General features: G+C 67.7%; 55 protein-coding genes, 1 tRNA gene and 1 riboswitch (2 of these 57 only partly in view). Of the genes, 20 read left to right on the forward strand and 36 right to left on the reverse strand.

Going from position 1 to position 55,635, the window contains the following annotated elements:
- Positions 1-28, reverse strand: the beginning of a protein-coding gene (locus tag E5P2_RS15965) for a DedA family protein (protein WP_162568111.1). The gene continues 623 nt to the left of window position 1, outside the view; the window shows 28 of its 651 coding nt (coding positions 1-28); the start codon lies at positions 26-28; its stop codon lies beyond the left edge, outside the window.
- A 28-nt stretch (positions 29-56) separates the two neighbouring features.
- Positions 57-788, reverse strand: a complete 732-nt coding sequence (locus E5P2_RS15970) for an SDR family oxidoreductase (protein WP_162568112.1) — start codon at positions 786-788, stop codon at positions 57-59.
- 166 nt (positions 789-954) lie between these two features.
- On the opposite strand from E5P2_RS15970, the gene E5P2_RS15975 reads away from it, so the two are divergent.
- The 5 genes from E5P2_RS15975 to E5P2_RS15995 all read left to right on the forward strand — a co-directional run bounded on the left by E5P2_RS15975 (position 955) and on the right by E5P2_RS15995 (position 6,880).
- A complete protein-coding gene (locus tag E5P2_RS15975; RefSeq protein WP_162568113.1) occupies positions 955-2,190 on the forward strand; it encodes a dienelactone hydrolase family protein in 1,236 nt (411 codons plus the stop codon).
- 31 nt (positions 2,191-2,221) lie between these two features.
- The gene (mutL, locus tag E5P2_RS15980; protein WP_162568114.1) at positions 2,222-4,087 is read left to right on the forward strand and encodes a DNA mismatch repair endonuclease MutL; all 1,866 of its coding nucleotides are present in this window, start codon (positions 2,222-2,224) and stop codon (positions 4,085-4,087) included.
- A gap of 159 nt (positions 4,088-4,246) precedes the next feature.
- Complete coding sequence (locus E5P2_RS15985; protein WP_162568115.1) at positions 4,247-5,191, forward strand: alpha/beta hydrolase; 945 nt, start codon at positions 4,247-4,249, stop codon at positions 5,189-5,191.
- Between the two features lie 47 nt (positions 5,192-5,238).
- Positions 5,239-6,204, forward strand: a complete 966-nt coding sequence (gene miaA, locus E5P2_RS15990; RefSeq protein WP_162568116.1) for a tRNA (adenosine(37)-N6)-dimethylallyltransferase MiaA — start codon at positions 5,239-5,241, stop codon at positions 6,202-6,204.
- A gap of 19 nt (positions 6,205-6,223) precedes the next feature.
- Entirely contained in the window at positions 6,224-6,880 is a 657-nt protein-coding gene (locus E5P2_RS15995) for an ABC transporter ATP-binding protein (RefSeq protein ID WP_162568117.1), read from the forward strand.
- 6 nt (positions 6,881-6,886) lie between these two features.
- Here the strand turns inward: E5P2_RS15995 and E5P2_RS16000 are convergent, their stop codons facing one another.
- Positions 6,887-7,804, reverse strand: coding sequence for a LysR family transcriptional regulator (locus E5P2_RS16000; RefSeq protein ID WP_162568118.1), 918 nt, complete (start codon positions 7,802-7,804; stop codon positions 6,887-6,889).
- 116 nt (positions 7,805-7,920) lie between these two features.
- On the opposite strand from E5P2_RS16000, the gene E5P2_RS16005 reads away from it, so the two are divergent.
- From E5P2_RS16005 to E5P2_RS16025, 5 genes are all read left to right on the forward strand, one after another.
- Positions 7,921-8,901, forward strand: a complete 981-nt coding sequence (locus E5P2_RS16005; RefSeq protein ID WP_162568119.1) for a tripartite tricarboxylate transporter substrate binding protein — start codon at positions 7,921-7,923, stop codon at positions 8,899-8,901.
- A 31-nt stretch (positions 8,902-8,932) separates the two neighbouring features.
- A complete protein-coding gene (locus tag E5P2_RS16010; protein WP_162568120.1) occupies positions 8,933-10,567 on the forward strand; it encodes an FAD-dependent oxidoreductase in 1,635 nt (544 codons plus the stop codon).
- Between the two features lie 68 nt (positions 10,568-10,635).
- Positions 10,636-10,699: riboswitch (Fluoride riboswitch) on the forward strand.
- Between the two features lie 87 nt (positions 10,700-10,786).
- Positions 10,787-11,176: a fluoride efflux transporter CrcB gene (gene crcB / locus E5P2_RS16015; protein ID WP_162568121.1), complete on the forward strand. Its 390-nt coding sequence runs from the start codon at positions 10,787-10,789 to the stop codon at positions 11,174-11,176.
- Between the two features lie 34 nt (positions 11,177-11,210).
- On the forward strand, positions 11,211-11,537 hold the full coding sequence (locus E5P2_RS16020) for a DUF190 domain-containing protein (protein WP_162568122.1): 327 nt from the start codon (positions 11,211-11,213) through the stop codon (positions 11,535-11,537).
- A gap of 106 nt (positions 11,538-11,643) precedes the next feature.
- Entirely contained in the window at positions 11,644-12,048 is a 405-nt protein-coding gene (locus E5P2_RS16025; RefSeq protein WP_162568123.1) for a universal stress protein, read from the forward strand.
- A gap of 109 nt (positions 12,049-12,157) precedes the next feature.
- On the opposite strand, the gene E5P2_RS16030 is transcribed toward E5P2_RS16025, so the two are convergent.
- On the reverse strand, positions 12,158-12,508 hold the full coding sequence (locus E5P2_RS16030; protein ID WP_162568124.1) for an alpha/beta hydrolase: 351 nt from the start codon (positions 12,506-12,508) through the stop codon (positions 12,158-12,160).
- Between the two features lie 125 nt (positions 12,509-12,633).
- Positions 12,634-13,539 (reverse strand): LysR family transcriptional regulator, encoded by a 906-nt coding sequence (locus E5P2_RS16035; RefSeq protein WP_162568125.1) that lies wholly within the window; start codon positions 13,537-13,539, stop codon positions 12,634-12,636.
- Positions 13,540-13,669: 130 nt separating this feature from the next.
- Between E5P2_RS16035 and E5P2_RS16040 the strand changes: the two genes are divergently transcribed.
- The 4 genes from E5P2_RS16040 (at position 13,670) to E5P2_RS16055 (ending at position 17,674) form a co-directional block, all read left to right on the forward strand.
- Complete coding sequence (locus E5P2_RS16040) at positions 13,670-14,689, forward strand: Bug family tripartite tricarboxylate transporter substrate binding protein (protein WP_162568126.1); 1,020 nt, start codon at positions 13,670-13,672, stop codon at positions 14,687-14,689.
- On the forward strand, positions 14,689-15,990 hold the full coding sequence (locus E5P2_RS16045; protein WP_162568127.1) for an FAD-dependent oxidoreductase: 1,302 nt from the start codon (positions 14,689-14,691) through the stop codon (positions 15,988-15,990). The genes E5P2_RS16040 and E5P2_RS16045 overlap by 1 nt, the downstream gene beginning before the upstream one ends.
- 69 nt (positions 15,991-16,059) lie before the next feature.
- Complete coding sequence (locus E5P2_RS16050; protein WP_162568128.1) at positions 16,060-16,641, forward strand: VOC family protein; 582 nt, start codon at positions 16,060-16,062, stop codon at positions 16,639-16,641.
- Between the two features lie 46 nt (positions 16,642-16,687).
- Positions 16,688-17,674 (forward strand): ketopantoate reductase family protein, encoded by a 987-nt coding sequence (locus E5P2_RS16055; protein ID WP_162568129.1) that lies wholly within the window; start codon positions 16,688-16,690, stop codon positions 17,672-17,674.
- 7 nt (positions 17,675-17,681) lie between these two features.
- Here the strand turns inward: E5P2_RS16055 and E5P2_RS16060 are convergent, their stop codons facing one another.
- Positions 17,682-18,647 (reverse strand): threo-3-hydroxy-L-aspartate ammonia-lyase, encoded by a 966-nt coding sequence (locus E5P2_RS16060; protein ID WP_162568130.1) that lies wholly within the window; start codon positions 18,645-18,647, stop codon positions 17,682-17,684.
- Positions 18,648-18,743: 96 nt separating this feature from the next.
- Between E5P2_RS16060 and E5P2_RS16065 the strand changes: the two genes are divergently transcribed.
- Genes E5P2_RS16065 through E5P2_RS16085 form a run of 5 tightly spaced genes read left to right on the forward strand, consistent with a single transcriptional unit; the run spans position 18,744 to position 25,075 of the window.
- Positions 18,744-19,103: a YciI family protein gene (locus E5P2_RS16065; protein ID WP_162568131.1), complete on the forward strand. Its 360-nt coding sequence runs from the start codon at positions 18,744-18,746 to the stop codon at positions 19,101-19,103.
- Positions 19,104-19,105: 2 nt separating this feature from the next.
- Positions 19,106-20,341 carry an RNA polymerase sigma factor gene (locus tag E5P2_RS16070; protein WP_162570509.1) on the forward strand — a complete coding sequence of 412 codons (1,236 nt, stop codon included), beginning with the start codon at positions 19,106-19,108 and terminating at the stop codon, positions 20,339-20,341.
- Positions 20,342-20,371: 30 nt separating this feature from the next.
- Entirely contained in the window at positions 20,372-22,924 is a 2,553-nt protein-coding gene (locus E5P2_RS16075) for an FtsX-like permease family protein (RefSeq protein ID WP_162568132.1), read from the forward strand.
- Between the two features lie 10 nt (positions 22,925-22,934).
- Positions 22,935-24,014 (forward strand): PLP-dependent cysteine synthase family protein, encoded by a 1,080-nt coding sequence (locus E5P2_RS16080; protein WP_162568133.1) that lies wholly within the window; start codon positions 22,935-22,937, stop codon positions 24,012-24,014.
- The gene (locus tag E5P2_RS16085) at positions 24,014-25,075 is read left to right on the forward strand and encodes a lipocalin-like domain-containing protein (protein WP_443083517.1); all 1,062 of its coding nucleotides are present in this window, start codon (positions 24,014-24,016) and stop codon (positions 25,073-25,075) included. Before E5P2_RS16080 ends, E5P2_RS16085 begins: the two co-directional genes overlap by 1 nt.
- An 833-nt stretch (positions 25,076-25,908) precedes the next feature.
- Here the strand turns inward: E5P2_RS16085 and E5P2_RS16090 are convergent.
- The 9 genes from E5P2_RS16090 to E5P2_RS16130 form a co-directional block, all read right to left on the reverse strand.
- Positions 25,909-26,898 carry a branched-chain amino acid ABC transporter permease gene (locus tag E5P2_RS16090; protein WP_174262675.1) on the reverse strand — a complete coding sequence of 330 codons (990 nt, stop codon included), beginning with the start codon at positions 26,896-26,898 and terminating at the stop codon, positions 25,909-25,911.
- 10 nt (positions 26,899-26,908) lie between these two features.
- Positions 26,909-27,784 carry a branched-chain amino acid ABC transporter permease gene (locus tag E5P2_RS16095; protein ID WP_162568134.1) on the reverse strand — a complete coding sequence of 292 codons (876 nt, stop codon included), beginning with the start codon at positions 27,782-27,784 and terminating at the stop codon, positions 26,909-26,911.
- A 126-nt stretch (positions 27,785-27,910) separates the two neighbouring features.
- Positions 27,911-29,107, reverse strand: a complete 1,197-nt coding sequence (locus E5P2_RS16100) for an ABC transporter substrate-binding protein (protein ID WP_162568135.1) — start codon at positions 29,105-29,107, stop codon at positions 27,911-27,913.
- Positions 29,108-29,152: 45 nt separating this feature from the next.
- The gene (locus E5P2_RS16105) at positions 29,153-29,860 is read right to left on the reverse strand and encodes an ABC transporter ATP-binding protein (protein ID WP_162568136.1); all 708 of its coding nucleotides are present in this window, start codon (positions 29,858-29,860) and stop codon (positions 29,153-29,155) included.
- Between the two features lie 115 nt (positions 29,861-29,975).
- Positions 29,976-30,746 (reverse strand): ABC transporter ATP-binding protein, encoded by a 771-nt coding sequence (locus E5P2_RS16110; protein ID WP_162568137.1) that lies wholly within the window; start codon positions 30,744-30,746, stop codon positions 29,976-29,978.
- A gap of 211 nt (positions 30,747-30,957) precedes the next feature.
- Positions 30,958-32,520 (reverse strand): DHA2 family efflux MFS transporter permease subunit, encoded by a 1,563-nt coding sequence (locus E5P2_RS16115; RefSeq protein ID WP_162568138.1) that lies wholly within the window; start codon positions 32,518-32,520, stop codon positions 30,958-30,960.
- Positions 32,521-32,537: 17 nt separating this feature from the next.
- Positions 32,538-33,851 carry an efflux RND transporter periplasmic adaptor subunit gene (locus E5P2_RS16120; protein ID WP_162568139.1) on the reverse strand — a complete coding sequence of 438 codons (1,314 nt, stop codon included), beginning with the start codon at positions 33,849-33,851 and terminating at the stop codon, positions 32,538-32,540.
- Positions 33,852-33,878: 27 nt separating this feature from the next.
- Complete coding sequence (locus E5P2_RS16125; RefSeq protein WP_162568140.1) at positions 33,879-35,369, reverse strand: efflux transporter outer membrane subunit; 1,491 nt, start codon at positions 35,367-35,369, stop codon at positions 33,879-33,881.
- Complete coding sequence (locus E5P2_RS16130) at positions 35,350-35,907, reverse strand: MarR family winged helix-turn-helix transcriptional regulator (protein ID WP_162570512.1); 558 nt, start codon at positions 35,905-35,907, stop codon at positions 35,350-35,352. The genes E5P2_RS16125 and E5P2_RS16130 overlap by 20 nt, the downstream gene beginning before the upstream one ends.
- Before the next feature lie 75 nt (positions 35,908-35,982).
- Here E5P2_RS16130 and E5P2_RS16135 point away from each other — a divergent pair, with 75 nt between their 5' ends.
- Positions 35,983-37,770, forward strand: a complete 1,788-nt coding sequence (locus tag E5P2_RS16135; RefSeq protein WP_162568141.1) for an ABC transporter transmembrane domain-containing protein — start codon at positions 35,983-35,985, stop codon at positions 37,768-37,770.
- Between the two features lie 16 nt (positions 37,771-37,786).
- On the opposite strand, the gene E5P2_RS16140 is transcribed toward E5P2_RS16135, so the two are convergent.
- From E5P2_RS16140 to E5P2_RS16240, 21 genes are all read right to left on the reverse strand, one after another.
- Positions 37,787-38,224, reverse strand: coding sequence for a DUF1178 family protein (locus E5P2_RS16140; RefSeq protein WP_162568142.1), 438 nt, complete (start codon positions 38,222-38,224; stop codon positions 37,787-37,789).
- A 7-nt stretch (positions 38,225-38,231) separates the two neighbouring features.
- Positions 38,232-38,825, reverse strand: a complete 594-nt coding sequence (locus E5P2_RS16145) for an NUDIX domain-containing protein (protein WP_162568143.1) — start codon at positions 38,823-38,825, stop codon at positions 38,232-38,234.
- Positions 38,818-39,138, reverse strand: a complete 321-nt coding sequence (locus E5P2_RS16150) for a DUF2818 family protein (RefSeq protein ID WP_162568144.1) — start codon at positions 39,136-39,138, stop codon at positions 38,818-38,820. The genes E5P2_RS16145 and E5P2_RS16150 overlap by 8 nt, the downstream gene beginning before the upstream one ends.
- An 8-nt stretch (positions 39,139-39,146) precedes the next feature.
- Complete coding sequence (nuoN, locus tag E5P2_RS16155) at positions 39,147-40,634, reverse strand: NADH-quinone oxidoreductase subunit NuoN (RefSeq protein WP_162568145.1); 1,488 nt, start codon at positions 40,632-40,634, stop codon at positions 39,147-39,149.
- A 24-nt stretch (positions 40,635-40,658) separates the two neighbouring features.
- The gene (locus E5P2_RS16160) at positions 40,659-42,140 is read right to left on the reverse strand and encodes an NADH-quinone oxidoreductase subunit M (protein ID WP_162568146.1); all 1,482 of its coding nucleotides are present in this window, start codon (positions 42,138-42,140) and stop codon (positions 40,659-40,661) included.
- A 26-nt stretch (positions 42,141-42,166) separates the two neighbouring features.
- Positions 42,167-44,209 (reverse strand): NADH-quinone oxidoreductase subunit L, encoded by a 2,043-nt coding sequence (nuoL, locus tag E5P2_RS16165; protein ID WP_162568147.1) that lies wholly within the window; start codon positions 44,207-44,209, stop codon positions 42,167-42,169.
- A 141-nt stretch (positions 44,210-44,350) separates the two neighbouring features.
- Positions 44,351-44,659: an NADH-quinone oxidoreductase subunit NuoK gene (gene nuoK / locus E5P2_RS16170; RefSeq protein WP_162568148.1), complete on the reverse strand. Its 309-nt coding sequence runs from the start codon at positions 44,657-44,659 to the stop codon at positions 44,351-44,353.
- Positions 44,656-45,303 (reverse strand): NADH-quinone oxidoreductase subunit J, encoded by a 648-nt coding sequence (locus E5P2_RS16175; RefSeq protein WP_162568149.1) that lies wholly within the window; start codon positions 45,301-45,303, stop codon positions 44,656-44,658. Before E5P2_RS16175 ends, nuoK begins: the two co-directional genes overlap by 4 nt.
- Before the next feature lie 17 nt (positions 45,304-45,320).
- Complete coding sequence (gene nuoI, locus E5P2_RS16180) at positions 45,321-45,842, reverse strand: NADH-quinone oxidoreductase subunit NuoI (RefSeq protein ID WP_162568150.1); 522 nt, start codon at positions 45,840-45,842, stop codon at positions 45,321-45,323.
- Between the two features lie 11 nt (positions 45,843-45,853).
- The gene (gene nuoH, locus E5P2_RS16185) at positions 45,854-46,930 is read right to left on the reverse strand and encodes an NADH-quinone oxidoreductase subunit NuoH (RefSeq protein ID WP_162568151.1); all 1,077 of its coding nucleotides are present in this window, start codon (positions 46,928-46,930) and stop codon (positions 45,854-45,856) included.
- Complete coding sequence (nuoG, locus tag E5P2_RS16190; protein ID WP_162568152.1) at positions 46,927-49,080, reverse strand: NADH-quinone oxidoreductase subunit NuoG; 2,154 nt, start codon at positions 49,078-49,080, stop codon at positions 46,927-46,929. Before nuoG ends, nuoH begins: the two co-directional genes overlap by 4 nt.
- 13 nt (positions 49,081-49,093) lie before the next feature.
- Positions 49,094-50,437, reverse strand: coding sequence for an NADH-quinone oxidoreductase subunit NuoF (nuoF, locus tag E5P2_RS16195; RefSeq protein WP_162568153.1), 1,344 nt, complete (start codon positions 50,435-50,437; stop codon positions 49,094-49,096).
- Positions 50,434-50,976, reverse strand: coding sequence for an NADH-quinone oxidoreductase subunit NuoE family protein (locus tag E5P2_RS16200; RefSeq protein ID WP_162568154.1), 543 nt, complete (start codon positions 50,974-50,976; stop codon positions 50,434-50,436). The genes nuoF and E5P2_RS16200 overlap by 4 nt, the downstream gene beginning before the upstream one ends.
- Positions 50,977-50,984: 8 nt before the next feature.
- A complete protein-coding gene (locus E5P2_RS16205) occupies positions 50,985-52,238 on the reverse strand; it encodes an NADH-quinone oxidoreductase subunit D (RefSeq protein WP_162568155.1) in 1,254 nt (417 codons plus the stop codon).
- A 1-nt stretch (position 52,239) separates the two neighbouring features.
- On the reverse strand, positions 52,240-52,848 hold the full coding sequence (locus tag E5P2_RS16210) for an NADH-quinone oxidoreductase subunit C (RefSeq protein ID WP_162568156.1): 609 nt from the start codon (positions 52,846-52,848) through the stop codon (positions 52,240-52,242).
- A gap of 15 nt (positions 52,849-52,863) precedes the next feature.
- Positions 52,864-53,343: a NuoB/complex I 20 kDa subunit family protein gene (locus E5P2_RS16215; RefSeq protein WP_021008163.1), complete on the reverse strand. Its 480-nt coding sequence runs from the start codon at positions 53,341-53,343 to the stop codon at positions 52,864-52,866.
- A 15-nt stretch (positions 53,344-53,358) separates the two neighbouring features.
- Positions 53,359-53,718: an NADH-quinone oxidoreductase subunit A gene (locus E5P2_RS16220; RefSeq protein ID WP_162568157.1), complete on the reverse strand. Its 360-nt coding sequence runs from the start codon at positions 53,716-53,718 to the stop codon at positions 53,359-53,361.
- A gap of 59 nt (positions 53,719-53,777) precedes the next feature.
- Positions 53,778-53,862: transfer RNA gene (locus tag E5P2_RS16225), tRNA-Leu, on the reverse strand.
- Positions 53,863-53,982: 120 nt separating this feature from the next.
- Positions 53,983-54,405 (reverse strand): preprotein translocase subunit SecG, encoded by a 423-nt coding sequence (gene secG / locus E5P2_RS16230; RefSeq protein WP_162568158.1) that lies wholly within the window; start codon positions 54,403-54,405, stop codon positions 53,983-53,985.
- 38 nt (positions 54,406-54,443) lie between these two features.
- Positions 54,444-55,193: a triose-phosphate isomerase gene (tpiA, locus tag E5P2_RS16235; RefSeq protein WP_162568159.1), complete on the reverse strand. Its 750-nt coding sequence runs from the start codon at positions 55,191-55,193 to the stop codon at positions 54,444-54,446.
- A gap of 10 nt (positions 55,194-55,203) precedes the next feature.
- Positions 55,204-55,635, reverse strand: the 3' portion of a protein-coding gene (locus E5P2_RS16240) for an NAD(P)H-quinone oxidoreductase (protein WP_162568160.1). The gene runs 567 nt beyond the window's last position; 432 of the gene's 999 nt are visible here — the last part of the coding sequence; its start codon lies off the right edge, out of view — the gene reads right to left on this strand; the stop codon is at positions 55,204-55,206.

A 55,635-nucleotide genomic window follows, 5' to 3' on the forward strand; every position in this document is an offset into this window, starting at 1 on the left:
AGTCGACGAGAAAGTGGATGATGTCCATGGCAGGGATTATCCCTGCCGCGCCTGACTCATCCCGGCAGGTACTTGGCCATCTCGCGTTCGATGCCCTTCGGATCCTGCGCCATCGCGGCATTGATCCAGGCCGCCATGTCACCCAGGTAGATCTCCTCGTCGCCGCGCTCCAGCCCCGCGAGCACCGCCTTCGCGACCTCTGCCGGCGAGGACTTGGGGCCGGCGAAATCGCGGCTCATGTCGGTATCGACCGGACCCGTCATCACGGCCACCACCAGCGTGCCGCGCGCGGCGAGCTCGGCGCGCACGCCCTCGGTCAGGCGCAGGCCCGCGGCCTTGGACGCGCACAGCGAGCCCATGGCCGGCAGCGTCACCTTGGCCAGGATCGACAGCACGTTGACGATCGCGCCCTTGCCCGTGAGCTGCGGCGCGAAGGCGCGACACATCGCGAGCGTGCCGAGGTAGTTGGTGGCGACCTCGGCCTGTGCGTGCTCGAGCGAATCGGCCGCGAGCAGCCCCTTGCTGCGGTTGATGCCGGCGTTGTTGACCAGCAGATTGACGTCGGTGCAGCGCGCCTTGGCGGCCGCGATCTGGTCGGCGCGCGTGATGTCGAGCGTGAGCGTCTCGACCCGGCCCGGATGGGCCTTGGCGAGATCGGCGAGCGCGCCGACCTCACGCGCCGACGCATACACCTTGGGCGCGCCGGCGGCCAGCAGCTGCTGCACGAGTTCGCGGCCGAGGCCGCGGTTGGCGCCGGTGACAAGGGCGATGGCGTTCTGGATCTTCATGGTGTCTTCGTGCGATGCATGTCTGTCGAATTCCGCGTGGATCGACGGGCCGTGGCAAGCGGCTTCCACGTCCTCGAAAACTACTTTACGCTTTAACCATCCGAGCGCAAAGTTCTGGCAGCCCGGTGCGCAGGCGATCATCCAACCCATCTCCGGAGATACCCCCATGGCAGGTCAATACATCGACATGAAGGCCGGCGACGGCAGTGGCACTTTTCGCGGCTACCTCGCCTTGCCGAGCGCAGGCAGCGGACCGGGCCTGGTGCTGGCGCAAGAGATCTTCGGCATCAACAAGACCATGCGCGACGTGGCCGACTACTACGCCGAGGAAGGCTACGTGGTGCTGGTGCCCGACATCTTCTGGCGCCAGGAGCCCAACGTCGAACTCGGCTACAGCGAAGCCGATTGGCAGCGCGCCTTCGGCTTCTTCCAGGGCTTCGACGAGGCCAAGGGCATGGAGGACATCCAGACCGCGATCACCACGCTGCGCGGCCGCACCGAGGTCAACGGCAAGGTCGGCGTGCTCGGCTTCTGCCTCGGCGGCAAGCTGGCCTATCTCGCGGCCTGCCGCACCGATGCCGATGTCTCGGTGGGCTACTACGGCGTAGGCATCGATGCCGCGCTCGGCGAAGCCGACAAGATCACGAAGCCGCTGGTGCTGCACATCGCCGAGCTCGACAAGTTCTGCCCGCCCGAGGCACGCGACAAGATCGTGAAGACGCTGCAGGGCCACGCCCACGTCACGCTCCACGTCTACCCCGGCATGGATCACGCCTTCGCGCGCGTCGGCGGCGAGCACTATCACAAGCCCTCGGCGCTGATGGCGCACGAGCGCAGCATCGGTGCGCTCAAGGCCGCAATGGGTCCGCACTACGACCTCTCGGCGCTGTGGGACAAGCACTGCGAGTACGAGTTCGGCACCCGCAACGTCGACGACACCATGAGCACCATGGTCGCCGAGCCCTACGTGAACCACATCCCGACCATGACCGGCGGCGTCGGCTACAAGGCGCTGCATCGCTTCTACACGAACCACTTCGTCAACAGCAATCCGCCCGACACCGCGCTGACGCCGATCTCGCGCACCGTCGGCGCCACGCAGGTGGTCGACGAGATGCTGTTCAGCTTCACCCACACCACGGAGATCCCGTGGATGCTGCCGGGTGTCAAGCCGACCGGCAAGAAGGTCGAGGTGCCCTTGCTGGCCGTCATCAAGTTCCGCGGCGACAAGCTCTACCACGAGCACATCTACTGGGATCAGGCCAGCGTGCTGGTGCAGGTGGGCTTGCTCGATGCGAAGCTTCTGCCAGTGGCTGGGGTGGAGCAGGGGTGCAAGTTGCTGGACGAGACGCTGCCGTCGAATGGCTTGATGCCGGAGTGGGCGGCGTCGGCGAAGGGATGAACCCTTTCTCGCTCGCTCCTAGAATGCCCCGGTGAGCGCCCTTCCCTCCCTTTCATCCGCGGCCGACCGCCGCCCCATCCGCGACCTGCCCGACGAACTGATCAGCCAGATCGCCGCCGGCGAGGTCGTCGAGCGGCCCGCGTCGGTGGTGCGCGAACTGCTCGACAACGCACTCGATGCCGGCGCGCGCCAGATCACGGTGCGCCTGTCGGCCGGCGGCGTGCGGCTGATCTCGGTGGAAGACGACGGCGCCGGCTTGCCGCGCGACGAATTGCCGCTCGCGCTGCGCCGCCATGCGACCAGCAAGATCGCGAGCCTCGGCGATCTCGAGACCGTCGGCACGATGGGCTTTCGCGGCGAGGCGCTGGCTGCCATCAATGCCATCGCCGAGCTCAGCCTGCTGTCGCGCTTCGAGGGCGCCGATTCGGCCTTCGCGCTCGACGGCCGCACCGGCGAGTTGCGGCCAGTGGCACGCGCGATCGGCACCACGGTCGAGGTGCGCGAGCTCTTCTTCGCGACACCCGCACGGCGCAAGTTCCTGAAGACCGATGCCACCGAACTCGCGCATTGCATCGAGGCTGTGCGCCGCCATGCACTCGCACGGCCCGATGTCGGCTTCGCGATCTGGCACGAAGGCCGGCTCGTCGAGCAATGGCGCGCGGCCGGTGAGCGCGACCGGCGCCTGGCCGATGCGCTGGGCGACGACTTCGTGGCGCAGAGCGTCGCGGTCGACCACGACAGCGGCCCGGTGCGCGTGAGCGGCCGTGCCGGCATTCCCGATGCGGCACGCGCGCGCGGCGACCAGCAGTTCTTCTACGTCAACGGCCGTTTCGTGCGCGACAAGGTGCTGGCCCATGCCGTGCGCAGCGCCTACGAGGACGTGCTGCACGGCCAGCGCCAGCCGGTCTATGCGCTGTACCTGCAGATCGATCCGGCGCGGGTCGATGTCAACGTGCATCCGACCAAGATCGAGGTGCGCTTTCGCGATGGGCGCGAGGTGCACCAGGCGGTGCGCCATGCGATCGAGAATGCACTGGCCGCGCCGCGTGCCGGCGACGCCGCCACCACGCCGCCCGCGCCGTTCTTCAAGCCGCGAGAGCCCGCGTCGATGCCGGCATGGACGCAGCCTTCGATGCATTTCGCGGCCGAACGCGGCCTGGGCGATGCCGCGGCGATGTGGCCCGTCGACCGCCGCGAGACACCCGTGGCACCGGCGCCGGTCACGCCTGCGACCACTGGCACGGTCACGCACGTGCAAGCGTCCGGCAACGCGCTCGCGACACCCGCATCGCATGCGACTGACGAAGCCGACGCATGGCCGCTCGGCCGCGCACTGGCCCAGCTGCAAGGCATCTACATCCTGGCCGAGAACAGCCAGGGCATGGTGATCGTCGACATGCATGCCGCGCACGAGCGCATCGTCTATGAGCGTCTGAAGACACAGCTCGACGGCGCCGCGATCGGCAGCCAGCCGCTCCTGATCCCGGCCACCTTCGCCGCCACGCCGCAGGAAGTCGCGACGGCCGAAGCCTGCGCCGCGGTGCTGCCTTCGCTCGGCCTGGAGATCACGCCCTTCTCGCCGCGCACGCTGGCGGTGCGCGCCGTGCCCAGCACGCTGGCCGATGGCGATCCGGTCGAGCTCGCGCGCAGCGTGCTGGCCGAGCTCGCGAACCACGATGCGAGCACGGTGGTGCAGCGCGCCCAGAACGAACTGCTGTCGACCATGGCCTGCCACGGCGCGGTGCGCGCCAACCGCAAGCTGACCATCGACGAGATGAACGCGCTGCTGCGCCAGATGGAAGCCACCGAGCGCTCGGATCAATGCAACCATGGCCGGCCGACCTGGCGCCAGGTGTCGCTGCGCGAGCTCGACGCACTGTTCATGCGCGGCCGCTGAGGCGCGGGGCGCGCGCCAGGGCCCGCCAAATTCCGCACGCTCGGGCCGTCCGCCGCGAAAAGCGAGGGTTTTCAGGGGTCATCGACCGTCCGGGCATGCACGTTGCATGTCGTCACGAGTTGAACTTTTGGATAGCCTCCCTGTCTCTCAGCGATCGTCATGAAGTCCTGGTCCCTCTTCGCCTCTGCCATCACGCTGGTCACCCTGCTGGCCGGCGGTTGCGCGAGCCTCGACGAGCACCAGCGCGAGTGGATCTTCCAGCCCAGCGACCGCAGCTGGGGCAATTCGAAGGCCATGGCCGAAGGCATGCAGGACGAGTGGATCGATTTCAAGTCCTCTCTCACCGGCGAGCCCGTGCGCCTGCATGGCCTCTGGCTCGGCGACAAGCCCGAATCCGCGGACACGCCGGTGCTGCTGTTCCTGCACGGCGCCAAATACAACGTGGCCGGCTCCGCGCCGCGCATGCGCCGCATGCATGAGCTCGGTTTCTCGGTGCTGGCCATCGACTACCGCGGCTTCGGCAAGAGCACCAAGACCCTGCCTTCGGAAGATTCGGCGCGCGAGGATGCGCTCGCCGCCTGGACCTGGCTGGCGGCGCGCCATCCGCAACAGCGGCGTTACATCTTCGGCCATTCGCTCGGCGGCGCCATCGGCATCGACCTCGCCTCGCGCGTCAACGACGAAAGCGGCACCATCGTCGAGAGCACCTTCACCTCGATCGCCGACGTGGTGAGCAGCTTCAAGTGGGGCTGGCTGCCCTTCCGCCCCTTCATCACGCAGCGTTTCGACGCCATCGACAAGGTGAAGGACATCGGCGCGCCGCTGCTGGTGGTGCATGGCACTGCCGACGCCCTCATCAATCCCACGCTCGGGCGCAAGCTCTACGACGCGGCCACGGTGCCCAAGATGTTCGTGCTGGTGCAGGGCGGCTCGCACTACGACGCCAACTCGATCGGCCAGGCGCAGTACCGCGCGGCGCTGTCGCAGCTGTTCCGCATGAAGGAGCCGCCCGACGCGACGGCCGCCAGCGAACCGCCTGCCGCGTCCTCGCTGCCCGCGCCCAGCCGCACCGCGGCCCGACCGTCCGCGCCGCAACCCATCTGAGCAACGACGGAGCGGAACGCGCCACGGGCTTTGTTACCCTTGGGCGCATGCCGCCTCATCGTCCCATCGGCCCTCGCGCCGAACACGGCACCCCCCTTCGCTACGTGGCGCTGGCCGGCCCCACTGCCTCCGGCAAGACCGCGGCCGCCCTGGCGATCGCGCGCACGCGGCCGGTCGAGATCGTCAGCGTCGATTCGGCGCTGGTCTATCGCGGCATGGACATCGGCACTGCCAAGCCGACTCCGGCCGAGCGCGCCGAAGTGCCGCACCACCTGATCGACATCCGCGATCCGCGCGATGCCTACAGCGCGGCCGCGTTCGTGCAGGACGCGACGCGCCTGATCCGCGAGATCAACGCGCGCGGCAAGCTGCCGCTGCTGGTCGGCGGCACGATGCTCTACTTCAAGGTGCTGGCCGACGGCATCGACGCCATGCCGGCGGCCGATCCCGCCGTGCGCCGGCAGCTCGAGGCCGAAGCCGCGGCGCTCGGCTGGCCGGCGATGCATGCGCGGCTCGCGCAGGTCGATGCGGCCAGCGCCGCACGGCTGGCGCCCAACGACAGCCAGCGCATCCAGCGTGCGCTCGAGGTCTGGCATGCAAGCGGCCGGCCGCTGTCGAGTTTTCATGCGGACACCGGCGCGACCGGCACGCCCGCCGCGGCGCTTCTGTCGCTCGAGCCGACCGAGCGCGCATGGCTGCACGCGCGCATCGAGGCGCGTTTCGACACCATGCTCGCGGACGGCCTGGTGGCCGAGGTCCAGCGCCTGCGCGCGCGCGGCGACCTGTCGCCGGACCTGCCCTCGATGCGCTGCGTCGGCTATCGGCAGACCTGGGAAGCGCTCGATGGCGCATGGCCCATCGCCGAACTGCGCGAGCGCGGCATGGCCGCCACACGTCAGTTGGCCAAGCGGCAGATCACCTGGCTGCGCAACATGCCGCAACGGCGCGTGATCGCCGCCGAGGCACCGGACGCGATCGCGCGCGCCGTGCAGCAGGTGGGCGAGATCACATGAGCGCGGCACGGGGCCTTCGATGAGCCTGCGCATCGCCGACCTCGCCAAGCACTACGGCGACGTGCCCGTGTTCGAGCACGTGTCGATCGAGGTCGCCGCGGGCGAGTTCATCGCCATCGTCGGCGAATCTGGCGTCGGCAAGTCGACGCTGCTCAACTGCATGGCCGGCCTCGACAGCTGGGATGCGGGCCATGTCGTGCACGACGGCACCGACATCGGCGCGCTCGATGCCGAGGCGCGTGCGCTGTGGCGACGCAGGCATGTGGGCTTCGTGTTCCAGGCCTTCCACGTGCTGCCGCATCTGGACGTGGCGCAGAACGTCGCGCTGCCGCTGATGCTGCTCGGGCAGAGCGGCGCGGCCTGCGATGCCCGCGTCGCGCAGATGCTCGAAGCGACCGGACTCGGCGGCCTCGGCACGCGGCTGCCGCAGCAGTTGAGCGGCGGCCAGTTGCAGCGGGTCGCGATCGCGCGTGCGCTGGCGCACCGGCCCGCGCTGCTGCTGGCCGACGAGCCGACCGGCAACCTCGATCCGGGTACCGCGGCGCGCGTGATGGACGTGCTGCTGGCGCAGACGCGCGAACACGGCGCCTCGCTGGTGCTGGTCACCCATTCGGAGGCAGCGGCCGCGCGCGCGGACCGCGTGCTGCACCTGAGCGCCGAGGGCATCCGCGCCTGACTGCATTCAATCGACGGCCGCTCCCGTGAATTGCGGCGCCTGCAGTACGGCCAGTTCCTCGGCCGCGAGCGAAAGAAAATTCTGGCCCAGCTGCGACAACGGCCGGTTGACGTTGCTGACGCTGTAGATCGCGAAGCTCGGCGCGCCCGGCACCTCCATCAGGGCCAGTTCCTCCGACCGATGGGCGCGCGCCGACAGGTCATCGACGAACGCGATCCCGGCACCTGTCGCTGCCATCGCGCAGGCCGCATAGCCCGAGCGCACTTCGACGCCGACCTGGGGCGCGATGCCGTGCTGATCCAGCCAGTGGTCGATGAGGCGGCTCTGCGGCGCCTCCGGGCTGTAGACCACCAGCCGCTGCCGCAGCGCCGCGGCCAGATCAAGGGGCTGTGACGCCGCCAGCGGATGCTGCTTCGGCATTGCGCACAGCACGCGCCAGCGGCCGATCTCGCGCACGTCGAGCACCGGATGGTCCAGTGGTGCGCTGGAGATGGCCACGTCGGCCTCCTCGGCCACCAGCAACTTGACGATCTCGCGCGTCGGCAAGGTTTCGAAGAAGACCTTCGATTGTGCGAAGCGTTCGAGCAGCCGGGCCGTGGTGCGCGGCACCAGCTGCAGCGCGGCATTCGCGCTGGCCAGCACGCGCAGCGTGGCATGGTCGCCAAAGCGCAGATGCGCCGCGACGTCCTGCACGTGGTGCATGCCGCGGTAGACCTTCTCGACCTCGGCATGCAGCGTATGCGCCTCGGGCGTGGCGACCAGACGACCGTTGCGCCGCTCGAACAGCGCCACGCCGAGCTGAAGTTCGAAATGCCGGATGAGCCGGCTCACGCCGGGCTGCGAGACATGCAGCAGGCGGGCCGCGTTGGTGGTCGAGCCGGTGGTCATCACTGCGCGGAAGACCTCGATCTGGCGCAGGTTCATGGCGGTGTCTCCAAAGCAGGAAGGCCAGGGATAACCCGAGGCAAGAACATCATGTTATTCGCACGGGCGCGATTGGTATTGGATGGATGGCTTGCATCTTCCTAGCATCCGGGACCATGAGACACATCGCACACCGACTGATCCGCGGACTCGTCGCCGCCACCGCCCTGCTCGCCTTTGCCGCGGCGCAGGCGCAGACCTATCCGGCCAAGCCCGTGTCGCTGGTCGTCGGCTTCGCGCCCGGCGGCTCCGGCGACATCCTCGCGCGGCTGGTCGCGCAGAAGCTCGCGGTCGCGCTCGACCAGCCGGTGATCGTCGACAACCGGCCCGGTGCCGGCGCCACCATCGCGACCTCGCTGGTCGCTGCCGCGCCCGCGGACGGCTACACGCTGCTGTTCGTGACCAGCGGCTTCCCCGGCAGCACGGCGCTCTATCCGAAGCTGCGCTACGACACGGTGAAGAGCTTCGCGCCGGTGGCCAAGGTCGGCGCTTCGCCGGTCGTCGTGGTGGTGCCCGCGGCCTCGCCGTTTCGCAGCCTGGGCGACGTGATCGACGCGGCCCGCAAGGCGCCCGGCAAGCTCAACTACGCAGCGGGCGGCGGCGGTGCGACCACCACCAGCCTGGCCGCCGAGTTCCTGAAGAGCGACGCGAAGATCGACATGCAGATGGTCCCTTACAAGGGCTCCGGTCCCGCGTTGACGGCACTGCTGGGCGGCGAGGTCGACCTCGGCTTCGACATTCCGTCGAGCGCGCTGCCGCAGATCGAGTCGGGCAAGCTGCGTGCGCTCGCCGTGACGACGAAGAAGCGATCGCCGGTGCTGCCTGCCGTACCGACTGTGGCGGAACTCGCGGTGCCGGACTTCGAGGTGACCGGATGGTTCGGCATCCTCGCGCCGGCGGGCACGCCCGCATCGGTCGTCGCGCGATTGAACAAGGACGTGAATGCGGTGCTCGCCCAGCCCGAGGTCAGGGAACGGCTCGCCAGGCTCGGCGTCGAGCCGGGCGGCGGCAGTCCGGCCGATTTCGGCCGGCTGATCGACAGCGAGACGAAGCGCTATGGCGATGCGATCCGGCGCCTTGGCCTGAAGCCGGAATAAGGGCCACTGCGTGACAGCGCATGGCTCCGCCATGGCCGCAGAGCTGGCGGCCGACATGGTCGTGATCGGCGGCGGCCTCGGCGGCGTCTCCGCCACGCTGGCGGCTGCGCGGCTGGGCCGCACGGTGATCCTGGTCGAAGCGCTCGACTGGCTCGGCGGCCAGCTCACCGCGCAGGCCGTGCCGCCCGACGAGTACCCGTGGATCGAATCCGTGAGTGCGTCGCAAAGCTATGCCGACTTGCGGCGCGGCATCCGCGATCACTACCGCAGGCATCTTCCGCTCACCGAATCGGCGCGTGCCAATCCGCGCCTGAACCCCGGCCAAGGCAACGTGAGCACGCTGTGCCATGAGCCCTGGGTCGCGGTGAAGGTGATCGACGAACTGCTCGCGCCGCACGTGGCTGCGGGCCGCGTCACCGTGCTGCGCGCGCATCGTCTGCTCGACGCACAAGCGGACGGCGACCGGCTGCGCGCCGTGCGCGTGCATGACCTGGAATCGGACCGCATGCGCGTGCTCAGCGCACCGATGTTCATCGACGCGACCGAGATCGGCGACCTGCTCGAGATGGCGAAGGTCGAACACGTCTTCGGCGCCGAATCGCAGGCCCAGACGCAGGAGCTGCATGCGCTGGCCGAGGCCGATCCCTTCGACCAGCAGGCGATCACCTGGTGCCTGGCCTGCGACTACCTGCCCGGCGAAGACCACACGATCGACAAGCCTGCCGACTACGAACGCTTGCGCACGCTGCAGCTCGCCTGCTGGCCCGGCCCGCAGTTCAGCTGGACGCTGAGCGACTTCGTCACGCACCAGCCGCGCGAGCGGCCGCTGTTCGTCGGCGACACCGATGCCGAATCGCTCTACGATCTCTGGCACGCGCGGCGCATTGCGTGGCGCAAGAACTTCGAGCCCGGCCGCTATGCCAGCGACATCACGCTGGCCAACTGGCCGCAGATGGACTATTGGGAGAAGCCGGTCGTCGGCGTTCCGCCCGCGGCGCAGGCCGAGGCGCTCGAACAGGCGCGGCAGTTCAGCCTGGCCTTCTTCCACTGGATGCAGACCGAGGCGCCGCGCCACGATGGCGGCCAGGGCTACCCAGGCTTGCGCCTGCGCGGCGACGTGCTCGGCACGGGCGATGGCCTCGCCAAGCAGGCCTACTACCGCGAAGGCCGCCGCATCCAGGCCGAGTTCACCGTGCTGGAGCAGCACATCGGCGTGAAGGCCCGCCCGAACCGTGACGGCGCCGAGCGCTTCTTCGACAGCGTGGGCATCGGCGCCTATCGCATCGACCTGCATCCGAGCACGCGCGGGCGCAACACGGTCGACATCGATGCGTTCCCGTTCCAGATCCCGCTCGGCGCGCTGCTGCCGGTGCGCGTCGACAACCTGCTGCCTGCCTGCAAGAACCTGGGCACGACGCGCATCACGAACGGTGCCTATCGCGAGCATGCAACGGAGTGGAGCATCGGAGAAGCCAGCGGCAGTCTGGCGGCGTTCGCGCTGGCACGCGGGCAGCCGCCGCGCGCCGTGCGTGCCGACGCCGCATTGCTCGCGGACTTCCAGCGCGTGCTGGAAAAACAGGGCGTGCTGCTGGCCTGGCCGCACTTCGGCGCGCTGACGCCGACGCAGCGCGTGGGCTACCGGCACGCGATCGGCGATCGCCGTTAGAAGATCGCCGGCGCCGGGCTTCGTCGCCCACCGCCGGATTGCCGCTGCACGGCCCGGCCGATATACTGGCCCGCATCGGAGATGGCATTCCTCCGTGAACCGCCCACTCGGGCTGATGATGCCTACCCAGGTCCGGGCGGACCGGCGTAGGCATTGCTGCAGCGCACATCGCGCGCCTTTGCCACACCGGTCGTTCCGGCCCCTCGACAAAGGAACGACATGAGCGGCTTTTCCATGATCGCGGTCTTCGGCGGCGCCGGCCTGGGCGCATTGCTGCGCTGGTGGCTCGGCGGATGGCTCAACCCGATCTTTCCGACCATTCCGCTGGGCACGCTGGCCGCCAACCTGATCGGTGGTCTGCTCGTCGGCATCGCCAGCGCCTTCTTCACGCACAACGCCGGCCTCGCGCCCGAATGGCGGCTCCTGATCATCACGGGCTTCATGGGTGGACTGACGACCTTCTCCACCTTCTCGGTCGAGGTCGTCACACTGATCGGACGCCAGGAGCACTGGTGGGCATTGGGTGCGGCGAGCGTGCATCTCTTCGGCTCGCTGATCCTCACCGGCATCGGCATCCTGATCGCCAATGCGCTCTTCGTCAGGACCTGATCCCATCGAATCGACCGCGCCGAAGGAGGCCGCCATGCAAGGCATCTATCTCAAGTTCTACGTCCAGGAAAGCCGCCGCCACCACGGCATCCTCGCCTATGAATGGCTGCTCGAGGAAGCCAGGAAGTTCGGCATCCATGGCGGTTCGGCCTTTCGCGCCATCGCCGGCTACGGCCGCCATGGCAGGCTGCACGAGGAGCATTTCTTCGAGCTCGCGGGCGATCTGTCGGTGGAGGTCGGTTTCGCGCTGAGCGAGCAGGAGGCGCAAGCCTTTCTCGCCCATCTGGACAGCGAGAAGCTCAAGCTCTTCTACATCAGGGTGCCGCTGGAGATGGGGGTCGTCGGCGGCGAGCCAAGCTGATCGATCAGGGGCAATATTCATACTTGGTCGTGGATGCCATCGGAGGCGCAGTGGCGCGGTGGTGCGTGCCGAAAGCCTGCGAGAAAAACTGGAAAGGAGTCGCGCCATGTTCAACCATATTCTTCTGGCGTACGACGCAACCGAGGCCTCGGATCTGGCCTTCGAGCGCGCATTGGCGCTGGCACAGGAAGCCCACGCGCCTCTGCACGTCGTGGCAGTCGCATGGTCTGCGGAGGTGGAGACACACGCTTCGCTCGACCTGGCCCGCGCGCGATGCTGGGAGTCCCTGCAGCTGCTGCGCCGCAGGGGTGCCGACGCGCAGGTTCCTGTCGATGTGGAGGTCCTCGAGGGCGACTGCTCCACACAGATCGTCGCGGCCGCGGACCGGCTCGGCGCCGACTTGCTCGTCATCGGCCACCGCAGACGCTCTCTGCTGAGCCGGCTGGCCGAGGCGTCGGTCGCCAAGCGCGTGATCGATCACGCGCATTGCAGCGTGATGGTCGCGTGCTGAAGCGCGCACGGCACGGCGCGCGATTCCCATCGGCAAGCTGCCCCGGGTTGCGCTGACGCCATGAAAAACGGGCCCCAAGGGCCCGTTCGTTTCTGCTGCCGAGGCTTGCTTACAGCGCAGCCTGACGCGTCAGCGAAACCTTCGGCTTGTAGTAGGCCGCCGGCACCTGGTCGCGGTAGAACGCGCGGCGGTCGAGGCTTTGCAGCGGGTTGTGCGCGGTCGCCACGGCCTGGGCACGCACCGTCGCGCGGTCGGCGCTCGAAGCGACGGCCACGACGCCCGAGTTGGCGCCTTCGGCATAGGGATTGGCGCTGTGCGCTGCAACGACCGCTTCGGCCGCGACATCGGCACGATTGGCCGACGAGGTCAGCGCATGCACGCCCTCATAGGTTTCTGCATGAGCACCGGCAACGGCCAGCACGGAGAACGCAGCAGCGGCGAGGATCTTCGAGGTCTTCATTTCAGTTCCTTCACAAGGGTTGATCGGTGAGATGAAGTGTGAGCCGAAATACCCCGGGAAAACCCTTGAAAAAAGAACCGCAGCGTTCGCACCCCGGAAACAATGGGGGGTTGCCGATGCGCCGATCAGCCTCCCGCGCCGGCACGCCGAAGCCGCTGCAACGCAGCCTCGGCATGGCCCGCGAACCGGCGCGCCAGCAGCGAGCCCGCGAAGCTTTCGTTGGTGACCGCGAACACGTCGAACGAAGGCGCCTTCGCGATCGGCCGGAAGCCGAGCCGGTCGGTCATGCAGCCGCGCGCCGTCAGGTCGTCGACGATGGCGACGCCGGCACCGCAAGCCGCCATCGCGCACGCGGCCTGGCCGGCGCGGACCTCGATCGGCGCATCGGGTTCGCAGCGATGCCGTGCGCACCAGTCGGCAATGATGCGGCCCTGCGGCGTGTCAGCGCTGAAGGCGATCAGGCGCTCCTGGAGGATGTCGCGCGGACTCAGCGAACGACGTTGTTCGAAGGGATGGCCCTTGGGGAACACGCAGGCCAGTGTCCAGCGGCCGATCGGCTTCGACGTCAGGAGCGCATCGTCGATCGGCAGCGTCGAGATCGCCACGTCGGCCTCGTGCGCGACGAGGCGCTTGACCATCTCGCGCGCCGCCAGGATCTCCAGGTAGATGCGCGCCGCGGGAAACTGCTGCGTCAGTGCCGCGATCGCGCGCGGCACCATCTCCAGGCCGGTGCTCGGACTGGCGAGCACGCGCAGCGTCAGGAGCTTGCCCGACTTCAGCGCCAGCGCGCATTCGTCGATGCGCGCGACGCCGCGGTAGACCTGTTCGACTTCGGCGAACAGCGCCTGCGCCTCGGGCGTGGCGAGCAGCTTGCCCTTGCGGCGCTCGAAGAGCCTGAGGCCGAGCTGCAATTCCACATGGGCCAGCATGCGGCTGATGCCGGGCTGCGACACGTGCAGCAGCCGCGCCGCGTCGGTCACCGAGCCGGCCAGCATGACCGCGCGGAACACTTCGATCTGCCGCAGATTCATGCGCGTTCTCCTTCGGGCCCGCGTAGGGCCGGATAACGCGATGTTATGGGATGCGGCATCCTTGGTATTGGAGGGTGTGGCCCGCGCTGTCTACCATCGGCTGCAGCAATCACAAAGGCAGACAAGCAAGATGACCCTTCCTTCGACCTCCAGCCGGCGGCCCGTGCCGGGCGTCACGCGGCGCACCGCGCTGTCCGCATTCGCGCTCGCGATCACCGCCGGCGCGAGCAGTGGCGCGCTGGCTGCCGACGCGTGGCCCAGCCACACGCTGCGCATCATCGTTCCCTTCGCGCCGGGCGGTGGTGCCGACGGCTCGGCCCGCGTGCTGGCCGAAGTGCTGGGGCCGCAGCTCGGCCAGTCGGTCATCGTCGAGAACCGACCGGGCGCCGGCAGCGCGATCGGTGTCATGGCCGCCGCGCAGAGCAAGGACGGCCACACGCTGCTCATGGGCAGCAACAGCATGGTGATCAATCCCGAGCTGAATCCGAAGATCACCTACGACGTCGCGCGCGACTTCGACGCCATCGGCATGGTGTCGGCGCAGCCGCTGGTGCTGGTGGTGCCGGCCGGCTCGGACATCCGCTCGGTCGCCGACCTGGTCGCCAAGGCCAAGGCGAATCCGGGCAAGCTGAGCGCCGGCAACAGCGGCACCGGCACGCTCGCGCACCTGACCTCCGAGCTGTTCTCGATCCAGACCGGCACCTCGCTGGTCGCGGTGCCCTACAAGGGAGAGAGCGCGCTGATGCCGGACCTGATCTCGGGCCTGGTGTCGCTGGGTTTTCTCAACCTGCCGAGCGTGCTCGTGCACATCCGCTCCGGGCGGCTGCGCGCACTGGCCGTGTCGTCCGCGCAGCCGGTGCCGGAACTGCCGAACGTGCCGACCTTTCGCAGCCTCAAGCTCGAAAGCCTCGAGGTCGAGGGCTGGGCCGCGCTGCTGGCGCCCAAGGGCACGATCCCGCCCGAAGGCCTGATGAAGCTGGACAAGCTGCTCCAGGCCGCGCTCGCCTCCGACATCGTGAAGAAGCGATTCACCGGCTTGGGCGTGGCGCCCTTCGTGAAGGACCGCGAGGCCACGGCACAGTACCTCAAGGCCGAAGGCGAACGCTGGCGCCAGGTGATCAAGACGCGCGGCATCCAGCCGGAGAACTGATGGACGCGAGCATGTTCGGCGCCGACGTGGTGGTCTGCGGCGGCGGCGTCGCCGGCACCATGGCCGCGGTGGCGGCCGCGCGCCAGGGCGCCTCGGTGATCCTGGTGGAACGCTATGGCTTCCTGGGCGGCAACGCGACCGCCGGCGCGGTCGCGCAATTCAACAGCTGGCAGACCGCCAACGGGCGCAAGGTGGTGGCCGGCCTGGCCGACGAAGTGGTGCGGCGCCTCACGGCCTATGGCGGCGCGCGGCCGCACGACAGCTTCGTGATGTCGACCGGCCATCGCATGGACCGCGTCGAATACTCGCCCGAGCTGCTGAAGCTCGCGCTCGACGACATGGTCGCCGAAGCCGGCGTGCGGCCGCTGCTGCATGCGAACCTGCTCGACGTCGAGACCGACGGCCGGCGCATCGCCGCGCTGCGCGTGCTGACCAAGGGCGGCGTGCTGACGCTGCGCCCGCGCGTGCTGATCGACGGCTCGGGCGACATCGATGCGCTGAAGCGCGCGGGCGCGCGCTTTCTCGAACTCGACGACGGCGCGGCGCTGCAGCCGGCCACGCTGATGTTCCGCTTCGGGCCGATCGACTTCGCGCGCTTCGAGGCACTGTCGGGCGCGGAGATCGGCGCCCTCGCCCAGCGTGGCTTTGCCGAAGGCCGACTGGCGCGCGCCGCGCTGCATGCGAGCCGCGATCCGTATTCGACCGATGCCTGGTTCAACATCGGCCGGCTGGGCATCGATGCCACCGACCCGATGGCGCTCGGCGCCGCGGAGATCGAAGGCCGCCGCCAGGCCTGGAAGGCCGCGCGCTTCCTGCACGACGCGGTGCCGGGCTGCGAGGACGGCCAGCTGCGTGCCTTCGCGGCCCAGGTCGGCGTGCGCGAGACGCGCCGTGTCGAAGGCGATCACGTGCTGACCGCGCAGGAGCTGGCGCAGCCGGTGCAGTTCGCCGATGCCATCGCGGCAGGCGCCTACCCGATCGACATCCACCCGGCCCAGGGCGGCGCGCTGCACTACGTGCCGATGGGCGACGACCATGCCTACCAGATCCCCTACCGCAGCCTGATCCCCACCGCTTTCGACAACGCGCTGGTGGTCGGCCGCGGCATCTCGGCCACGCACGAGGCGCTCGCGGCGATCCGCGTGATGACGATCTCGATGGCGGTCGGCCAGGCCGCGGGCACGGCCGCGGCGATGGCGGCGATGAGCACCACGTCGCGCAGCGCCGGCGCCGACGTGCGTGCGGTCGATGTGCAGGCGCTGCGCGCCGCGCTGTTGGAGCGCGACGCGTTGTTGTCCTGACCGCGGGGATTCGACTACGATGCAGAGCTTCACCTCACCCCCGCTTGCGCACAGTGATCAGGAGTCGCCATGTCACGCGTTCGCCCCGAGAAGTTCGTTCACGTGGTCTATCGCACGCGCCGGTTCGACGCGATGCTGCGCTGGTACGCCACCGTCTTCGATGCCCGCGTCCAGCATCAGGACCCGGTTCTGGCTTTTCTGACCTACGACGACGAACACCATCGCTTCGCCTTCATCAACATGGCGGCCCTGGACCCCGCGGGCGATCAGATCGACCGCACCGGCGTGATCGGTGTCGACCACGTCGCGTACACCTACGCGACGCTGCGCGACCTTTGCGAGAACTATGCGCAGCTCAAGGAACTGGGCATCACGCCCTACTGGTGCATCCATCACGGCGTGACGGTGTCGATGTACTACGCCGACCCCGACGGCAATCAGATGGAGTTCCAGGTCGACAGCTACGCCTCCAACGACGAGGCGAACGCCTTCATGGGAGGCCAGGACTTCGCAGAAAACCCGATCGGCGTCGAGTACGACCCCGACGAATTGCTGGCGCGTCTGCGCGGCGGCGAGGATGCCTCGACCTTCCTGCTGCGCAAGATTCATCAGCCTGTATCGCCAGTACGTGGAACGGCGTCGCGCTCGTGACAGAACCGAGTTCGCCGCGGACGAACGTCCCGGCTGCCGCATCGCCATGAAGCGCATCACCGTCATCGGCCCCGGTGCCATCGGAGGCGTGATCGCCTCGCAGTTGCAGCGCAGCGGCACCGAAGTCAACCTGCTCGCCACGCCGCGCAGCGCGCGGGCGATTCGCGAGCATGGCCTGCGCCTCGTCGACAACGGCGTGCTGCATGTCGATCATCCGCGCGTCACCGACGATGCGCGCGCGCTGGGCGTGCAGGACCTGGTCCTGGTGTGCGCCAAGGGGCATTCGCTGCTCACCGCTGCCGAGAGCTTCGCGCCGCTGATCGGCCCCGAAACCGTCATCGTGCCGGCGCTCAACGGCATCCCCTGGTGGTTCTTCGAAGGCTTCGGCGGCGCGCTGCAGGGCCGGCGCCTGCGCACGGTGGATCCGACGGGCGACATCGAGCGCTTCCTGCCATCGCGCCAATGCCTGGGCTGCGTGGTGTACATCGCCTCCTGGGTCGATGCCGAAGGCGTGATCCGCCCCGGCGCGAGGCGCCGCCTGGTGATCGGCGACACGGCGGCCGGCGCGGCGCCCGACAGGCTGGAGCGCGTGGCCTCGCTGCTGGAACGCGCCGGCTTCGACATCCATCGTTCGGCGGACATCCGGCGCGAGGTCTGGCTCAAGCTCTGGGGCAACCTGACGATGAATCCGCTCAGCGCGCTGACGGGCGCCGCCATCGACCGGCTGGTGGGCGACCCGGCAACGCGCCAGCTCGCGGCCCGCATGATGGAAGAAGCGCGCATCCTCGCCGAAGGCCTCGGCATCGCGTTGCCGATGAGCACCGAAGAGCGCCTCGCCGAACTCGACGTGCTGGGCCCGGTCAAGACCTCGATGCTGCAGGATCTCGAAGCCGGCCGCGCGCCCGAGATCGACGCCATCGTCGGCGCTGTCGCGGAGATCGGCGACCTGCTCGGCATCGACACACCCTTCATCGATGCGGTGCTGGGCCTGGTGCGTCAGCTCGCGGTGACGCGCGTGCCGCCCGCGGCCTGAGCTCGCCTCAGTTGCCGCCCACCAGCGCGGCGAAGCGGGCCAGGTCGACATTGCCGCCGCTCACGAGGATGCCGACGCGCGCCCCGCGGATCGCTTCGCCGGCCGCGCAGGCGGCCGCGAAAGCGAGGCAGCCGGTGGGCTCGACGACCATCTTCATGCGCTCGGCGAAGAAGCGCATGGCCTCGACCAGTTGCGCGTCGCTCACCGTGAGGATGTCGTCCACGTCGCGCCGGATGATGCCGAAGGTGTAGTCGCCCAGATGCTGCGTCTGCGCGCCGTCGGCGATGGTCTTGGGCGTGTCGATGTGCACGATGCGGCCCGCGCGCAGCGATTGCTGGCCGTCGTTGCCCGCTTCGGGCTCGACGCCGTAGACCTTGCAACCGGGTGCCAGCGCACGCGCCGACAGCGCCGAGCCGCTGGTCAGGCCGCCGCCGCCGAGGCAGATGTAGAGCGCATCGAGCGGACCCGCGTCCTCGATCAGTTCCTTGGCCGCCGTGCCCTGCCCCGCGATCACGTCGGGATGGTCGTAGGGCGGGATCAGCGTCATGCCGCGCTCGGCCGCGAGCCGGCGCGCGAGCGCCTCCCGGTCGTCGGTGAAGCGGTCGTACATCACGACCTCGGCGCCGTAGCCGCGCGTGGCGGCCAGCTTGGCGGCCGGCGCGTCGGTCGGCATCACGATCACGGCCGGCATGCCGAGCAGGCTGGCCGACAGCGCCACCGCCTGCGCATGGTTGCCCGACGAGAACGCGATCGCGCCGCCCTTGCGCTGCGCCGCGTCGAAGCGCGACAGCGCATTGAACGCACCGCGGAACTTGAAGGCGCCCATGCGCTGGAAGTTCTCGCACTTGAAGAAGAATTGCGCCCCCCATCGCGCGTCCGCGGTGCGCGAGCGCAACACCGGCGTGCGATGGGCATGGCCTTCGATCCGCGCGGCCGCGGCGATCACGTCGTCGTAGGTGGGAAGAGAATTCATGCCCCACAGCTTAGCGCCTGTCGAAATCATGGCTTGCCAGCCGTCATTGGAATGAGCGATCCTGCTCTGCGTCCCTTTTCATGATCGAGGTGTCCCATGGAATACATGCTGATGTTCTACCAACCCCCCTCCGACTTCGCACAGCGCGGCAAGGCCGAAGCCGAGGCCTACATGGCCGGCTGGATGTCGTACGTCACCGCGGTCCGGCAATCCGGCATCTCGAAGACCGGCTACGGCCTGCAGCCGCCGATGACCGGCACCACGCTGCGCGTGCGCGGCGACAAGCGCCAGGTGCAGGACGGCCCCTTCGCCGACACCAAGGAACAGCTGGGCGGCTACTTCGTGATCGACGTGCCCGATCTCGACACCGCGCTCGAATGGGCTGCGCGCGCCCCCTGCGCCACCACCGGCGGCGTGGAGGTGCGGCCGGTGTTCATGACGCCCAACGGCGCGTGAGCATGGCGCCGGCGGCCGACGCGCACGCGGCGGCCGAGCGCGCCGCGCGCCAGTCCTATGGCCGGCTGGTCGCGATCCTGTCGGCGCGCACGCGCGACATCGCGGCCTCGGAAGATGCCCTGGCCGACGCCTTCGCGCGCGCGCTCGAGCGCTGGCCGGTGGACGGCGTGCCCGACCAGCCCGAGGCCTGGCTGCTGAGCGTGGCGCGCAACCGCACGCTCGACGCCTGGCGCCACAGCCGCGTGCAGGACGACGCGGCGCAGACCCTGCTGCTGCTGGCCGACGAGATCGGCGCCGATGCACCGGATGGACAGGCCGTGCCGGACGAACGCCTGCGCCTTCTCTTCGTGTGCGCGCACCCGGCCATCGATGCGGCGGCGCGCGCGCCGCTGATGCTGCAGACCGTGCTCGGGCTCGACGCCGCGCGCATGGCCGGCGCCTTCCTGATCGCGCCGGCCACGCTCGGGCAGCGCCTGGTGCGGGCCAAGGCGCGCATCCGCGCCGCCGGCATTCCCTTCGAATACCCGCGGGCGCGCGATCTGGCGCAGCGCCTGCAGGACGTGCTCGACGGCATCTACGCCGCCTACGGCACCGGCTGGGAGGACGTCGACGGCGCCGACACCGCGCAGCGCGGCCTGACCGCCGAAGCGATCGATCTGTGCCGCATCCTGTGCGGGCTGATGCCGCGCGAGCCCGAGCCGCAGGGCCTGCTGGCGCTGATGCTGTTCTGCGAAAGCCGCGCCGCAGCACGGCGCAGCGCCGATGGCGGCTACGTGCCGCTCGACGTGCAGGACACCGCGCGCTGGAACCACGCGCTGCGCGAACAGGCCGAGCAGTTGCTGCGGCACGCGGCCGGCCTCGATGCGCTCGGCGCCTATCAGATGGAGGCGGCCATCCAGTCCGCGCATTGCGCCAGGCGGCTCGGCGCGCAGGTGCCGGCCGATGCGCTGGTCGCGCTCTATGACGGCCTCATCGCGCTGCGCCCGAGCATCGGCGCGCGCGTGAGCCGCGCCTGCGCAGTGGCGACCGCCGAGGGACCGGCCGCGGGACTCCAGGCACTCGATGCGATCGCGGCTGCGGAGGTCGCCAGCTACCAGCCCTACTGGGCCGCGCGCGCCCATTTTCTCGGCGCCACCGGCGCGCCGGCGATCGCGCGCGAAGCCTATGCGCGCGCGGCCGGCCTGAGCAGCAGCCCGGCCGTCCGCGCCTATCTCGCAGCCGCAGCAGCGCGGCTCTGAGCCCGCGCCAAGCGCGCAGAATCGACGGCCATGCGCGCATTGCTCACGACCTTCTCCTGGCAGGAACTGCGCCACCATCCCTGGCGCAACGCGGCCGCCGTCATCGCCGTGATGCTGGGCGTCGCGCTGGCCTTCTCGGTGCAGCTCATCAATGCCTCGGCGCTCGATGAGTTCTCCAGCGCCGTGCGCTCGGTCAACGGCCAGCCCGACCTCGAATTGCGCGCGGCACAGGGCCGCTTCGACGAAGCCGTGTTCGCGCAGGTGGCGCGGCAGCCGCAGGTGACGCTGGCCAGCCCGGTGCTCGAGGTGCAGAGCGTCGCGCTGATCGGCGAGCGCCGCGTGCCGGTGCGCGTGGTCGGCGTCGATGCGCTGGTGCTGTCCTCGATCGCGCCTGCATTGATGCCGCAGCCGGCTACCGGCGGCGCACGCTTCGACGTCTTCGCGCCGGACACCGTGTTCCTCAATGCCGCCGCACGCAGCGCACTGGGCGACGCCGCCACGCGCATGCAGTTGCGCGTCGACACGCAATGGCACACGCTGCGCGTGGCCGGCCAGGTGGGGGCCGGCGGCGCCGCGCTCGCGGTGATGGACATCGGCGCGGCACAGGATCTGTTCCGGCAAGGCGGGCAACTCACGCGCATCGACCTGCGGCTCGCGCCTGGCACCGACCGCGCGGCCTTCGTGCGCTCGCTGAAGGCATTGCCGGGCTGGCCGCCGGGCATCGAAGTCGCGGAGCCCGGCGACGCGGCGCAACGCGTGAGCAACCTCTCGCGCGCCTACCGTGTGAACCTCACGGTGCTGGCGCTGGTGGCCCTTTTCACCGGCGCCTTCCTCGTGTTCTCGGTGCTGGCACTCAGCGTCGCCAAGCGCGCGCAGCAGTTCGCGCTGCTCGGCGTGCTGGGTCTCACGCCGCGCGAACGGCTCCAGCTGGTGCTGGCCGAGTCGCTGGTGCTCGGCATCATCGGCAGTGCGGCGGGTATCGCGCTCGGTGCGGCGCTGGCCGAGTTCGCGCTGCAGGTGCTCGGCGGCGACCTGGGCGGCGGCTACTTCGAGGGCGTGGCGCCGACGCTGCGCTGGAGTTCGGGTGCAGCGCTGCTCTATGGCGGACTCGGCGTGCTGGCGGCGTTGGTCGGCGGCTGGTGGCCGGCGCGGGCCGCGCAGGCGCTGCCCGAAGCACAGACGCTCAAGGGCCTGGGCGCGGCGCCCGCGCAAGGCGGCGCGCACCAGCTGGCGCTGCTGCTGATGGCCGCCGGCGCGGCGCTGGCCACGGCCCCTGCGGTGTTCGGCATTCCGATCGCGGCCTACCTCTCGGTCGGTTTCCTCCTGGTCGGCGGGATCGCGGCGCTGCCATGGCTGATCGCGCTGTTCTACGACCGGCTGGCGCCGCGCCTCGCGCACCGGCTGCTGCCGCTGCTGGCCATCGAGCGCGCGCGGCGCATGCGCGGCACGGCCGCCGTCGCCGTGAGCGGCGTGGTCGCGAGCCTGAGCCTTGCCGTCGCGCTGACGGTGATGGTGGCGAGCTTTCGCGATTCGGTCACGCGCTGGCTCGACGTGGTGCTGCCGGCCGATCTGTATGTGCGCAGCGCGACCGCGTCGAGCGCCGGTGGCACGGGCGGCAGCAGCGGCGACCGGGCCGCGTTCACGCCGGCCTTCGTGCAGGCGCTGGCGCACGTGCCTGGCGTGGCGCGCACCGGCACGCTGCGCACGCGCGCGCTGCTGCTCGATCCGTCGCGGCCGGCAGTGACGCTGATCTCGCGCAGCCTGGATGAGGATGCGGCGCGCTCGCTGCCGCTGGTGGGCGCGGCCGTGCCGGTGCCGGCGGGGCGGATCGGCATCTATGTGAGCGAGGCGATGGTCGAGCTCTACGGCGCGAAGCCCGGCAGCGACTTCGTGCCGCTGTCGAAGGCCTTCGCCGGTGGCGCGACGGCACCGGTCTTCTTCGTCGCCGGCGTCTGGCGCGACTATGTGCGCCAGTTCGGCGCGATCACGATGAACGCACACGACTTCGAGCGCCTGACGGGCGACCGCAGCGTGAGCGACATCGCCCTGTGGCTCGCGCCCGGCACGCCCGAAGGCCCGGTGCAGCAGGCCGTGCGCGCGCTGGCAGTGGACGAACCGATCGAGATCGCCTCGGTCGGCCAGATCCGCGCGACCTCGCTGCGCGTCTTCGACCGCAGCTTCGCGGTCACCTACTGGCTGCAGGCCGTGGCGATCGCGATCGGCCTGTTCGGCATCGCCGCGAGCTTCAGCGCGCAGGTGCTGGCGCGGCGCAAGGAGTTCGGGCTGCTGGCGCACCTGGGCTTCACGCGTGCCCAGGTGCTCGCGGTGGTGGCCGGCGAAGGTGCGGCCTGGACCGCGATCGGCGCCATCGCGGGCCTGGCGCTCGGCCTGGCGGTGTCGGTGGTGCTGGTGCACGTGGTGAATCCGCAGAGCTTCCACTGGACCATGGACCTGCTGGTGCCGTGGTGGCGGCTCGCCGCGCTGTGCGCGGCCGTGGTCGCGGCAGGCACCGCAACGGCATGGCTCGCCGGCCGCGCCGCCGCCGGATCCGATGCCGTGCTGGCAGTCAAGGAAGATTGGTGAGAATGCAAGCATGACCTCCTTCGACTCCCGCGGCAACAGCACCAGCAAATGGCTCGGCGACGCGATTCGGCGCATCGAGGCCGACTACCTGCGCAGCGCCGACACCCACCTCATCCCGCTGCAGCTGCCGGCCTTCGCGGCGGCCGGCATCGATCTTTACCTGAAGGACGAATCGACGCATCCGACCGGCAGCCTCAAGCACCGGCTGGCGCGCTCGCTCTTCCTGTACGCGCTGTGCAACGGCTGGATCGGCGAAGGCACGACCATTGTCGAGGCTTCGAGCGGCTCGACCGCGGTGAGCGAAGCCTACTTCGCACGCCTGCTCGGCCTGCCCTTCATCGCCGTGATGCCGCGCAGCACCTCGCCCGAGAAAGTGGCGCAGATCGCCTTCCACGGCGGCAGCTGCCACTTCGTCGAACAGGCGGGCCAGGTCTACGAGGCGGCGCGCGCACTGGCCGAACACAGCGGCGGCCACTACATGGACCAGTTCACCTACGCCGAGCGCGCCACCGACTGGCGCGGCAACAACAACATCGCCGAGAGCATGTTCCAGCAGATGGCGCGCGAACGGCATCCGGTGCCGAAGTGGATCGTGGTCGGCGCGGGCACCGGCGGCACCAGCGCGACCATCGGCCGCTATGTGCGCTTTCGGTGCCACGACACGCGCGTGTGCGTGGTCGATCCCGAGGGCTCGGTGTTCGCGGCCTACCACGCGAGCGGCGACGCGGCGCTGACCGCGCCGGGCTCGCGCATCGAGGGCATCGGCCGGCCGCGCGTGGAACCGAGCTTCGTGCGCACGCTGGTCGACCGCATGATCGAGGTGCCGAACCTCGATTCGATCGCCGCGATGCGCGCGCTGTCGGCGCTGCTCGGCCGCAAGGTGGGCCCGTCGACCGGCACCAACTTCATCGGCATGCTGCGGATCGCGCACGAGATGCGGCAGGCCGGCGAGCAGGGCTCGATCCTCTCGCTGCTGTGCGATGCGGGCGAGCGCTACCTGCCGAGCTACCACGATGCCGCGTGGGTCGCGCAGGCCTTCGGCGACGTGGGCGAAGCGCAGCGGCGCGTCGACGCCGCGCTCGCGGCCTGATGAGCATGATGGCGCTGGGATGGTCCCGGCGCGCCGTGCTGCTCGCGGCGCTCGCGGCGCCCGCCGCGTGGGCGATCCCGCAGCGCGCGCTGCGCTTCCCGCGCGATTTCGGCAGTCATCCCGATCTGCGCACCGAGTGGTGGTACATCACGGGCCATGCGGCTGCAGGTACGCGCGAGTTCGGCTTTCAACTCACCTTCTTTCGCTCGCGCGTCGATGCCACGCAAGGCATGCGCTCCGCGTTCGCGGCCCGGCAGCTGATCTTTGCGCACGCGGCGATCACGGACCTCGAAGGCCGCAAGCTCTGGCATGACCAGCGCATCGCGCGTGCGGGCTTCGGCGTCGCGTCGGCCGCCGAAGACGATACCGATGTGCGGCTGCGCGACTGGACATTGAAGCGCGACGGCCAGGGTTACGCGGCGCGCCTGCCGGCCGAGGGCTTCGCGCTCGACCTGCGTTTTGCGTCGACGCAGCCGGTGCTGCTGCAGGGCGACGCCGGCCTCTCGCGCAAGGGACCGGGCAGCGAGGATGCCAGCTGCTACTACAGCGAACCCCAACTGGCGACGCAGGGACGCCTGAGCCTGCAGGGCCGCGGCTTCGACGTGCAGGGCACCGCATGGCTGGACCACGAGTGGAGCGAGGCCTATCTGAACGCCGAGGCGGTCGGCTGGGACTGGATCGGCATGAACCTCTTCGATGGCAGCGCGCTGATGGCCTTCCAGATGCGGCGACGCGATGGCTCGGTCCTGTGGGCGGGCGGATCGATGCGCAGCGCGGACGGGCGGCTGCGCGTGTTCGGTCCGGACGATCTGCACTTCGAGGCGCAAGACCGATGGACCAGTCCGCGCACGCGGGCGGCCTATCCGATCCGATGGCGCGTGCGTACGCCGGGCGGCAGCTTCGTCGTGCGCGCCTTGCTGGATGATCAGGAGCTCGACAGCCGCGGCTCGACGGATGCGGTCTATTGGGAAGGGCTGAGCGAATTGCGGGATGCAGATGACAAGGTCGTGGGGCGCGGCTATCTCGAGCTGACGGGCTACGCGCAGCCGCTGCGGCTTTGAGGTCTCTGCTCCCTCCCCCTCTGGGGAGGGTTGGGGTGGGGGCTTCCGGGCCTTTGAACTGTTGTCAGCGTTGGTTAGGCCGTTGGCCGGGAATTCGCCCCGGCGGGCGACTCACTTCTTTTGTCTCGCCAAAAGTAGTAAGCAAGAAAAGGCGACCCCACTGTGCGTGTCCCTCCGCTTCGCTGCGGGCAACCTGCGGTGCTCGCTTCAGGCGGGGTCTCGCTCAAACTCGCTTCGCTCAGACAGTCGCGAGCCCTTATCCGCCTGAAGCTGCGCTCCTCGGCACGCACAGAGGGGATTGGGGTCAACGCGCCTTGGCGCGTCCTTGTGTGGGGCGGTGCGGTGCGACGATCGCGTGAATGGGCCCGGTGGATGTGCTCATAGGCCGTTGAATACCGATGAACTTCAATTAGCAATTAGCAATTAGCAATTAGCAATCAGCAGCGGGACCCCGTCGCCGTTGGCTGTTCCAAGGCCGAGCGAAGCAATGGCCCGAGAAACACATATACGCGCCATGGCGCGTTGACCCCAAGCCCCTCTGTGCGCGCCGAGGAGCGCAGCTTTTCGCGGATCAGGGCTCGCGACTGTCTGAGCGAAGCGAGTTTGAGCGAGACCCCGCGAAAAGCGAGCACCGCAGGTTGCCCCGTAGCGAAGCGCAGGGGTCGCGCACAGTGGGGTCGCCTTTCTTTGGTTACTTTCTTTGGCGAGACAAAGAAAGTGACTCGCCCGCCGGGGCGAATTCCCGGCCAACAGCCTCACCAACGCTGACAACAATTCAAAGGCCCGGACGCCCTCACCCCAACCCTCTCCCAGAGGGAGAGGGAGCAAGTCAGTCAGTGAGCCTTGCCCCCACGCCTGTCGAAATAAGCAATGACCTCGCCCATGATCCCGCGCCGGAACGCCAGCACGCACACCACGAAGATCAGCCCCGTCACCATGGTCACCGACTCTCCGAGCGTGTTGAACCAATCCACGCTCGTGATGCGTGCGAGCAGTTGCCCGAACTCTCCGACCTTGCTCTCCAGCAGCCCCACCACCGCCGAGCCGACCAGCGGACCCGAGAGTGTGCCGAGGCCGCCCACCAGCGTCATCAGGATGACCTCGCCCGAGGTGCTCCAGTGCACGTCGGACAGCGTGGCGAAGCCCAGCACCAGCGTCTTGAGCGAGCCCGCCAGGCCCGACAGCGCCGCCGAGATCACGAAGGCCAGCAGCTTGAAGCGGCTCACGTCGTAGCCCAGCGAGAGCGCGCGCGGCTCGTTCTCCTTGATGCCCTTGAGCACCTGGCCGAAGGGCGAATGGATGGTGCGCACGATCAGCAGGAAGGCTGCGACCACGATCACCAGTGCCACGTAGTACATGGTGAGGTCGTTCTGCAGGTCGATGAGGCCGAACAGCTTGCCGCGCGGCACGCCCTGCAGCCCATCCTCGCCATGGGTGAACGGCAGTTGCAGCGCGGCGAAGAACACCATCTGCGCCAGCGCCAGCGTGATCATCGCGAAGTAGATGCCCTGGCGGCGGATCGCCAGCATGCCGAACAGCCAGCCGAGCAGCGCGCCCGTGAGCGTGCCGGCGACGAGGCCGAGTTCGGGCGTCAGGCCCCAGGCCTTCATCGCATAACCCGCCACATAGGCCGAGCCGCCGAGGAAGGCCGCATGGCCGAAGGACAGCAGGCCGGTGTAGCCCAGCAGCAGGTTGAAGGCCGAGGCGAACAGCGCGAAGCACATGAGCTTCATCACGAACACCGGATAGGCGCCGAGGAAGGGCGCCAGGATGAGCGCGAGCAGCAGCAGGCCGTAGAGGACGGTGGCGTTCTTCTTGATCATGCGGGCCGGCTCATTTTTCTTTTCCGAACAGGCCCGCGGGACGGATGAGCAGCACGATGACCATGATCACGAACACCACGGTCGACGAGCCCTCGGGATAGAACACCCGCGTGAAGCCCTCGATCACGCCGAGCCCGAGCCCGGTGAGGATGGCACCCATGATCGAGCCCATGCCGCCGATCACGACCACCGCGAACACCACGATGATGAGGTTCTGCCCCATCAGCGGCGAGACCTGGATCACGGGTGCGGCTAGCACGCCGGCGAAGGCGGCCAATGCGGCGCCGAAGGCGTAGGTCAGCGTGATCATGAGGGGCACGTTGACGCCGAAGGCCTCGACCAGCCGCGGGTTCTCGGTGCCCGCGCGCAGGTAGGCGCCCAGGCGGGTCTTCTCGATCACGAACCAGGTCGCGAAGCACACGGTGAGCGAGGCCAGCACGACCCAGGCCCGGTAGTTGGGCAGGATCATGAAGCCGAGATTGGTCGCGCTGGCGAGCGCGTCGGGCGGATCGTAGGCCAGGCCCGAGACGCCGTAGACGGAGCGGAACACGCCTTCGATCAGCAGCGTCAGGCCGAGCGTGAGCAGGAGGCCGTAGAGATGGTCGAGCTTGTAGATCCAGCGCAGCAGCAGCCGCTCGACCACGACGCCGAACAGCCCGACGATGATCGGCGCGACCGCCAGCATCACCCAGTAGTCGATGTTGAAGTAGTTCATCGCCATCCAGCTCAGCACCGCGCCGAGCATGAACAGCGCGCCGTGCGCGAAATTGATGACGTTGAGCAGCCCGAAGATCACCGCCAGCCCGAGGCTCAGGATCGCATAGAACGATCCGTTGACCAGCCCCAGCAGGAGCTGGCTCAGCAATCCGGAGACGGTGATGTTCATAGGCGAATCAAGCGGGCCTTGGTTTTCTCAAGGCCAGGGGGCCGCCGCGCCCGGCCGCCCGAAGCGGCCGGCCCGCCCCCTGAAAGGGGGTTGGCGAAGCGACACGAAGTGCGCGCAGACTGGGGGTTATTTCCACAATGCGCATTTGCTTTCGGCCTTGGTCGTGAAGACCTGATCCCCCGGCAGCGTCGCGATCACCTTGAGATAGTCCCAGGGCTTTTTCGATTCGGAGGGCGCCTTGGCTTCGACCAGGTACATGTCGTGGATGAAGCTGCCGTCGGCGCGGATCTGGCCCTTGCCGTAGAAGTCGTCGATCTTCATCTTCTTGAGCTCGGCCATCACCTTGTCCGAATCGGTGGTCTTGGCGGCCTGCACGGCCTTCAGGTAGGCCATGGTGGCGGAGTAGTCGGCCGCCTGGACGTCGGTCGGCATGCTCTTGGTCTTCTCGAAGTAGCGGGCCGACCACTTGCGCGTGGCATCGTTCAGGTCCCAGTACCAGCTGGTCGTCATCAGCAGGCCTTCGGTGTTCTTCAGGCCCAGGCTGTGGATGTCGGTGAGGAACACCAGCAGGCCGGCGATCTTCATCGTCTTGTTGATGCCGAATTCCTTGGCCGCCTTGATGCTGTTGATGGTGTCGCCGCCCGCATTGGCCAGGCCCAGCACCTGCGCCTTGGAGTTCTGCGCCTGCAGCAGGAAGGACGAGAAGTCGGAGGCATTGAGCGGGTGCTTGACCGAACCGACCACCGTGCCGCCCTTCTCCTTCACGATCTTGGCGGTGTCGTCCTGCAGCGCCTGGCCGAAGGCATAGTCGGCCGTCAGGAAGAACCAGCTCTTGCCGCCCTTGGCCACCACAGCGGCGCCCGTGCCCTTGGCCAGCGCGACCGTGTCGTACGCATAGTGGACGGTGTAGGGGCTGCAGGCTTCGTTGGTGAGCGCGGAGCTGCCGGCGCCGTTGTTGATGTAGACGCGTTTCTTCTCCTGCGCCACCTTCGCGGTGGCGAGCGCGGTGCCCGAATTGGTGCCGCCGAAGATCATCGTCGCGCCCTGCGTGTCGATCCATTCGCGTGCCTTGGAGGCGGCGATGTCGGCCTTGTTCTGGTGGTCGGCCGTCATCAGTTCGATCGGCTGGCCGAGCACCTTGCCGCCGAAGTCGTCGATCGCCATCTGGATCGCGACGGCGCCGTTCTTGCCTTCGATGTCCGCATAGAGACTCGACATGTCGGTGATGAAACCGATCTTGACTTTCTCCTGCGCCTGCGCGGCATGCGTGGCGAGGCCCGCAACGCCGAGCATGAGGGCAACGATCTTCAGTTTCGCTTTCATGGTGTCTCCTGAGGTGGTGAAGAGGAAGAAAATGGTGGCGTGCGTTCAGACGCCCAGCAGTTCGTTGAGCACCGGCATCTTGGCCTCGAGTTCGGAGGCTCCGAATCTTTCGACGATGCGGCCGTGTTCCATCACGTAGAAGCGGTCGGCCAGCGGCGCCGCGAAGTGGAAGTTCTGCTCGACCATCACGACCGTGTAGCCCTTGGCACGCAGCATCTGGATCATGCGCGCCAGCGCCTGCACGATCACCGGCGCCAGGCCTTCGGAGATCTCGTCGAGCAAAAGCAGCCTGGCACCCGTGCGCAGGATACGAGCCACGGCCAGCATCTGCTGCTCTCCGCCCGACAGTCGCGTGCCCTGGCTGTGGCGGCGCTCGGCGAGGTTGGGAAACATGGTGTAGATCTCGTCGACCGACATGCCCTGCCCCGCGCCCTTGAGCACGGGTGGCAGCAGCAGGTTCTCCTCGCACGAAAGGCTCGCGAAGATGCCGCGCTCCTCCGGGCAGTAGCCGATGCCGCAGTGCGCGATGCGGTGCGTGGGCATGCCGATGGTCTCGGTGCCGTTGACCTTGATGCTGCCCTTGCGCGCGCCGGTGAGGCCCAGCACGGCACGCATCGTGGTGGTGCGCCCTGCCCCGTTGCGGCCCAGCAGCGTGACCACCTCGCCGGGTTGCACCACCATGTCAACGCCATGCAGCACGTGCGATTCGCCGTACCAGGCCTGAAGACCAGCGATTTCGAGCGCGGCGGTCATTTGCACGCTCTTTCACGGAGGGCCGCCGCGCACGGCCGCCCGAAGCGGCCGGCCCGCCCCCGGCAGGGGGTTGGCGGACCGACACGAAGTGCGGGGAGACTGGGGGGGAGCAACATCAATGCGCGCCCTGCAGTTGGCCGTCCGTCGTACCCATGTAGGCTTCCATCACCTGCGGGTTCTTCGAGACTTCGGCATACGGGCCTTCGGCCAGCACGGCGCCGCGCTGCAGCACCGTGATGGTGTCGGCGATGGTCGAGACCACGCTCATGTTGTGCTCGACCATCAGGATGGTGCGACCGGCCGATACGCGCTGAATGAGCTCGGCCACGCGGTGCACGTCCTCGTGGCCCATGCCCTGCGTGGGTTCGTCGAGCAGCATCAGCTCGGGCTCCATCGCCAGCGTGGTGGCGATCTCGAGCGCGCGCTTGCGGCCGTAGGGCAGGTTCACCGTCATTTCGTCGGCCAGGTCTGCAAGTCCGACCTCGCCCAGCAATTCGCGCGCGCGCGCATCGAGCGGCTCGAGAGACCGTTCGCTCTTCCAGAAGTGGAATGACGTTCCCAACGCACGTTGCAGACCCAGACGCACGTTCTCGAGCAGGGTCAGATGCGGGAACACCGCGGAGATCTGGAACGAACGGATGATGCCGCGCCGCGCGATCTGCGCCGGGCGCTCGTTCGTGATGTCCTGGCCGTTGAACAGGATGGTGCCCGAGGTCGGCTCGAGGAACTTGGTCAGCAGGTTGAAGCAGGTCGTCTTGCCGGCGCCGTTGGGGCCGATCAGGGCGTGGATCGTGCCGCGCACGACCGACAGATCGACCTTGCTGACCGCAGTGAAGCCCTTGAATTCCTTGGTGAGCTGGCGCGTCTCGAGAATGATGTCGCTCATCTCGCGCGGTCGCCCGGGTGCTGGCAGGAAAGGTCGTTCATGCGGTCCATGTGTGCACACCATCATGGTTGTGCGGACCGCATTGTTTGCAGCGCCGGCGAGGATTGCCTACTGGGGCAAATGCCTACATGTCGCTCGCCCCCAGGCTGCGCGCATTTCGTGTCGCTTCGCCAACCCCCCTGCCGGAGGCGGCGCACCCCTGGCAAGAGACCTAATGCGCGCCTGCAGCCGCATCGGCACCACCGCCGCCGCGCGATGGCTTGGCGAGCCAGACCAGCGGGATCAGCACCAGGAACAGCACCGCCGAACCATAGAACAGGTCGTTCGCGGCCAGCATGAAGGACTGCTGGTCGACCAGCCGATTGATCTGGCCCAGCACCTGCTCGGCGCTGAAGCCGCCGCTGGCGAGCCCGGCCATCGCGCTGTTCGCTGCCGCGCTGCCCTGGTTGACCGACTCGACCAACTGGGCGTGGTGCAGCGCGGCCCGGTTCTCCCACACGGTGGTGGCGATCGACGTGCCGACGGCACCCGCGGTGATGCGCAGGAAATTCGACAGGCCCGACGCCGCCGCGATGCGATCGGGTTCGAGGCCCGAGAGCGTGATCGTCACCAACGGGATGAAGAAGAAGGCCATCGCGACGCCCTGGATGATGGTCGGGATCATGATGGTCCCGAAGTCGGCCGAGGTGTTGAAGTTGGAGCGCATCCACAACACCAGCGCGAAGACCAGGAACGAAAAGGTCGCGTAGCGCCGCGGATCGATCTTGCCCACCGTGAGCCCGACGATCGGCGAGAAGAAGATCGCCAGCAGCCCGACGGGCGCCATGATCATCCCGGCCTGGGTCGCGGTGTAGCCCATCCACTGCTGCAGCCACAGCGGCAGGATCACGACGTTGCCGAAGAACAGGCCGTAGGCCACCGCCGTCGCGAACGCACCCGACCAGAAATTGCGCCGCTTGAACAGCGAAAGATCGACCACCGGATGCTTGTCGGTCAGCTCCCAGATCAGGAAGAAGCAGAAGCCGACGACGGCGACGATCGCCAGCGTCAGGATGACGGACGAGTGGAACCAGTCGAGCTCCTTGCCCTTGTCCAGCATCAGCTGCGTGCAGCCGACCCAGATCACGAGCAGCGCCAGGCCGACGCCGTCGATCGGCACCTTGCGCGTCGCGCCTTCGCGCTTGCGGTAGATGCCATAGGTGATGGCTGCGGACAGCAGGCCGACCGGAATGTTGATGTAGAAGATCCACGGCCACGAGATGTTGTCCGTGATCCAGCCGCCCAGCAGCGGCCCCATGACCGGCGCCACCAGCGTGGTGATCGACCACATGGCCATCGCGAGGCCCGCCTTGGCGCGCGGATAGCTCGACAGCAGCAGCGTCTGCGACAGCGGGATCATCGGCCCGGCGACGAAGCCCTGCAGTGCGCGGAACGCGATCAGCATCGTCATGTTGGGCGCGAGGCCGCAAAGCCAGGAGCTGATGATGAACAGCAGCACGCTGGTCAGGAACAGGCGCACCGGACCGAAGCGCTGCGTCAGCCAGCCGGTGAGCGGCACCGCAATGGCGTTCGACACCGCGAAGCTCGTGATGACCCAGGTGCCCTGCGTCGAGCTGACGCCGAGGTCGCCGGCGATCGCCGGCAGCGAGACGTTGGCGATCGACGTGTCGAGCACGTTCATGAAGGTCGCGGCCGACAGCGCGATCGTGCCCCAGATGCGGGCCGAGCCCTCGAGCGGGGGCAGCGGTTCGGCGGCGGGCGAAGCGGTGGCCATCTCGCGCGCGGACCGTGTCAGCTCGGGCTGGCCTGCGAGGCGACGGCGCTCGCCGGCACGGCAGCCTTCGGCCTGGCGGCGCTCGCCACCGGCGGCGCATCACGACCGATGTTGGCGGCGACGATGCGCTGGACCTCGGCGTCGGCGCCGTGATCGAGCTGACTGTAGACCTGCGTCTGGCTGGCCGGCGTGGTGCGCGGCGCATCGGCCAGCATCTTGCCGTCCTGCTGCCGGACATCGATCTCGGCATCCATCGAGAGGCCGACGCGCAGCGGATTGGCCTTGATCTGCTCGGCGTCGAGCGCGATCCGCACGGGCACGCGCTGCACCACCTTGATCCAGTTGCCGGTGGCGTTCTGCGCCGGCAGCAGCGCGAAGGCCGCACCGGTGCCGACGCCGAGGCCGGCCACGCGGCCGTCGTACTCGACCTTCTTGCCGTACAGGTCGGCCGTGAGCTTCACGGGCTGATCGATGCGGATGTTGCGCAGCTGCACTTCCTTGAAGTTGGCATCGACCCAGACCTGGTTGAGCGGCACGATCGACATCATCGGCGTGCCCGCGGCCACGCGCTGGCCGAGCTGCACGGTGCGCTTGGCGACGTAGCCGTCGACCGGCGCCGGCATCGCGACGCGCTGCGTGGCGAGGTAGGCCTCGCGCACCTTGGCCGCGGCGGCCAGCACGCTGGGGTGCTCGGCGACGCTCGTGCCTTCGGTCAGCGACTGGTTGCTGGCGAGCTGTTCGCGCGCGGAGACCACGCCGGCCTGCGCCGCTGCCAGCGCGCTCTTCGCATTGGCCAGCGCGGTCTCGGAATGGTCGAGTTCTTCCTTGGACACCGCACCGTTGCCGGAGAGCGCCTGGCGGCGCTTCAGGTCGTCCTGCGCGCGCGCGATGTCGCTCTGCGCTTTGACGATGTCCGACTGGCGCAGCGTGACCTGCGCGGCCAGCGAGCCGTTGTTGGCATACAAGGTGCGGACCTGGCGCACGGCCTGCGCGAGCGCGGCTTCGGCCTGGTCGAGCGCGACCCTGGCGTCGGCCGGATCGAGCTGCACCAGCGGCTGGCCGGCCTTCACGAGGTCGGTGTCGTCGGCCATGACGGCCGTCACCGTGCCGCTGATCTGCGGCGTGATCTGGATCACGTTGCCCTGCACGTAGGCGTTGTCGGTCGATTCGTAATGGCTCGCGACCAGCCATTCGTACAGGCCCCAGCCGGCACCGGCCAGGACCACGACCACGGCGAGGCCGGTCAATGCGCGGCGGCGCTTGCTGTTGGGGGCGGGCGTGCCGGCGGCTGATTCGACCGGGACGTCGGGGTTGGTGCTGGTATTGTCCATGAGTGTCTTTCGGGATTCGCTCGGTATTCAGGGGTGCGTGCTGGCAGAGGACAGCGCGGCGGTCTCGACGGAAGGCTGGTAGCCGCCACCGAGCGCGCGCGCCAGGGCGACCTGCGTGTCGAGCGCGCGCGCGGCCAGATCGACGGCCTGGGCGCGCTGCGCCAGAACGGTGGTCTCCGCCGTCAGCACGTTCAGGTAGTTGCCGAGACCCGCGCGGTAGCGCTGCACGGCGATGTCGTAGGCAGACTCGGCGGCCGCCTGGGCGTCGCGCTGCTCGACCTGCTGCCGGCCGATCGATTGTGCGCTGGCGACCTGGTCGGCCACGTCGCGCACGGCATCGAGCACCGTCGCGTTGTAGCTTTCGATCGCGGCATCGAGATCGGCGGCCTTGCCGCGCAGATTGGCCCGCAGCTTGCCGGCCTCGAAGATCGGCAGACGGATGGCCGGGCCCACGCCCCACTGCTGGCTGTCCGACTTCATCAGGTTGCTGAAGCCGATGCTCTGGAAGCCTGCGAAGGCCACCAGGTTGATGTTGGGATAGAACTGCGTCCTCGCATTGGCGACGTCGCGCGTCGCGGCTTCGACGCGCCAGCGCGCCGCGGCGATGTCGGCCCGGCGGCCGAGCAGGTCGGCCGGGATGGTGGGCTGCAGCGCGATGGGCTTGATGTCGGCGAGCGCGGGCGCCGTCAGCGACTGCGTCGCGTTCGGATGCGCGACCAATGCTTCGAGCGCGTGGCGCGTGATCTCGACCTGCTCGTTCAGTGCCTCGATCTGCTGGCGCGCCTGCGGCAGGCCGCCTTCGCTCTGGCGCAGTTCGAGGCGGGTATCGAGGCCGGCGGAGACGCGGTCGCGCACCAGCGCGAGCGTTTCCTGGCGCTGGGCCAGCGTGCGCTGCGCCACCGCGAGCTGGCCCGACAGCCGCGCCCACTGGAAGTAGCTGCGTGCGACGTTGCTGGCCAGCAGCACGCGGGCGGCCTCCTGGTCGGCCGCAGCGGCGTTGGCGGCACCGATGGCGGTGTCCAGCGCGGAGCGGTTCTTGCCGAAGAAATCGAGTTCCCAGCTGCCGTTGAGCTGCAGCGTGCCGGTCTCCTGGACCGACCCGCCGAGCGGCGCCGGATAGATGTAGGTATCGCTGAACTTCTGGCGGGTGAGATCGAGCGATCCGTTGAGCTGCGGCTTCAGGGCGGATTCGGCGATCATGGCCGAGGCCTGCGCGCGCGCGAGCCGGGCGCGCGCCACCTGCAGATTGGGGTTGCCCTCGATCGCCTGGTTCACCAGCGCATCGAGTTGCGCATCGCCGAACGCGAGCCACCATTGGCTCTCGACTGCGGGGATGGCGGGCATCGCAGCCGCCGCGGCGGGCTGCGCCTGCGAAAGACCGAGCGAATCGGCGTCACGCAGCTTGGCATGCGAATCGATGCCGGCCATGTCGGCGCAGCCGGCGAGTGCGAGCGCCATGGCGGCCGCGGCGACGGCCGTGACCTTGCGCAGGGCCGACTCAGGAAGAAGTTGAATCATCTTTTTCTCCACGGGCCGAAAGGGCCTGGGCGTTGTCGAGAATGCGGCGCAGATAGCTCTTGAGCTGTTCCCACTCTTCGCGGGAAAAACCGGCGAGGTGCTCGTTCTGCACGCGGCTGAGCACGTGCGGCACCTCCTCCGCGGCCGCGCGGCCTTCGTCGGTGAGTTCGATATTGACCACCCGGCGATCGGCGACGGAACGCACGCGGCGGCACAGGCCCTTGGCTTCGAGACGGTCGAGCAGGCGGGTCATCGCGCCGGTGTCGAGCTGGCACTCGCGCGCCAGTTCGGCCACCGTGGTGGCCTGCCCCATGTGCAGCTTGTGCAGCGGCACCCATTGCGGGTAGGTCGGACTGCCGGGCTCGCACATCTGGTGCTCGACCGATTGCCCGACCGCCGTCATGATGCGGCGCATGAGGTAGCCGATGCTTTCCTCGGCCCGGTAGGTCTCGGCCTTGTAGAAAGGCTGGACGGCCGATACCTGGTCGGGGCACGCCGACGGGACAGCTTTTCGACTGGGAGTCCTGGCTTCGGGCATACCCTGATAATAGCTGCCATGACAGTTACTGTCAAGGCGACCTTTGAGCTGGCAAGCGTTGGCTAGAATCACGACATGGCCTCCTCCGCTGCTTCTTCCCCGCTTGCCAAAGGCTCACCCAAGTCGCTGTCGGGACTGGCGCCGTTTCTGCGGCCCTACCGCGTCCAGATCGCGCTCGCCGGCCTGTTCCTGGTGCTCGCCGCCGCGACGACGCTGGTGTTTCCGCTGGCGCTGCGCAGCCTGATCGACGGCGGCCTGGTATCGAGCGACAAGGGGGCGCAGACGATGGCGCTGCGCGACCACTTCGTCGCCCTGTTCGGGGTGGCCGTGGCGCTCGGGCTGTTCTCCGCGGCGCGCTTCTACACCGTGAGCTGGCTCGGCGAACGGGTGACGGCGAATCTGCGCAATGCCGTCTACGCCCACGTACTGCACCAGAGCCCGGCCTTCTTCGAGACCACGCAGACCGGCGAAGTGCTGTCGCGCCTGACGGCCGACACGACCCTGGTGCAGACGGTGGTCGGCTCCTCGCTCAGCATGGGCCTGCGCAATGCCGTGATGGGCATCGGCGCGCTCGGCATCCTGGTGTGGACCAATCCCTACGTGATGGTCCAGGTGCTCGGCATCCTCGTGCTGGTGGTGCTGCCGAGCATGTGGTTCGGCCGTCGCGTGCGCAAGCTCTCGCGGGCCAGCCAGGACCGCGTGGCCGATTCGAGCGCGATCGCGGCCGAGGTGCTGAACGCGATTCCCGTGGTGCAGAGCTACACCGCCGAGACGCGGGAATCGGCCCGCTTCGACGCCTCCACCGACAACGCCTTCCGCACCGCCGTGCGCCGCGCCAAGGCGCGCTCGGTGCTGGTGGCCTTCATCATCATCGCGACCTCGGCGGCGCTGCTCTGGGGCCTGTACCAGGGCACGCAGGCGGTGCTGCACGGCGAGATCACGGCCGGCCATCTGGGACAGACCGTGGTCTACGTGATCATCCTGGCGAGCTCGGCGGCCGTGCTGGGCGAGGTCTACGGCGACCTGCTGCGCGCCGCCGGCGCGACCGAACGCCTGATGGAGCTGCTGCATGCCGAGCCCGCCATCGTGTCGCCGGCGCAACCGGCCAGGGCGGCCGTCCCCACCGCCGGCAGCAACCTGCGTCTCGAAGGCGTGCGCTTCCACTATCCCTCGCGGCCGGGCGTGCCTGCCCTGCGCGACTTCAGCCTGTCGGTGGCGCCCGGCGAAACCGTGGCGCTGGTCGGCTCCAGCGGGGCCGGCAAGAGCACCGTGTTCCAGCTGCTGCTGCGCTACTACGACCCGCAGTCGGGCCGCATCGAACTCGATGGCACGCCGCTCGCGGCGATGTCGCTCGGCGAACTGCGCACGCGCATCGGCCTGGTGCCGCAGGACGCCGTGATCTTCTCGACCAGCGCGCTCGAGAACATCCGCTACGGCCGGCCCGATGCCAGCGTCGAGGAAGTCCACGAAGCCGCCAGGGCGGCCTTCGCCGACGGCTTCCTGCGCGCCCTGCCCGAGGGCTACGACACCTTCCTCGGCGAGCGCGGCGTGCGGCTTTCAGGCGGGCAGCGCCAGCGCATCGCCATCGCGCGCGCCATGCTCAAGAACCCGCCGCTGCTGCTGCTCGACGAAGCCACCAGCGCGCTCGATGCCGAGAGCGAGCGCATGGTGCAGGCCGCGCTCGAATCGGCGATGGTGGGACGCACGACGCTGGTCATCGCGCACCGCCTCGCGACCGTGCAGAAGGCCGACCGCATCGTGGTGCTCGACCATGGCGGCATCGTGGAACAGGGCACGCACGCGACACTGGTCGCGGAGGGCGGCGTCTACGCGCGGCTGGCCGCGCTGCAGTTCACGTCCTGAGCCCGCGAGGGCGCGTCTACTGCAGCGTTTCCTTGAGTGCGGGGGGAACCGGCAGGGAGAACACCGGGATGCCTTCGTCGCGCAAGGACTGTGCCTGCTCGCGCGAGGCCTGGCCGCGGATGCCGCGCTCCTCGATCTCGCCGTAGTGCATCCGGCGCGCCTCGTCGGCGAAACGCTCGCCCACGTCTTCGGTCTGGGCCAGCACCTCGCGCACAGCACGCAGCAGTCGCGCCTCGGGCGTGTCGTTCGCAGGCGCGGCCGGCGCGGTCTCGGCGGGCGGCTTCGGATTGCCGAGATTCAGGCGCGGCGCGGTCAGCAGCTTGGTGATGACGGTGTCGCCGCAGATCGGGCATTCCACGAGCCCACTCGCAAGCTGGGTATCGAACGCTTCATTGGACGCGAACCAGCCCTCGAAGCCGTGGCCGTGGGCGCATTGGAGGTTGAGGACCTTCATGCGCCGATTATCGGCCGGCGCCGCCCGGAACGTGCGCGTCCCACTGAAGCGTCCATGCGCCCGACAGGACGTTCTGCAGCCAGAGCGCGCAGGTCTGCGTCTTGGCATCCGTCACCGTGCCGTCGCGGCACCAGCCGAACAGCTCTTGCGGTGTGGCGCTGATCACGTCGAGGAATTCGCCGTGATCGAGCTGGCGATCCCCGAGCGACAGGCCGCGCGCGAAATAGATGTGGATGATCTCGGTCGAGTAGGCGACCGCGAGATGCATCGCACCCGCATGCGCCCACTCGCGCGCCGTATAGCCGGTTTCCTCGAGCAGCTCGCGCTGGCCGCAGACGAGTGGATCTTCACCGGCATCGAGCTTGCCGGCCGGGAATTCGGTCATCACGCGCCCGATCGGATAGCGGTATTGCCGCTCCAGCACCAGGCGGCCGTCGTCGAGCAGCGGCACGATCACCACGGCACCCGGATGGACCACGTACTCGCGCGTCGCCGTGTGACCATCGGGCAGGCGCACGGTGTCGCGCATCGCGCGCAGAAAATTGCCCTGCAGCAGCAGCTCGCTGGCCGTGCCTTCTTCCTTCAGGTGTGCATCATCCATGGGCTGCGTGGCTCCGGTGTTTGAGCAGGTAACGCCAGGTGAAGCCCGGGAACGCGAGCACCACGAACAGCGCGGCGGTGACGGCGTAGAACTCCCATCCCTGCGGCGCGATCTGGCCCGCGCGGCTTTCGAACAGCAAGCCGATGCCGCCGGACACGAAATAGAGAACGACGAGCTCGCCCACGCGCACCGCCAGCAGCTTGACGCCGCCCGGCAGCGGCATCAGCCCGAACAGCCGCTCGTTGAGGAACGGCAGGTTGGCGGCTGCCAGCGCGACCAGCAGCACCACCCAGACCGAGGCGTTCTGCGACACGTGGGCGATCAGGTGGCCAGCGTGGCCACGATCGCCTTGGCACACAGCGTCATGAGGCCACCCGGCAGGATGCCGAGGATCAGGATCAGCGCGCCGTTGAGCGTCAGCACGGTTCGCACGTCGCGCGGCGCCGACACCGTGCTCGCCGTGACCGGCGCGTCGAAGTACATGACCTTGACCACGCGCAGGTAGTAGAACGCGCCGATCAGCGACATCAAGACCGCGAACACCGCCAGCCCGATATAGATCGCCTGGCCCGAAGCGATCAGCGCCTGCAGCACCGCCAGCTTGGCGTAGAAGCCGACCAGCGGCGGCACGCCCGCGAGCGAGAACATCGCCACCGCCATCACGCCCGCATAGAGCGGGCTGCGCTGGTTGAGGCCGGCGAGGTCGGTGATCTCCTCGCTCTCGAAACCCTCGCGCGCCAACAGCAGGATGATGCCGAAGCTCGCCAGCGTGGTCAGCACGTAGGTCACGATGTAGAACATCGAGGCGCTGTACGCGAACTGCGCGTTGTAGGTGTTGCCGTTGACCACGCCCGCCACCAGGCCGAGCAGCATGAAGCCCATCTGCCCGATGGTCGAATAGGCCAGCATGCGCTTGAGGTTGGTTTGCGCGATGGCCGCAAGGTTGCCGACCAGGAGCGATGCGATCGCGAGCAGGGCAAGCATCTGCTGCCAGTCGAAGGCCAGCGGCAGCAGCCCTTCCACCAGCAGCCGGATGATGATCGCGAAGGCCGCCAGCTCGGGCGCCGCGCCGATCAGCAGCGTGACCGCGGTTGGCGCGCCGTGGTAGACGTCGGGCACCCACATGTGGAACGGCGCCGCGCCCACCTTGAAGGCGAGCCCCGCGACGATGAACACCAGGCCGAACACCAGCACCTGGTGATTGACCTTGCGGCTCGCGATGGCCTTGAAGACCTCGTTGATGTCGAGCGAGCCGGTCGCGCCGTACATCATGGATAGACCATAGAGCAGGAAGCCGCTGGCCAGCGCGCCAAGAACGAAATACTTCATGGCGGCCTCGCTGGCCACCGCGTTGTCGCGCCTGAGCGCGACCAGCGCGTAGCTCGACAGCGTGAGCAGTTCGAGCCCGAGGTAGATCACCAGGAAATTGCTGCCCGAGATCATCACGAACATGCCGACCAGCGCGAACATGCTGAGGGTGAAGATCTCGCCGCCGGCGAGCATGCCGCGATCGCCCGCATACGGGCGGCCGTAGACCAGCGTGACCATCAGCGCGACGCTGGCGAAGCACTTGAGCCAGTTGCCCATCGGGTCGCTCACAACCATGCCGCCGAAGCCGTAGAGGGTCTGGCCGTCGGCCGCACTGAGCCCGGTCAGGACCGCAATGACCGCGAGCGTAAGCAGTGTCGCCACATAGGTGCCGGTGCGGCGTGCGCTGGTCGTCGACAGGTCGACCAGTGCGATGATGCAGGCCATGGCCAGCAGCAGCGTCTCGGGGTAGATCGTCATCCAGCTGAGTTTGTCAATCATCTCGTTCTCTTGTTCAGCGCGGACTCAGGGACTGGGGATCTTGGAGATCGCCACATGGTGCAGCAGCTCGGTCACCGAGGCGTTCATCGCGTCGGTGAAAGGCTTCGGATAGAGCCCCATCCACAGCACGGCGATCGCGAGCAGCGCCAGCATGAGGAATTCGCGCGCATCGATGTCGCTCAGTTCCTTGACGTGGTCGTTGCCCACCGGGCCGAGGTAGACGCGCTTGTACATCCACAGCGTGTAGGCCGCGCCCCAGATCAGCGCCGAGGCGGCGGCCAGGCCGATCCAGAAATTGGCCTTGACCGCGCCGAGGATCACCATCCATTCGCCGACGAAACCGGCAGTGCCCGGCAAGCCGCAATTGGCCATCGCGAACAGCAGCACGAAGGCCGCGAACTTGGGCATGGTGTTGACCACGCCGCCGTAGTCGGCGATCTGGCGCGAATGCACGCGGTCGTACAGCACGCCGATGCACAGGAACATCGCGCCCGACACGAAGCCGTGCGCGATCATCTGCACGATGCCGCCTGCCACGCCGAGTTCGCTGAAGATGAAGAAGCCGAGCGTGACGAAGCCCATGTGGGCCACCGACGAATAGGCCACCAGCTTCTTCATGTCCTGCTGCACCAGCGCGACCAGGCCGACGTAGATCACCGCGATCAGCGACAGCGCGATCATGAGCCAGGCCCACTCGTGCGAGGCATCCGGCGCGATCGGCATCGAGAAGCGCAGGAAACCGTAGGCGCCCAGCTTCAGCATGATCGCGGCCAGCACGGCGGAGCCACCGGTCGGTGCCTCGACGTGCACGTCCGGCAGCCACGTGTGGACCGGCCACATCGGCACCTTGACCGCGAAGGCCGCGAAGAAGGCGAAGAACAGGAAGGTCTGCGCACTCGCGGCCAGCGGCAGCTTGTGCCAGGTCAGGATGTCGAAGCTGCCGCCCGACTTGTTGTACAGGTAGATCAGCGCGACCAGCATCAGGAGCGAGCCGAGCAGCGTGTAGATGAAGAACTTGAAGGCCGCGTAGATCTTGTTCGGGCCGCCCCAGATGCCGATGATCAGGTACATCGGGATCAGCGTAGCTTCGAAGAACACGTAGAACAGGATGCCGTCGAGCGCCGAGAAGGTGCCGATCATCAGGCCCGAGAGGATCAGGAACGCGCCCATGTACTGGTTCACGCGCTCGGTGATGACTTCCCATGCCGAGATCACCACGATGACCGTGATGAAGGCGGTGAGCAGCACCAGCCACAGCGAGATGCCATCCAGGCCGACGTGGTAGTTGATGTTGAAGCGCTCGATCCAGCCCGTCTTCTCGACGAACTGCATCGCGGCCGTCCCGTTCTGGAAGCCGAGGAAGAGCGGCACGGTGACCAGGAAGCTCGCGATCGAACCGACGAGCGCGATCCAGCGCACGCCGTTCGCATGCTCGTCGCGCCCGAAGGCCAGCAGCACGACGCCGAACGCGATCGGCATCCAGATGGCAAGGCTCAGCAAACCCATTTTTGTTTTTCTCCAGCGAGAGCCGCTTACCGTTTGAACCAGACGAAGTACGTCATGAGGACGAAGATGCCCAGCAGCATCGCGAACGCGTAGTGGTAGATGTAGCCCGACTGCATCCAGCGCACGACACCGGCCACGCGGCCGACCAGCTTCCACGAGCCGTTGACGATGGCGCCGTCGATCACGCCCTGGTCACCGCCCTTCCACAGGCCCATGCCCAGCGCGCGGGTGCCGCGGGCGATCACGTTCTCGTTGAACCAGTCCATGTAGTACTTGTTGTCGAGCAGGCGATAGACCGGGCCGAAGCCGCGCTTGATCGCGGCCGGCAGCGCCGGATTGATGATGTACATGTACCAGGACAGCACCACGCCCGCGAGCGCGAGCCAGAACGGCGCGCCGGCCAGGCCGTGCAGCGCCATCGCCACCGGACCGTGGAAGGCCTCGGCCAGTTCCTTCATCGCCGGATGCGCGCCCTCGTTGACGGCGATCGCGCCCTTGAAGAAGTCGCCGAAGAGCATCGGCTCGATCGTCATGAAACCGATCACGGCGGACGGAATGGCGAGCAGCACCAGCGGCACCCAGATCACCCAGGGCGATTCATGCGGCTTCGCATGAGCATCGTGATGGCCGTGGCCATGGTCCGGTTCCTCGTCCGAAGGGTGGGCATGGTGCGCATCGGGATTCTGGTCGTAGCGCTCCTCGCCGTGGAACACGAGGAAGTACATGCGGAACGAGTAGAAGGCGGTCACGAACACGCCGGCCAGCACCGAGAAGTAGGCGAAATCGGAGCCCCACAGGTGGCTCTCGTGCACCGCCTCGATGATGCTGTCCTTGGAGTAGAAGCCGGCGAAGAAAGGCGTGCCGATCAGCGCCAGCGAACCCACCAGCGAGGTGATCCAGGTGATCGGCATGTACTTGCGCAGCCCGCCCATCCAGCGGATGTCCTGGTTGTGGTGCACGCCGATGATCACCGAGCCGGCGCCGAGGAACAGCAGCGCCTTGAAGAAGGCGTGCGTCATCAGGTGGAACACCGCGACCGAATAGGCCGAGGCGCCGAGCGCCACCGTCATGTAGCCGAGCTGCGAGAGCGTCGAATACGCGACCACGCGCTTGATGTCGTTCTGGATGATGCCGAGGAAACCCATGAACAGCGCGGTGATGGCGCCGATCACGAGCACGAAGCTCAAGGCCGTGTCGCTCAGTTCGAACAGCGGCGACATGCGCGCCACCATGAAGATGCCCGCCGTGACCATGGTCGCGGCGTGGATCAGCGCCGAGATCGGCGTCGGGCCTTCCATCGAATCGGGCAGCCACACGTGCAGCGGGAACTGCGCGCTCTTGCCCATCGCACCGATGAAGAGGCAGATGCAGACCACGGTGATCAGCATCCAGCCGGTGCCCGGGAAGCCGATCTGCGCCAGCCCGTCGGCCTTGGCGAAGACCTCGCCGTAGTTCAGCGTGCCGGCATAGGCTGCGATCAGGCCGATGCCGAGGATGAAGCCGAAGTCGCCCACGCGGTTGACCAGGAAGGCCTTCAGGTTCGCGAAGATCGCACTCGGCTTGTTGAACCAGAAGCCGATCAGCAGATAGGACACCAGGCCCACCGCCTCCCAGCCGAAGAACAGCTGGAGCATGTTGTTGCTCATCACGAGCATCAGCATCGAGAAGGTGAACAGCGAGATGTACGAGAAGAAGCGGTTGTAGCCCTCGTCCTCTTCCATATAGCCGATGGTGTAGATGTGCACCATCAGCGACACGAAGGTCACCACGCACATCATCATCGCGGTGAGGCCGTCGACCAGGAAGCCGATCTCCATCTTGATGCCGCCGACCGTCATCCATTCGTAGATGGTCGCGTTGAAGTGCGCGCCGTCGTAGACCACGCTCTTGAGCGTCATCGCCGAGATCACGAAGGCGATGAACACGCCGAGGATGGTCAGCGAATGCGTGAAACGCCGGCCGATGTGGTCGCCGCCGAACTTGGTGGCGAACAGCCCGGGCACGATGGCGCCGACCAGGGGCGCCAGCGGAACGGCCAGCAGCGTGGATGCGGAAAGTGTTGCGCTCATGGGATTCTTCTTTTCAATGATCGCAAGGCATCACGGCTCTCACCCATTCGGGAGCTGCCGCGGAACCGGCTTGGCCGGGCCGCTGGCTGCGCCCCCTGAAGGGGGTTGGCGAAGCGACACGAAGTGCGCGAAGACTGGGGGTCATCCTTTTAATGCGTTGAGCTCGTCGATGTTGATGTTCGACTTGTTGCGGAACAGCAAGACCAGCAGGGCCAGTCCGATCGCCGACTCCGCGGCGGCCACGGTCAGGATGAAGAACACGAAGATCTGCCCGTGCATGTCGCCCAGGTAGTACGAGAAGGCGACGAAGTTGATGTTGACTGCGAGCAGCATCAGCTCGATGCACATCAGCAGCACGATCAGGTTCTTGCGGTTGAGGAAGATCCCGATGACCGACAGCGCGAAAAGCATCGCGCCGAGCGAGAGAAAGTGTCCGAGCGTGAGCGTCATGCCTTGGTCTCCGCGGAAGCCGTGGGTTGCTCGGCGACAGGTTGCGCCGCACGCGTGACCGGCATCTGCACGATGCGCACGCGGTCGCGCGCCTTCACGCGGACCTGGTCGGACGGGTTCTGGTATTTGCTGTCCTTGCGCGCGCGCAGCGTGAGCGCGATGGCCGCAACGATGGCCACGAGCAGGATGACGGCCGCGATCTCCAACGGATAGAGATAGCCGGTGTACAGCAGCTTGCCGAGCTCGAGCGTGTTCGAGCTGTCCGGGCCGCCGACCATCGCGCTCCTCGGCGCGGCCAGGCGGAAGCCGCCCATCAGCACGCCGGCCATCTCGAGCGCGATCAGCGCGCCGACCCCGGCCGCGAGCGGAAAGTGCTTCCAGAACCCCTGTCGCAACCCATCGACGTTGATGTCGAGCATCATCACGACGAACAGGAACAGCACCATCACCGCGCCCACGTAGACAAGCACCAGCACGATCGCGAGGAACTCGGCGCGCAGCAGCAGCCAGATGGCCGCGGCCTGGAAGAAGGCGAGCACCAGGTAGAGCGCCGCATACACGGGGTTGCGCGCGGTGATGACGCGGAAGGCCGCGAACAGCAGCACCGCGGCAAACAGATAGAACAGACCGGTCTTGACGTCCATGGATCGACTTGGTTTTCTTAGCGGTACTTGGCGTCCGCTGCCTTGTTGGCGGCGATCTCTTTTTCGTAGCGGTCACCGACGGCCAGCAGCATGTCCTTGGTGAAGTAGAGGTCGCCGCGCTTCTCGCCGTGGTATTCGAAGATGTGGGTCTCGACGATCGAGTCGACCGGGCAGCTTTCCTCGCAGAAGCCGCAGAAGATGCACTTGGTCAGGTCGATGTCGTAGCGCGTGGTGCGGCGCGAGCCGTCGTCGCGCACGTCGGATTCGATGGTGATCGCCAGCGCCGGGCACACGGCTTCGCACAGCTTGCAGGCGATGCAGCGCTCCTCGCCGTTCTCGTAGCGGCGCAGCGCGTGCAGGCCGCGAAAGCGCGGCGACAGCGGCGTCTTTTCCTCCGGGAACTGCACGGTGATCTTGCGGCTGAACGCGTACTTGCCGGTGAGGGCCAGGCCCTTGAACAACTCGAACAGCATGAAGCTGGACAGAAAGTCCTTGAGCGAGAACGAGGGCGCGCTCGACGTGGCGGTGTGCGCAGACATGGCGATTCCAGTCAATTCCAGATGTTGAACGGGGTCTGCATCCAGGCGCCGACCACCACCAGCCACACGAGCGTGACCGGAATGAAGATCTTCCAGCCCAGCCGCATGATCTGGTCATAGCGAAAGCGCGGGAAGGTCGAGCGGACCCAGAGGAACATGGTGACCACGCAGAAGGTCTTGATGCCCAGCCAGATCCAGCCCGGAATGAAGCTGAGGAATTCGAAGGGCGGCAGCCAGCCGCCGAGGAACAGGATGACGGTCAGGATCGAGACCAGCCACATGTTGGCGTACTCGGCCAGGAAGAACATGGCGAAGCTCATGCCCGAGTACTCGATCATGTGGCCCGCGACGATTTCCGATTCGCCTTCCACCACGTCGAAGGGGTGGCGGTTGGTCTCGGCCAGGCCGGAGATGAAGTAGACGAAGAAGATCGGCAGCAGCGACAGCCAGTTCCACGACAGGAAGCCGACGCCCATGGCCGCGAAGTGGCCCCTGCCCTGCCCCGCCACGATGTCGCTCATGTTGAGGCTGGCCGACACCATCAGCACGACGACGAAGCAGAAGCCCATTGCGATCTCGTAGCTGACCATCTGCGCCGAGGCGCGCAGCGCGCCGAGGAAGGCGTACTTGGAGTTGGAGGCCCAGCCCGCGATGATCACGCCGTAGACCTCGAGCGAGGTGATGGCCATGACGAACAGCAGCCCGGCATTGATGTTGGCCAGTGCGACGTCGGGCCCGAACGGAATGACCACCCACGCGGCCAGCGCCGGCATGATGGTCATGATCGGCCCGAGCAGGAACAGCCCCTTGTTGGCGACCGTCGGCAGGATGATTTCCTTGGTCAGCAGCTTGAGTGCATCGGCGATGGGCTGCAGCAGGCCCAGCGGCCCGATGCGGTTGGGGCCGATGCGGATCTGCGTGAAGCCGATCGCCTTGCGCTCCCATAGCGTCAGGTAGGCCACGGCCAACATCAGCGGGATCACCACGACCACGATCTTGATCAGCGTCCAGATGATCGGCCACCAGAAGCCGGTCCACCAGCCGGCATGGGCCAGCCCGAGGCCGAAGCCGTAGATCGCGTCGATCATGCCGACACCTCCTGCCTGGCGGCATGCGCGTGGCGCGCATCGGCCGTCAGCTGCAGCGAGGTGGCGCGACGGACGATCGAATCGAGCTGGTAGATGCTGGCGACCGCAGGCGCCGCATGCGAAGCGCCGCCGCCGGCGATCGCGGCCGTCGTGGCATTGTTCAGCCGATCGGCCGGCACCGGCCCCGGCGCGGCGAAGCCGGCATCGGCCAGCACATCGGCCGTCGATTCGAAGGAGAAGCCGGAAAGACCCAGCAGATTGGCCAGCACGCGCAGCACCTTCCACGCCGGACGCGCTTCGCCCAGCGGCTTGACGACGGCATGGAAACTCTGCGCGCGGCCTTCGGCATTGACGAAGGTGCCGGGCGTCTCGGTGAACGGCGCGATCGGCAGCAGCACGTCGCTGAATTCGAGGTTGGCCTTGAAGGGGCTCAGCGTCACGACCATCTGGGCATGCGTGAGCGCATCGACCGCGGAGACGCCCGCGGCCGAGTCGAACACCGGCTCGTTGTTGAGCAGCAGCACCGCCTTGAGCGCGCCGCCGAGCATGGCGCCGGCGTGCAGGCCGCCCTCCTTCGGCAGTGCACCGACGAGCTGCGCACCGACCGTGTTCGCGGCTTCGGTGAGATAGCCGACGCTGGCGCCGGTCTGCCCGCCGATCCACTGGGCCAGCGCGAGCAGGCTGCCGGCCTCGGCATGGTGCGCGGCCGCGTTGCCGAGCAGGATCGCCTTGCGTTCGCCGCCGAGCAGCGAAGCGGCCAGCGCCTTCGCGGCGTCGCCGGCGGCGGCCGTGCGGCTCACCGGCGCCGCGGCGCCCGTGCTTTCGGCGATCGCGCCGGCGATCTCGGCCAGCGCATCGAACCAGTCATGCGCCGGCACGCGCACGGCGTTCGCCACGGGCATCGCCCAGGCGTCGGCATCGGCGAACAGTTCGGGCGAGGTCACGGCGCTCAGCACGCCGCCCCTGCGCACCGCCTGGCGGATGCGCTGCGCGAACAGCGGATGGTCCTTGCGCAGGTTGCTGCCGACCACGAGCACGCGTTGCAGCTGCGACAGCGAAGCGATCGAGGTGCCGAGCCAGCGCACGCCCTCGGACGCGGAAAAATCGGCGTTGCGCAGGCGGTGGTCGATGTTGCCGCTGCCGAGGCCGTGCATCAGCAGCTTGGCCAGGTGCAGCTCTTCGAGCGTGCTGTGCGGGCTCGCCAGCGTGCCGATGCTTTGCGCACCGTGGTCGGCCTTGATCTGCTTCAAGCCATTGGCCACGTATTCGAGCGCGGTCTGCCAGTCGACCTGTTGCCACTGGCCGCCCTGCTTGAGCATCGGCTGCGTCAGGCGCTCGGGGCTGTTCAACGCTTCGTACGAGAAGCGGTCGCGGTCGGCGATCCAGCATTCGTTCACATCCTCGTTCTCGAGCGGAACGACGCGCATGACCTTGTTGTTCTTGACCTGGACGATCAGGTTGGCACCGGTCGAATCGTGCGGGCTGATCGACTTGCGGCGCGACAGCTCCCAGGTGCGGGCGCTGTAGCGGAAGGGCTTGCTGGTGAGCGCGCCGACCGGGCAGATGTCGATCATGTTGCCGGAGAGTTCGGAGTCGACCGAATCGCCGAGGAAGGTCTCGATCTCGGAATGCTCGCCACGGTGCGACATGCCGAGCTCCATCACGCCGGCCACTTCCTGGCCGAAGCGCACGCAGCGCGTGCAATGGATGCAGCGGCTCATCTCTTCCATGCTGATGAGCGGGCCGACGTCCTTGTGGAACACGACGCGCTTTTCTTCCTCGTAGCGCGAGGACGAACCGCCGTAGCCCACCGCCAGATCCTGCAGCTGGCATTCGCCGCCCTGGTCGCAGATCGGGCAATCGAGCGGATGGTTGATCAGCAGGAACTCCATGACCGACTGCTGGGCCTTGATGGCCTTGTCGCTCTTGGTGCGAACGATCATGCCCTGCGTCACCGGCGTGGCGCAGGCCGGCATCGGCTTGGGCGCCTTCTCGACATCGACCAGGCACATGCGGCAATTGGCCGCGATGCTGAGCTTCTTGTGGTAGCAGAAGTGCGGAATGTAGGTGCCCGCCTTGTCGGCCGCATGCATGATCATGCTGCCTTCGACGATGTCGACCTTCTTGCCGTCGAGTTCGATTTCAACCATATGTGTGTCTTGCTCAGGCCTTGGCCGTCGTCTTGGGGACGTAGCCTGGAATCAGCGCCTCGAACTCGTGGCGGAAGTGCTTGATCATGGCCCGCACCGGCATTGCGGCGGCATCGCCGAGCGCGCAGATCGTGCGGCCCTGGATGTTGTCGGCCACCGAGTTGAGCAGGTCCATGTCGGAGGCCTTGCCCTGCCCGTTGTGGATGCGGTCCACCACGCGCCAGAGCCAGCCCGTGCCTTCGCGGCAGGGCGTGCACTGGCCGCAGGACTCGTGCATGTAGAAATACGAGAGCCGCTTGAGCGACTCGACCATCGAGCGGCTGTCGTCCATCACGATCACCGCGCCCGAGCCGAGCATCGAGCCGGCCTTGGCGATGGCGTCGTAGTCCATCGTGCAGTCCATCATGATCGATGCCGGCAGCACCGGCGCCGAGGAGCCGCCGGGAATCACGGCCTTGAGCTGGCGCCCCTTGCGCACGCCGCCCGCGAGTTCGAGCAGCTTGGAGAACGGCGTGCCCATCGGGATCTCGTAGTTGCCGGGCAGCTCGACGTCGCCGCTGACCGAGAAGATCTTGGTGCCGCCGTTGTTCGGCTTGCCGCATTCGAGGTACGCAGCGCCGCCGTTGACGATGATCCACGGCACGGCCGCGAAGGTCTCGGTGTTGTTGATGGTCGTCGGCTTGCCGTAGAGGCCGAAGCTGGCCGGGAACGGCGGCTTGAAGCGCGGCTGGCCCTTCTTGCCTTCGAGCGATTCGAGCAGCGCGGTTTCCTCGCCGCAGATATAGGCGCCGAAGCCGTGCGCGGCATGCAACTGGAAGTTGTAGCTGCTGCCGAGGATGCCGTCGCCCAGATAGCCGGCAGCACGGGCTTCCTCGAGCGCTTCCTCGAAGCGCTCGTAGGTCGTGAAGATCTCGCCGTGGATGTAGTTGTAGCCGACGCTGATGCCCATCGCATAGGCGGCGATGGCCATGCCCTCGATCACGATGTGCGGGTTGTACTGCAGCAGGTCGCGGTCCTTGCAGGTGCCGGGCTCGCCCTCGTCCGAATTGCAGACCAGGTACTTCTGGCCCGGAAACTGGCGCGGCATGAAGCTCCACTTGAGGCCGGTCGGGAAGCCCGCGCCGCCGCGGCCGCGCAGGCCCGAAGCCTTGACCTCGGCGATCACCTGGTCGGGCGTCAGCCCTTCGGCGAGGATCTTGCGCAGCGCCTGGTAGCCGCCGCGCGCCTCGTAGTCGGCCAGGCGCCAGTTGGTGCCGTTCAGGCCGGCATAGATCTGCGGCGTGATGTGGCGGTCGTGGAAGCAGGTCTGGACGCCGGTGGCCTGGAACTGCGAGAGCACTTGCTCGGGGGTCGTCATGGCGCGCCCTCCGTCGCCGCGTTGCGCAGGCCGTCGATCATCTGGTCGATCTTCTCGTTGCTCATGAAGCTGCACATGGTGCGGTCGTTGACCAGCATCACCGGCGAATCGGCGCAGGCGCCCAGGCATTCGCTCTGCTGCAGCGTGAACATGCCGTCGGGCGTGGTCTCGCCCATGCGGATGCCGAGCTTCTTCTCGCAATGCACGAGCGCCACCGCGCCGTCGCGCAACTGGCACGGCAGGTTGGTGCAGACGTTGAGCTTGTACTTGCCCACCGGCCGCTGGTTGTACATGTTGTAGAAGGTCGTGACCTCGTGCACGGCGATCGGCGCGATGCCGAGGTAGGCGGCGATCTCGCGCTCGCGCTGCATGCTCACGAAGCCTTCGTCCTTCTGGACGATGGTCAGGCAGGCCATCACGGCCGACTGCTTGCCTGCTGGCGGGTACTTGGCGACTTCGCGCGCGAAGAGATCGAGCGTCGCCGCCGACAGCGGCGCCGAGGCGCCGGTGGGTGTGTCGTGGGAAGTGGCAGAGGTCATTGGCGCGTTCACCTGTCGATTTCGCCGAACACGATGTCCATGGTGCCGATCACCGCGACGGCGTCGGCGATCATGTGGCCGCGCGACATCTCGTCGAGCGCGGCGAGGTGCGGAAAGCCCGGCGCACGGATCTTCAGCCGGTAGGGCTTGTTGGCGCCGTCGCTCACGAGGTAGATGCCGAACTCGCCCTTGGGATGCTCGACCGCGGCGTAGGCCTCGCCTTCGGGCACGTGGAAGCCTTCGGTGAAGAGCTTGAAATGGTGGATCAGCTCCTCCATGTTGGCCTTCATCGACTCGCGCGCCGGTGCCGCGACCTTGTGGTTGTCAGTGATCACCGGGCCCGCATTCTTGCGCAGCCAGGCCGAGCACTGCTGGATGATCCGGTTGGCCTGGCGCATCTCTTCGACGCGCACGAGGTAGCGGTCGTAGCAGTCACCGGTCTTGCCGACGGCGATGTCGAAGTCCATGCGGTCGTAGACGTCGTAGGGCTGCTTCTTGCGCAGGTCCCACTCGATGCCCGAGCCGCGCAGCATCGGGCCGGTGAAGCCGAGGTTGAGCGCGCGCTCCGGCGTGACGACGCCGATGCCGACCGTGCGCTGCTTCCAGATGCGGTTGTCGGTGAGCAGCGTCTCGTACTCGTCGACCATCTTCGGAAAGCGCCGGCAGAAGTCGTCGATGAAATCGAGCAGCGAGCCCTGGCGGTTCTGGTTGAGGCGCTCGATCGCCTTCGCGTTCTTGATCTTGCTGACCTTGTACTGCGGCATCGCGTCCGGCAGGTCGCGGTAGACGCCGCCCGGACGGAAATAGGCCGCATGCATGCGCGCGCCGGACACGGCCTCGTACATGTCGAACAGGTCCTCGCGCTCGCGAAAGCAGTAGATGAGCATGTTCATCGCACCGCAGTCCAGGCCGTGCGCACCGAGCCACAGCAGGTGGTTCAGCAAGCGCGTGATCTCGGCGAACATGACGCGGATGTACTGCGCACGCTCCGGCACCTCGAGGCCCATCAGGCGCTCGATGGCGAGGCAGTACGCGTGCTCGTTGCTCATCATCGAGACGTAATCGAGCCGGTCCATGTAGGGCAGCGACTGGATGTACGTGCGCGTTTCGGCGAGCTTTTCGGTCGCGCGATGCAAGAGGCCGATGTGCGGGTCGGCGCGCTGGATCACTTCGCCGTCGAGCTCGAGCACCAGGCGCAGCACGCCGTGCGCTGCCGGATGCTGGGGACCGAAGTTGAGCGTGTAGTTCTTGATTTCCGCCATGTCAATGCAATCCGCCGTAGTTGTCTTCGCGGATTACGCGCGGCGTGATCTCGCGCGGCTCGATCGACACCGGCTGGTAGATCACGCGCTTCTGGTCCGCGTCGTAGCGCATCTCGACATGCCCGGAAACGGGGAAGTCCTTGCGGAACGGATGGCCGATGAAGCCGTAATCCGTGAGGATGCGGCGCAGATCGTCATGGCCCTCGAACACGATGCCGTAGAGATCGAAGGCTTCGCGCTCGAACCAGCCTGCGGCGTTCCAGATGCCGGTCAGCGAATCGATCACCGGCAGGTCTTCGTTGGGCACGAACACCTTGAGGCGCACGCGCTGGTTGAGGCTGACCGACAGCAGGTGCGTGACGACGCAGAAGCGCTCGCCTTCCCAGGTGCCTTCGCGGTAGTCGGAATAGTCGAGGCCGCAGAGATCGATCAGCTGCTCGAAGCGGCAGCCCGGCGCATCGCGCAGCAGAGTCGCGGCCTCGATGTAGTCGGCCGCGCCGACCACCACCGTCACCTCGCCGAGACGCAGGGTGACGCTCCTGGCTTTGGCGCCGAGCGTTTCGGTGATCTGGGTCTTCAGTGCCTCGGGAGCAATGGCAAAGTCGGTCATCGTCTCTCGCTTGGTTCAGGCACGCGCGATCGTGTTGGTGCGTCGGATCTTCTGCTGCAGCTGGATGATTCCGTACAGCAGCGCCTCGGCGGTCGGCGGGCAGCCCGGCACGTAGACGTCGACCGGCACGATGCGGTCGCAGCCGCGCACGACCGAATAGCTGTAGTGGTAATAGCCGCCGCCGTTGGCGCACGAGCCCATCGACAGCACCCAGCGCGGCTCGGGCATCTGGTCGTAGACCTTGCGCAGCGCGGGCGCCATCTTGTTGCACAGCGTGCCCGCCACGATCATCAGATCGGACTGGCGCGGACTCGGGCGGAACAGCATGCCGAAGCGGTCGATGTCGTAGCGCGCGGCGCCGGCGTGCATCATCTCCACGGCACAGCATGCGAGGCCGAAGGTCATCGGCCACAGTGATCCGGTCTTGGCCCAGTTCACCACCGAGTCGTAGGTGGTGGTGACGAAGCCTTCCTTCATGACGCCTTCAATGGCCATTTCGCGGATTCCTTGTCATTCCCAGTCGAGGGCGCCTTTTTTCCACTCGTAGACGAAGCCCACGACGAGGATGGCGAGAAAGATCATCATGGCCCAGAAGCCGACGGCGCCGATCTGCTTGAGCGCGATCGCCCACGGAAAGAGAAAGGCGATCTCGAGATCGAAAAGAATGAAGAGGATGGCGACCAGGTAGTAGCGCACATCGAACTTCATGCGCGCATCCTCGAAGGCTTCGAAGCCGCATTCGTAGGGCGCGTTTTTCTGGGCGTCGGGGCGGTTGGGCCCGAGGATGTAACCGAGAACCTGAGGCGCGACGCCTACACCGACACCGACCAGGATGAACAGCAGGACGGGGAGGTAGGAATCGAGGTTCATCGGGAGGTTCTATCACCGCTTGCCACCGGCAGGAAGCGTTCATTCCTGCCGGTGAGATTTGGTGCGGTCGGCGAGACTCGAACTCGCACAGCTTTCGCCACTACCCCCTCAAGATAGCGTGTCTACCAATTTCACCACGACCGCGGTTTTTTGCTGTCCGAATGGCATGAGGAACCCGTTGAGGTTTTGGCTTTCCGGACAGCTTTAGAGTTTACCCTGAAATGCGGTCGTTTTCACTCGACGGCCGCATCGATCACGCGCGGATCACTTGCTCGGGATCTGGCCAGCGCCCGAAGCAGGTGCAGCCGGCGCCGACGCCGTGGCGCTCGCGGCCTGCGCGGCAGGTTCGCTGCCCGCAGGGATCTGCCCTGCCGCGTTCGAGGCCGCGGGTGCCGGCGGCGGTGCGGCGATGGCCGCGCGTTCGAGCAGGCTGCCGCCGCCCGAAGGCTGCGCATGACCGAAGTAGGCCAGCATCAGCGTGCAGGCGAAGAAGACCGCAGCGAGCACCGCCGTCGTGCGCGAAAGAAAGTTCGCGCTGCCGCTGGCACCGAAGAGACTGCCCGCACTGCCGCTGCCGAAGGCCGCGCCCATGTCGGCGCCCTTGCCGTGCTGGATCAGGATCAGGCCGATCATCGCGAGCGCGGTGAGCATCTGCACGCCCACCAGGATATTGAGGACCACGTTCATTCGTTCTAACTCCTAATTGATTGGCCGTCGCGCCCGCATCAGCGCGCCGCGGCAATGATCTGCAGAAAATCGGGCGCCTTCAGCGAGGCGCCGCCGATCAGGCCGCCGTCGATATCGGCCTGCGCCAGCAGCTCGGCCGCATTGGCGGCGTTCATGCTGCCGCCATAGAGAATCCGGATGCCGGCGGCGTGTTCGCTCGCGGCATGGTGCAGCTGTGCGCGCAGCAAGGCATGCACCGCCTGCGCCTCGTCGGGTGTCGCGGTCTTGCCGGTGCCGATGGCCCACACGGGCTCGTAGGCGACGACGACTTCGCTGATGCAATGGCCGTTGACATGGATCACCGCCGCGAGCTGTCGCTTGACGACGTCCTCGGTCTGCCCCGCTTCGCGCTGTGCCAGCGTTTCGCCGACGCAGACGATCGGCGTGATGCCGTTGGCAAGCGCAGCGGCGGTCTTGGCAGCCACCGTCTCGTCCGTCTCGCCGTGGTACTGGCGGCGCTCCGAATGACCGACGATCGCATAGCGCACGCCGAAGTCCTTCAGCATCGCAGCCGATTGCTCGCCCGTGAACGCGCCTTGCACCTGGGCCGACAGGTCCTGCGCGCCGAGCGCGATCGGCGAGCGCGCGACCAGCGCCTGCACCTGCGCCAGGTACGGCGCCGGAACGCACACCGCGACCTCGCAGGCGGGCGTGCCGATGCCCTGCAGCAGGGCCTTCAACAGCGCCTCGTTGGTGCCGAGGCTGCCGTTCATCTTCCAGTTGCCGGCGATCAGCTTCTTCTTCGTCATGGCCGTCTCTTCACCAGGTCAGCACGATCTTGCCGATGTGCTGATTCGATTCCATCAACGCGTGCGCCTGCGCGGCGCCGCTCGGCTCGCCGCCGGCAGCGAAGCTGCTGTGGACCACGGGCTTGACCGCGCCGCTTTCGAGCAGCGGCCAGACCTTCTCGCGCAAGGCCTTGGCGATCGCGCCCTTGAAGGCGATCGGCCGCGGACGCAAGGTCGAGCCGGTGACCGTGAGCCGCTTGCGCAGCACCATGCCAGCGTTGAACTCGCTCTTGACGCCGCCCTGCACCGCGATGATCACGAGGCGGCCGTCTTCGCCCAGGCATTCGATCTCGCGCGCGACATAGCTGCCGGCGACCATGTCGAGCACGACGTCCACACCCTTGCCGCCGGTGAGGCGCTTGGCCTCCGCGACGAAATCCGCGGTCTTGTAGTTGATCGCATG

The sequence above is a fragment of the Variovorax sp. SRS16 genome (genome assembly GCF_901827165.1).
Classification (GTDB): domain Bacteria; phylum Pseudomonadota; class Gammaproteobacteria; order Burkholderiales; family Burkholderiaceae_C; genus Variovorax.

Coding starts and splice junctions, on each gene's coding strand:
- E5P2_RS16135 (WP_162568141.1), top strand. CDS start 35,983: ATGGCCTCCTCCGCTGCTTCTTCCCCGCTTGCCAAAGGCTCACCCAAG.
- E5P2_RS16020 (WP_162568122.1), top strand. CDS start 11,211: ATGCAAGGCATCTATCTCAAGTTCTACGTCCAGGAAAGCCGCCGCCAC.
- E5P2_RS16115 (WP_162568138.1), bottom strand. CDS start 32,520: ATGGCCACCGCTTCGCCCGCCGCCGAACCGCTGCCCCCGCTCGAGGGC.
- E5P2_RS16065 (WP_162568131.1), top strand. CDS start 18,744: ATGGAATACATGCTGATGTTCTACCAACCCCCCTCCGACTTCGCACAG.
- crcB (WP_162568121.1), top strand. CDS start 10,787: ATGAGCGGCTTTTCCATGATCGCGGTCTTCGGCGGCGCCGGCCTGGGC.
- E5P2_RS15975 (WP_162568113.1), top strand. CDS start 955: ATGGCAGGTCAATACATCGACATGAAGGCCGGCGACGGCAGTGGCACT.
- E5P2_RS16125 (WP_162568140.1), bottom strand. CDS start 35,369: ATGATTCAACTTCTTCCTGAGTCGGCCCTGCGCAAGGTCACGGCCGTC.
- miaA (WP_162568116.1), top strand. CDS start 5,239: ATGCCGCCTCATCGTCCCATCGGCCCTCGCGCCGAACACGGCACCCCC.
- nuoH (WP_162568151.1), bottom strand. CDS start 46,930: ATGATCGACGCGATCTACGGCTTCGGCCTCGGGCTGGCCCATGCCGGC.
- E5P2_RS16095 (WP_162568134.1), bottom strand. CDS start 27,784: ATGAACATCACCGTCTCCGGATTGCTGAGCCAGCTCCTGCTGGGGCTG.
- E5P2_RS16025 (WP_162568123.1), top strand. CDS start 11,644: ATGTTCAACCATATTCTTCTGGCGTACGACGCAACCGAGGCCTCGGAT.
- E5P2_RS16040 (WP_162568126.1), top strand. CDS start 13,670: ATGACCCTTCCTTCGACCTCCAGCCGGCGGCCCGTGCCGGGCGTCACG.
- E5P2_RS16130 (WP_162570512.1), bottom strand. CDS start 35,907: ATGCCCGAAGCCAGGACTCCCAGTCGAAAAGCTGTCCCGTCGGCGTGC.
- E5P2_RS16110 (WP_162568137.1), bottom strand. CDS start 30,746: ATGAGCGACATCATTCTCGAGACGCGCCAGCTCACCAAGGAATTCAAG.
- E5P2_RS16060 (WP_162568130.1), bottom strand. CDS start 18,647: ATGAATTCTCTTCCCACCTACGACGACGTGATCGCCGCGGCCGCGCGG.
- E5P2_RS16175 (WP_162568149.1), bottom strand. CDS start 45,303: ATGGACGTCAAGACCGGTCTGTTCTATCTGTTTGCCGCGGTGCTGCTG.
- E5P2_RS15970 (WP_162568112.1), bottom strand. CDS start 788: ATGAAGATCCAGAACGCCATCGCCCTTGTCACCGGCGCCAACCGCGGC.
- E5P2_RS16030 (WP_162568124.1), bottom strand. CDS start 12,508: ATGAAGACCTCGAAGATCCTCGCCGCTGCTGCGTTCTCCGTGCTGGCC.
- nuoK (WP_162568148.1), bottom strand. CDS start 44,659: ATGACGCTCACGCTCGGACACTTTCTCTCGCTCGGCGCGATGCTTTTC.
- E5P2_RS16215 (WP_021008163.1), bottom strand. CDS start 53,343: ATGGCCATTGAAGGCGTCATGAAGGAAGGCTTCGTCACCACCACCTAC.
- nuoI (WP_162568150.1), bottom strand. CDS start 45,842: ATGTCTGCGCACACCGCCACGTCGAGCGCGCCCTCGTTCTCGCTCAAG.
- E5P2_RS16210 (WP_162568156.1), bottom strand. CDS start 52,848: ATGACCGACTTTGCCATTGCTCCCGAGGCACTGAAGACCCAGATCACC.
- E5P2_RS16085 (WP_443083517.1), top strand. CDS start 24,014: ATGAGCATGATGGCGCTGGGATGGTCCCGGCGCGCCGTGCTGCTCGCG.
- E5P2_RS16075 (WP_162568132.1), top strand. CDS start 20,372: ATGCGCGCATTGCTCACGACCTTCTCCTGGCAGGAACTGCGCCACCAT.
- E5P2_RS16000 (WP_162568118.1), bottom strand. CDS start 7,804: ATGAACCTGCGCCAGATCGAGGTCTTCCGCGCAGTGATGACCACCGGC.
- E5P2_RS15985 (WP_162568115.1), top strand. CDS start 4,247: ATGAAGTCCTGGTCCCTCTTCGCCTCTGCCATCACGCTGGTCACCCTG.
- E5P2_RS16050 (WP_162568128.1), top strand. CDS start 16,060: ATGTCACGCGTTCGCCCCGAGAAGTTCGTTCACGTGGTCTATCGCACG.
- nuoL (WP_162568147.1), bottom strand. CDS start 44,209: ATGAGCGCAACACTTTCCGCATCCACGCTGCTGGCCGTTCCGCTGGCG.
- E5P2_RS16140 (WP_162568142.1), bottom strand. CDS start 38,224: ATGAAGGTCCTCAACCTCCAATGCGCCCACGGCCACGGCTTCGAGGGC.
- E5P2_RS16010 (WP_162568120.1), top strand. CDS start 8,933: ATGGCCGCAGAGCTGGCGGCCGACATGGTCGTGATCGGCGGCGGCCTC.
- E5P2_RS16205 (WP_162568155.1), bottom strand. CDS start 52,238: ATGGCGGAAATCAAGAACTACACGCTCAACTTCGGTCCCCAGCATCCG.
- E5P2_RS16120 (WP_162568139.1), bottom strand. CDS start 33,851: ATGGACAATACCAGCACCAACCCCGACGTCCCGGTCGAATCAGCCGCC.
- E5P2_RS16200 (WP_162568154.1), bottom strand. CDS start 50,976: ATGACCTCTGCCACTTCCCACGACACACCCACCGGCGCCTCGGCGCCG.
- E5P2_RS16220 (WP_162568157.1), bottom strand. CDS start 53,718: ATGAACCTCGATTCCTACCTCCCCGTCCTGCTGTTCATCCTGGTCGGT.
- nuoF (WP_162568153.1), bottom strand. CDS start 50,437: ATGACGACCCCCGAGCAAGTGCTCTCGCAGTTCCAGGCCACCGGCGTC.
- E5P2_RS16160 (WP_162568146.1), bottom strand. CDS start 42,140: ATGGGTTTGCTGAGCCTTGCCATCTGGATGCCGATCGCGTTCGGCGTC.
- E5P2_RS16005 (WP_162568119.1), top strand. CDS start 7,921: ATGAGACACATCGCACACCGACTGATCCGCGGACTCGTCGCCGCCACC.
- E5P2_RS16070 (WP_162570509.1), top strand. CDS start 19,106: ATGGCGCCGGCGGCCGACGCGCACGCGGCGGCCGAGCGCGCCGCGCGC.
- nuoN (WP_162568145.1), bottom strand. CDS start 40,634: ATGATTGACAAACTCAGCTGGATGACGATCTACCCCGAGACGCTGCTG.
- E5P2_RS16090 (WP_174262675.1), bottom strand. CDS start 26,898: ATGATCAAGAAGAACGCCACCGTCCTCTACGGCCTGCTGCTGCTCGCG.
- E5P2_RS16100 (WP_162568135.1), bottom strand. CDS start 29,107: ATGAAAGCGAAACTGAAGATCGTTGCCCTCATGCTCGGCGTTGCGGGC.
- nuoG (WP_162568152.1), bottom strand. CDS start 49,080: ATGGTTGAAATCGAACTCGACGGCAAGAAGGTCGACATCGTCGAAGGC.
- E5P2_RS16035 (WP_162568125.1), bottom strand. CDS start 13,539: ATGAATCTGCGGCAGATCGAAGTGTTCCGCGCGGTCATGCTGGCCGGC.
- E5P2_RS16105 (WP_162568136.1), bottom strand. CDS start 29,860: ATGACCGCCGCGCTCGAAATCGCTGGTCTTCAGGCCTGGTACGGCGAA.
- tpiA (WP_162568159.1), bottom strand. CDS start 55,193: ATGACGAAGAAGAAGCTGATCGCCGGCAACTGGAAGATGAACGGCAGC.
- secG (WP_162568158.1), bottom strand. CDS start 54,405: ATGAACGTGGTCCTCAATATCCTGGTGGGCGTGCAGATGCTCACCGCG.
- E5P2_RS16080 (WP_162568133.1), top strand. CDS start 22,935: ATGACCTCCTTCGACTCCCGCGGCAACAGCACCAGCAAATGGCTCGGC.
- E5P2_RS16145 (WP_162568143.1), bottom strand. CDS start 38,825: ATGGATGATGCACACCTGAAGGAAGAAGGCACGGCCAGCGAGCTGCTG.
- E5P2_RS16045 (WP_162568127.1), top strand. CDS start 14,689: ATGGACGCGAGCATGTTCGGCGCCGACGTGGTGGTCTGCGGCGGCGGC.
- E5P2_RS16055 (WP_162568129.1), top strand. CDS start 16,688: ATGAAGCGCATCACCGTCATCGGCCCCGGTGCCATCGGAGGCGTGATC.
- E5P2_RS15995 (WP_162568117.1), top strand. CDS start 6,224: ATGAGCCTGCGCATCGCCGACCTCGCCAAGCACTACGGCGACGTGCCC.